Below are 50,510 nucleotides of genomic sequence, written 5' to 3' on the forward strand. Positions count from 1 at the left end.
GCTTGTTTTTGTAGCAATTTGTTCCAGAATCTTATAATTCACGATTCGGCTTGATTTCGCACCATCTAAATCGACTAAATGCAAGTATTCTATTCCGTGTGCCTCAAATGATTTGGCTACTTCAAGCGGATTTTCGTTGTAAATTATCTTGGTATTGTAATCCCCTTTGGATAAGCGAACACATTTTCCTTCGATGATATCTATGGCTGGTATTATTCTCATTTTTATCCCCCTAACCCCCAAAGGGGGAATCCTATTAGAGGGCAATAGGGTTTTTAAAACTCTAACACTTTTATTTAAATTAGAGCCTTTGTTAATACTATTTTTTTATCGTTTGCTAGTTCCCCCTTTGGGGGCTAGGGGGATTTTAAGAAAGTTTTCAAGAATTTGTTCTCCAATATCTCCGCTTTTCTCTGGATGAAATTGGGTTCCGTAAAAATTATTCTTCTGTAATGCCGATGCGTATTCTACTTCATAATTGGTTGTTGCGATTGCTTCTTTGCAAAGCGGAGCATAAAAACTATGTACCAAATACATATATTCGTTTTCATTAATCCCTGCAAACAAAGGCGATTGCAAATTATAAATATTGTTCCAGCCCATTTGTGGCACTTTTACCGAAGGAGTAAATTTTATTACATCTACATCAAAAATCCCTAATCCTTTTGTATTCCCTTCTTCAGATGTTTTACACATTAACTGCATTCCTAGGCAAATTCCTAAAACGGGTTGTTGCAAATTCGGAATCAATCTATCTAAGCCGCTTTCTATCAACTTTTCCATTGCCGAACTTGCTTCGCCAACTCCAGGGAAAATAACTTTATCTGCCGCTTGTATTTCGTCAGGATTATTGCTCAAAGTAGCTTTAAATCCTAATCTTTCGATTGCAAACATGATGCTTTGTATGTTTCCGGCGCCGTAATTTATAATGACAAGCCCCCCAGCCCCCGAAGGGGGTGAAGTAAATTTAGTTTCATTTTTTTTCATCCTATTATTTTTAACTTCCCCCTTCGGGGGTTGGGGGATTTTACAACATTCCTTTTGTCGATGGCAAAATCATTTTTTCGGTATCTCTTTTTACTGCTACTTTTATTGCTTTTGCAAAAGCTTTAAAAATAGCTTCTATCTTGTGATGTTCGTTTGTACCCTCGGCTTTGATATTGATATTTGCTTTGGCACCATCCGAGAATGATTTAAAGAAATGATAAAACATTTCTGTTGGCATTTTCCCAACCATTTCACGTTTAAATTCCGTTTCCCAAACCAACCAGTTTCGTCCACCAAAATCTATTGCAACCTGAGATAAACAGTCGTCCATAGGCAAGCAAAAACCATAACGCTCGATTCCTAATTTATTTCCTAATGCTTTCGCAAACACTTCTCCTAGGGCAATTGCCGTATCTTCGATGGTGTGGTGTTCATCGACTTCAAGATCTCCTTTCACGAGAATTTGAAGATCCATTTGTCCGTGACGCGCGATTTGATCCAGCATATGGTCAAAAAATGCAATTCCGGTTTCGATTTTACTTTTTCCAGTTCCATCAAGATTCAGATTGATATAAATATCTGTTTCGTTGGTTTTACGAGTTATTGTAGCCGAACGTGCTTCAAGTTTTAAGAATTCATAAATCGTTTTCCAATCGGTGGTTTGTAATGCAATTACAGGATCTAGTTCTTCTCTTTTTGATGCTACTTCTGTACTCCCCAATCCTTCATCTGTATTGATAAAAATAGCTTTCGAACCTAGGTTTTTAGCCAACTCAACATCTGTTAAACGATCTCCTAACACAAATGAATTTTCTAGATCATATTCCGGATTATCGAGATATTGAGTAAGCATTCCCGTTCTTGGTTTGCGAGTTATTGCGTTCTCATGAGGGAATGTTTTATCAATAAAAACAGCATCAAAAACAACACCTTCATTTTCGAATGCTTTTATAATAAAATTATGTGTTGGCCAGAATGTTTCTTCAGGATGAGAATCAGTTCCTAATCCATCTTGATTGGTAACCATTACTAACTCATAATCTAATTCATTGGCGATTTTAGCCAAATATTGAAATGCTTTTGGGTAGAATTCTAATTTTTCTAAACTATCCAATTGGTAATCTGCAGGTTCTAGAACCATTGTTCCGTCACGGTCTATAAAAAGTACTTTTTTCATGGTTTATATTTTTTTAGCCACAGATTTCAAAGATTAAGGAGATTTCTTTTATTGAGGGAAAATTTTAATAATCCGTTTAATCTGTGAAATTCTATCTAACTCTTTGCGAAAGGAACGCGGATTATACGGATTCGCTATCGCGAAAACACGGATTAAAACGGATTTTATTTTTGATTATTTTTAAATCAGTTTTAATCCGCGGCTTTACTTTTGTAAATCCGTATCATCCGCGTCGCTTTATAGACAATCTAAATTAGCAACTCCTTACTTCGTCCGTTCACTATCACTCGAGTGTCAAAGTCCTAAAATACCTTCTTGTAATCTGTGGCCCTATCTTTTAATTCAATAACTTCAATGCTTCAATTAATTTTTTATTCTCAACCTCAGTTCCAATAGTCAATCGCAAACAATTATCACATAATGGCTGAGTCGTTCTATTTCTTATAACAATTCCTTTTGCAATTAAGTCGTCATATCTTTTGTTGGCATTATCAACTTTTACTAATATAAAATTAGCTTCGGTAGGATATATTTTTTTAACAAATTTTATATCAAGTAAAACTTTAAGTAAACTTTCTCTTTGTTCAATTATAACAGCTATTTCGGTATTAATTTCATCAGTTTCTTTTAATCGTAAACCTGCTCTTTGTTGCGTCAATTCATTTACATTATAAGGAGGTTTTATTTTATTCAAAACCGCAATTACTCCTGCCGATGCATAACAAATTCCCAATCGTATTCCTGCCAAACCATAGGCTTTAGAAAGTGTTTGTGTGATTACCAAATTAGGATATTCATCCAATTCATTAATCCAACTTTCCTTTTTTGAAAAGTCAATATATGCTTCATCGATCACAACCAAACCTTTAAAATTCTGCAATAACGCAACCACACTTTCGTCCAAAAACGAATTTCCTGTAGGGTTATTTGGCGAACATAAAAAAATAATTTTAGTATTTACATCTACAGCTTCTAATATTTGGTCGACTTTTGGTTGGAAATCTTCTGAAAGTAAAACTTCTTTATTTTCTACATCGTTTATATTAGCCAAAACACCATACATTCCGTATGTTGGTGGCAATGTAATTACATTATCTGTTTTTGGCTCACAAAATGCACGAAACAATAAATCCAATACTTCATCACTTCCATTTCCTAGTAAAATCTGATTTGACTTTACATTCTTTTGCTTAGCTAAAACCTGTTTTACGCTATTCTGCTGCGGATCCGGATATCTATTTACTCCATTTTCGAATGGATTTTCATTGGCATCCAAGAAAACCATATCCGCAGTATCAAAATCCTCAAATTCATCACGCGCAGACGAATAGGGTTTTAATGATTTTACGTTTTCACGTGTTATTATATTTATATCAAATTTTTCCATTTTATTTTTTTAATTTATAGAGTAAAGAGAATAGATAATAGACATTGGCTTTAAAAACATTGTATTGATTTTCTTTATTCTATTATATAGTTTTTACTCTATTTTTACTCATTATATAGTCTTTACTCTACACATATTCATTATATAGTCTTTACTCTATTATCTATTCTCTATTCTCTTGCTTCTATCTGCGCCAATCGCAACGTCACCGCGTTTTTATGTGCTTGTAATCCTTCGGCTACGGCCATAACTTCAATCGCTTTTCCGATATTCAAGATTCCTTTTTCGGTTATTTTCTGAAAAGTCATCGATTTCATAAAACTATCCAAATTTACACCGCTATAATTCTTAGCGTATCCGTTTGTTGGTAAGGTATGATTCGTTCCTGATGCATAATCTCCAGCGCTTTCGGGTGTGTAGTTACCTATAAAAACCGATCCCGCATTATAAATTCCATCTACATAAAAATCATCATTATTTGTACAGATAATAAAGTGTTCCGGCCCATATTCATTGATTAATTGAAGTGCAACTGCATCATTTTCGACATAAATCAATTTAGAATTCGCAATGGCTTTTTCGGCGATTGCTTTTCTTGGCAATACAGCTATTTGGGATTGAATTTCACTTTCTACAGCATCAATTAGCTCCTTAGAAGTAGAAACTAAAATTACCTGACTATCTGTCCCATGTTCTGCCTGAGATAATAAATCTGAAGCTACAAAGGCTGGAACGGCACTATCATCGGCAACCACCAATAATTCTGATGGACCTGCAGGCATATCAATCGCAACACCGTATTGAGTTGCCAATTGTTTTGCCACAGTGACAAACTGATTTCCTGGTCCAAATATCTTATAGACCTTAGGAATCGATTGTGTCCCAAATGTCATTCCTGCGATGGCTTGAATCCCTCCTGCTTTTATGATTTTGGTCACGCCACATAAATTTGCAGCATATAGAATAGCTGGATTTATCTTTCCGTTTTTATCAGGAGGAGAACATAAAACAATCTCTTTAGATCCTGCAATTGCAGCAGGAACTGCAAGCATTAAAACTGTAGAAAATAGCGGTGCTGTTCCTCCGGGAATATATAAACCAATTTTTTGGATTGGTCTTTTTTCCTGCCAACAATTAACACCTTCGGTAGTTTCAACACTTATTCTTTCCGTTTTTTGAGCTAAGTGAAACTTATATATATTGCTTTTTGCCAATTGTATAGCATCTTTAAGTTCGTCTGAAATTAAAGCAATTGCCTCCACTATTTCATCTTGAGAAACTTCGTAATCCTCTAAAATAATACCATCAAAAATCGAAGTGTATTTAGAAACTGCTTCGTCTCCTTTTTTCTGTACTTCCTTAAAGATTTCTTTAACCGTAGTTTCGATATCATCGATTGTTTTGGTTGGTCTTTTTAGTATTTCCGACCAAGTTTCTGATTTTGGGCTATATATTTTATTCATTTCCTTTTTTGCATTATGCTATAAGCTTTTAGCTTTAAGCAATTGGATTGTGTTAGTTTTTTTTAGCATATAGCTTAAAGCCTATTTGCTTAAAGCTAAAAAGCAAATATTTTTTAAAGAACCATTTTTTCAATTGGGCAAACCAAAATTCCTTCGGCTCCAACTTCTTTTAGCTTATCGATTACATCCCAAAAGGTATCTTTATCTATTACAGAGTGTACACTACTCCATCCTTCCTGAGCCAGTGGTAATACAGTAAGACTTCTTAAAACTGGAAGTATTTTTCCAACTTCTTCGATTTTATCATTCGGAATATTCATCAATATATACTTTGAATTCCTGGCTCTTAAAACCGATTGGATTCTGAATTTCAAAGTATCAATATGCTTTTGAATTTCTGGAGATACCTTTGGCGAAACAGCCAAAACAGCTTCACTTTTAAGAATAACTTCTACTTCTCTTAAATTATTTTTGAATAAAGTACTTCCGCTTGAAACAATATCAACAATAGCATCTGCAAGTCCAATATTTGGAGCGATTTCTACAGATCCTGAAATTTGGTGAATATCAACAGTTAGTCCAAAAGAATTAAAATATTCATTAACTGTATTTGGGTAGGAAGTAGCGATTCGTAAACCTGCTAAATCCTGAATAGAATTGTATTCGAACGTTTTTGGAACAGCAACTGAAACTTTGCATTTTGAAAATCCTAATTTCTGAATAACCTCAATATGTTTTCCTTTTTCTACAAGAAGATTATCCCCTACAATGGCAAGATCTACAACGCCATCGATTAAATATTGAGGAATATCTGAATTTCTTAAATATAAAACTTCTAAAGGAAAGTTTGAAGCTTCTGCTTTAAGTTGATCGTTTCCGTTGTTAATAGAAATACCACAATCTCTTAGAATTTGGATGCTTTCTTCGTTTAAACGACCTGATTTTTGAATTGCAATTTTTAAAGTACTCATTTTTTGTTTTGGTTTAGATTAATAGTTTGAGTACAAAGAATTAGGTATAAAAAAACCCGTTTGATGTACTCAAACGGGTTTTTAAATATGATGATTTACACACATACCATTAACACATCGCTTGAGAGCAATAATGAAAATGATGATGATGTAATTGAATTAATAACATAACTTGAATTGTTTTTTTTCTTCGTTTCGTTTGCAAATATACTAGATAAATTAATTCAAAAGCAATTTTTAATTTAACTTAATGTGACTTTGTTGTTAAATTTACAAATTCTCATTGGACTAAACCTCTAAACATTGCTATTTATCTAAAGAAAAACTTTGCTTAATTATTATTGTAAAAGCCCAGTTTTAGTGTTGTTCCTTCACTTAATTTACTATCTACAGAAATAGTGATATCCAATAATAAACTTAATTTCTTTACAATTGATAATCCTAAACCAATCCCGTTAATTTCAGGATGCAACTCGGAGTGTGAACGGAAAAATTGATCAAATACTTTTTGTAAATCATCCGATGGGATTCCAATTCCGGAGTCTATTATGTAACATTCTATACCATTGGAAACCTCCGAGACAATAATCTTTATTTCGCCATTTTCATTAGAATACTTGATAGCATTAGAAAGCAAATTATTGAAAATTACGGAAAGTAAATAACGATCACTATCAATGCAAAAATCCTTATTTATTTCTGTTGAAAGATGGATATTTTTGGATTTTATATTACTCGAATATTGCGAAATAGTATCCAAAATTAAAGCATTTAAATATACTTTACCTATTTGTAAACTCTGTTTTTGATTTTCAAATCTAGCCAACAATAATAATTGATCTACAAGTTTATTTAAACGATCAACCTCAGTAATACAAAAGTTTATTTTATCTTTATATTCATTATTATCTCTTGGTTTACGTATTAATACCTCAAGTGTTCCTTTAATAATGGTTAAAGGTGTTCTTAATTCATGAGAAGCATAAGATGTAAACTGTTTTTCCCTTTCAACTGCATTTTCAATTCTATCCAATAAACTATTTATTGTCTTTGATAATACATACAATTCATCACGATTTCCGGGCAATGGAATCCTAGTTTTTAAATTATCTTTGGTTATAATATTTGAGGTTTCAATAATGGTATTAATTGGCTTAATACTTTTTCCTGCAAAAAAACGAGCAATAAAAAACAGCAATATCAAAATTAGCGGAAACGCTACAATTAGGATTTTAAATAAATTATCGAGTACCATTGTAGAATCTGTAAGTGACATAGCCACCATTAAGTATCCTATTTTTTTATTATTAATATGGATTGGAACCTGAATTTGCCTGATGATATTATCTAATAACTTAGTATCAAACAGTTCGTAATTTTCTCTTTCTTTATAAAATACTAAGGTTTCAAGCTTTAAATTGGGAGATTTTTCGATAATTTTCCCATTTACATCCAAAAACTGAACAAAGACAGGATTCACATCGACTGTATTATGTTCGCGTTCATTCCATTCTTCAGCATCAATTAAAGATAATACATCATTTTTGATTTTAATTTCATCCAGATGATTCTTTATTTCTACATTAATATCATTATCAATATGGCTATAAACGCTTTGTTTTACAATAGAAAAAATAGTAAAAAATACCACAAAAATTAATAATGCAGTAATAGTTATATAATTAAAAGCGATTCTGTTTTTAAACGAAAACTGTTGCATTCTTTTAGTCATTTGCGATATAACCTATACCACGTATTGTTTTTATGTAATCTTCTTCGATTTTTAAATTCAATTTTTTTCGAATAGCATTCATAAAAACATCAATTACACTTGTGTCGTATTCAAAATTAATTTGCCAAACGTCTTGTAAAATCTGATTTCGAGTACATACTTTACCTTTATTTTTAACCAAATATGTTAGCAATTCAAACTCGCGCTGTGTGAGTGAAACTTCTATATTATTGGTTAAAACTATATGTTGTGCCAAGTTAACCTGAATGGTTCCAAGTGTAAGTACTTCGGGAGTTTCTTTATTTCTGAAATGAATTTTAATACGTTCAACTAGTTCCTCAAAACTAAATGGCTTTTTTATATAGTCATTTGCACCAGCTTTTAATCCCTCAATAGTCTCAAGAACAGTGTCTTTTGCAGTCAAAAAAAGTATAGGGGTTGTAATATCTTTAATTCGGATTGCCTTGCACAAATCCAATCCGTTGATTTTAGGAAGCATCCAATCGAGTAAGATTAAATCAAATTTTAGCTTTTGAGTTAATTCAAATCCTGCCAATCCATCTGAAGCTGTGGTAATTTGGAATCCTTCTTCTTCTAAACCTTGTTGAAGAAATTGAACAATACCAGCCTCATCTTCGACTATTAAAATATGCATTTTTGTTACTTGTTTGTATTTATTAATCTAAACATTACTCCGTAAAATAAGTAATTTTCACTTTCAAAGATAAATATTTTTGGTTTGAGTAGCCAACACCTTTGAAAGTCTCTATCAAATAAAAACATATTAAGAAGAATTATACTCTTAAAAAAAATTACTTCACTTTATATTTTATTGAAAACAAATGATTACCTTAAGACAATCTTAAGGAAATACTAAGTAGTACGGAAGCTTAGTTTAAGAGTCTGCTAAGAGAAACAATTAAATTTGCAATTAAAATTTTTAAGATGTCATTACACAAGAAACTTGCCCCATTTTACTACCTCGCCATATTTTACTTCATCGTAAGTTTCATATTGAGGGTTGTTTTGTTTTTTCATCCCATAACCGAAACTTCTTTTAGTTTCCTGGACACAATAAAAATATTTGGATTAGGATTAGTCTCCGATTTATTTGTTTTTGTTATTGCAAGCGTATTTTTATGGTTGTACCTTATTTTTATATCCAATTCTAAATATTCAAAACCATCTGGTTATATTATTTTTGGAATTTTTGTAGCTTTATTTCTTTACATAGCAAGCGGCAAAAGTATCTTCAACGAATACGGCGGAGCATTACCCGAAATTGCCCTCATTTTTGTAGGTCTAAAAACACTCTTTTTCGGTTTATTACTGTTCCTACCTAATTATCGAGATAAAATTAGATTTTGGCTATTTTCTTTTGTGATCTTCTTATATGTTCTTTTGATTTTACAAAACGGAATAAGCGAATATTTTTTCTGGAATGAATTTGGAGTAAAATATAACTTTATAGCCGTTAATTATTTAGTTTATACCAATGAAGTTATTGGAAACATAATGCAATCGTATCCTGTAATTCCGCTATTCTCGGTATTATTTTTAATTGCAGGAACAGTAACTTATTTCATTGTAAAGAAAACAAGAACTTATATTGATACTATTCCAACATTTATTGAAAAAATAAAAATAACAGTATTATATGCAATGGTGTTTATGCTTTCATTATTTATGATTCCTCGTATAGCAATTAGTGAAAATTCTGAAAATGTTTTTGCTAACGAGTTACAATCAAATGGTTTATATAAATTCTATCTTGCTTTTAAGAATAGTAGCCTTGATTATTTCAAGTTTTACAAAACCATGCCAAATGCCGAAGCTTACAAGATCTTAAAACAACAATTACCTACAATTTCTGGCGAAACTACTTTAAGAAAAATACAAAGTGATTCTGCCGAAAACCGTAAGAATGTAGTCTTAATAACTATCGAAAGTTATAGCGCCGAGTTCATGAAACGATACGGTAATGACCAGAATATAACTCCATTTTTAGATAGCTTAGCAGATAAAAGTTTAGAGTTTACCAATTTATATGCTGTTGGAAACAGAACCGTTCGAGGTCTGGAAGCTGTAACATTATGCATCCCTCCAACTGCTGGGGAAAGCGTTGTAAAAAGAGAAGACAATAAAAATAAATTTTCAACAGGATTTATCTTTAAACAAAAAGGATACACTACAAAATACCTTTATGGTGGAGATGCTTATTTTGATAATATGAAAGATTTCTATTCTGGAAATGGATATGACATTGTTGATGAAAACAGCTTCACTCCTCAAGAAATTACCTTCTCAAATGTTTGGGGAGTTTGTGATGAAGACATGTCCAACAAGGCAATAAAGGTTATGAATGCCGAAGCAAAGACAAACAAACCTTTCTTTAATCATATAATGACGGTAAGTAATCACCGTCCATTTACCTACCCAAATAATAAAATTGATATCCCAGGTGATATAAAATCTCGCGATGGTGGTGTAAAATATACAGATTACGCATTAAAAAGATTCTTTGAAATGGCAAGCAAACAGCCTTGGTTTAAAAATACGGTTTTTGTAATCGTAGCGGACCATTGTGCTTCTAGCGCCGGAAAAACAGAACTTCCTCTTGATAAATACAGAATTCCTGCGTTTATTTATAGCCCTGGCTTTATCCCTGCTCAAAAATGCAATAAGCTTGTATCTCAAATAGATCTTATGCCTACTTTATTTGGTTTACTGAATTTTAACTATGAAAGTAAATTTTATGGCGAGGATGTCCTAAAATCAGATTATAAGCCAAGAGCTTTTATTGCAACTTATCAGGATATAGGATTGATAAAAGATAATGTATTAACGATACTTTCGCCAAAGCAAAAAGTAAAACAATTTCAATTAAACTTACTCCCAAAAGAAGGAATTGCACCAGAATATCAGATTTTCTATGATGAGATTCCTCTAACAAAAGAGAGAACGGATTTGGTTAATGAAACGATTTCTTATTATCAAACCGCTTCGGATATGTTGAAACATAAGAAGTATCAGAAGAATTAAAATTAAGGTTCTGAAGCACTAAGGTTCTAAGATTTTTAGGAACAAAGGCACTGAGCTAAGAAAGGTAAAAAAACTTCTAAAAATTTAACAGCAAAGAAAAGAAGATTTGCGCAAGTTAAAAGCAATAAAAAAGGCTCAAATTCTATTGAATTTGAGCCTTTTTGCCTTAGAAACTTAGAGCCTCAGAACCTTTGAACCTTACTTTAGTCATTTTGATTTTTCATTCCGAATAAATCTCCACTTTGGAACAATTTTAAATCATCTTTTAATGCTTGGTTATTTCTTTGTGTAACCGCTGGTGCATCTAAATCGCTTAAATCAGGTTTTCCTGCATTTACCCATGCAGTGTACCAAAAACTTGCAGTTGCTGTAATAGCCTTTTTCATTTGATTTTCAACCATTCCGTTTAACTCTTTATGTAGTTTCTTAGCATATTCATCAGAGAAAACAGCCGAATTGTATTTACTTTTCAATACTTTTCCATCAGCATCCATTTTAAAAACCTGATTTTCCGGAGTTGAAGTTCTTAGCTTTTTATCAATGTCTAACAACGGTTGAACAAAACTATGTGTATCATTAATAATATCCCAAGTTGCTTTATGAACATCTTCATAATAGTGAGCCTGTGGAACATTTAACTTGTAATTTTTAGCAAACAATTCAGGAAGTCTGCTTTCCCAAAGTGAATGAATTCCTTTTTGATCGCTCAATTGTCCGTCATGATTTGCAGAAGTATGCAATGGCATGTGAGCATCACCTATGTAATGACCTAAATCTGCTGCAAGAAATAAAATTTCTGCTCTATTTTTATCTTTAAAAGCTTTGGTTAACTTAACCATCATATCTTCTATATACCAAGGTAAAATTCCGTTGTCGTTCAAGAATTTAGCATCGTATTTTTTCTTTGCTGCCTCTAAAGTCTGTGGAATACTATCAACATTACCAAAATTTTCCATATCAAAATAATGTCTCGGATTTTCCTCTTTATAATTCAAGGCATATTTACGAATATCCGGTACAGAAGCTTCTTGTGTAATAAAATCGATATGATTGTAAAAGAAAATTAGAAGCGGATGTGGCAAAGCCATAACTGCAGCTTTGTTGATGCGCTCATGACCAACGATTCCCCAGGATAATGTCAAAAAACCAATTGCTAAAGCGAATAATGCGATTAGTCTTGGTTTCATTTTAAAGTTTTTCATTTTTTATATTTATTAGGACTACAAAAGTATTTTTTTTAAGTATACATTAAAAGAATATCACTAAAGATTATGTTAATTTAAAAAAATAACCTCTTCTGGAGTCATTCCGGAAGAGGTTTGTAATGCAATTCTCTTAAAAAATTACAATTTATCATAGACAGTATTAAAATAAGAAGCTTTCGTATAGGTTTTCGGGCTTCCGCTTACAAAAGCTTGAAATTGTGGTGTAATCATATTCATACCCAATCCATCACCAGCCCATGCCCAACCAATGATTGACCATCCTTTAGTTTTTGCATAATCTACAATTCCGGACCAATCTGCCCCTGAACCGCCAATACTTCCAAATTCGCCTAAGATACAAGCTCTTCCAGACGATGCCAAATCATCTAAATCGGCTGCAATCATATAGCGTCCTTTTGCCTGATTGTATGCTCCGGGATAAATATGTGCCGAAAGTATAATATTTGTATCCGTAATTTTAGTTTGTCCAGTTGCACACCCTTTTACAGCACAAGCCGCAATAGCTGTTTCTTGCCCCCAACCCGGGATATCTATAATTATACTCCCACTATACACTTTACGAACTTCGGTAATTGCTGCATTATATGCTGCTGCAAAAGAAGCTGCCGTAATATTATGACTCCCCCACTCGTTCATTAAATTCACTATAAAACCACCACCAAGACTTGCGTAATTATTCTTCCACCATGTTCCTGCCGCCAAAAGCTCTGATGCACTATCCGAACCCAAAACAGATGATTTATGGTAGCTCACAATAACTTTATATCCATTCGCTTTAGCTTCGGATATCCAGCGTTTTGCATTGGTCTCCTGACCCGGTTCAACTTCAATTCTCACAGTTTGAATTTTTGTATTCTGTTTCATTAAAGTCCAGCCCAAATCACAATTTCCATTGTTGTAATAAGAAGGCTGTAAATTAACTCCATTACCAATATCTCCCAAGCTAGAAGCTGTTTTCGATGTTAATGAAGATGATGTAATAACAGTTGGAGATTTCAAAACCGCTACCGTTGATGCAGAATCGGATTCCGACTTATCACAACTAACTAGTAATAAAACACTTAAAACAACTAAGCAAGTGCTTATCATTTTAAACTTTTGGGCAATAAATTTCATTTTTTTCATTGGTTATAATTATTTAGTTAATGCTAATTCTCTAACTCATTAAGAATCAGCATTACAAATATTTCAATTTACAACCAATATAAATGATAGTATTTAATCAAACTACAATACGAATTTGTTAATTTTAAAGTTAATATATTGTGTTATATGAATTTTAAAGTTAAAAATATTAAAATATAACAAAATAAGAATCAGTTAAGCAAAATGTATAATTGCAATTAATGCAACCGTTGCAATAAATACCCAAAGCAAAACTCCTTGCAATAATGGCTTTACTCCTACTGTTTTTAAAACACTAAAATTCAATCCTGCACCAATTAAAAACAAGGTAACAGTTAATCCTATTTTTGCAAGTAGAACCAATGATGGTGCAATTATAGCAGTTTGTGGAACATAAGTATTTAATAACATTGCCAGAATAAAAAGTCCAATAAAATATGGGATTTTAATATTTGTCTGTTTGTTTTTAAAAAGAACTGTTGTAATAAGTGCAATCGGAATGATCCACAAGGCACGTGCTAATTTCACTGTGGTTGCAATTTGTAAAGCTTCTACACCAAATCTATTAGCAGCACCAACTACTGAGCTTGTATCGTGAATTGCGATAGCACACCATAAACCAAATTCTTTTTGTGATAAATTTAATTCATGGCCTATATAAGGGAATAAAAATAAGGCGATTGAGTTCAATATAAAAATTACTCCTAAAGCAACAGACGTTTGCTTCTCATCTGATTTTATCACCGGGGCAATTGCTGCAATTGCGCTTCCGCCACAAATAGCTGTTCCACAAGAGATTAAATGAGATGTTTTTTTATCGATTCCAAACCATTTTCCTAAAAGAGTTCCTAATATTATAGTACTGAATATCGATACAATAGTAAGAACCAAACCTTCTTTTCCTGCTGATAAAGCACTTGTCGCGTTCATCCCAAATCCCAATCCTACAACAGAAAATTGTAATAGAATAGTAATTGCTTTATGACTTGATTGTAAAAATGGATTCCCTGATAAATTTGCCACCAATAAGCCTAATACTAAAGCAATTGGAGGTGATATTATTGAAGTTAGACAAAGTAATAATAATAAAGCAAAAATGATTTGTTTCGAAATTGTACTAATTTCAAATAAATGACTTGTTGTTTGTTCTTTTGTATTCACTGTAAAAGTATTTAATAATTATAGTACAAAGGTCTGTACTTATTACAACATTTACCAATCGTAAATTACAATCGACTATAACTTCAAGTTATAATAACTAGCTATGTTTTTTATAAACAACTCTGTAAGAGCATCCGATTTTCCGTGAAGGGTAATAATGTAAAAGAATCTTTCTATAGTAAGTTTTTCTACATCCAAAACAATTAATTCATTGTTTTTCAATTCCTTACATACAGCATGTATTGACATAAATGCCACGCAATCAGAATTTGTAAGGTATGATTTTATGCTTTCGGTACTTCCTAATTGCATTTCTATTTGTAATTCCAATAACTTGATATTGAATTGCTTTAACGCATACTCAATAACTTCAAGTGTTCCAGAGCCTCTTTCTCTGGTTATAAAACGAAGATTTCTTAAATCCTCCAATAAAATTTCTTTTTTATTGACTAAAGGATTTTTACTGCTACAAACTAAAACCAATTCATCTTTTAAAAACTCAGTATATTTAATAGATTGGTTTCTGGATTGCCCTTCTACAATTCCTATTTCTATCTCTTTATTGATTAAAGCGCTTTCTATTTGCTCGGTATTACCGTTTAGTAAGCTAACCTTAATGTCTTGCAATTTCTGATGAAAACGCGCCAATAAAGGCGGAATAATATATTGAGAAATGGTTGTACTCGCTCCCAATCGCAATAATCCCTGGCGTTCGTTGATAAACGTACTCATATCAAAATCTATTTCTCGATAAATTTCGAATATGTCTTTGGTATGTTTTAAAAGAATTCCTCCAGCTTTGGTTAGCGTAATCTTAGAACCATTTCGCTCAAAAAGCTTGGTTTTATAGGTTTCTTCTAGTTCCTGAATATGTTTGGAAACAGCAGGCTGTGTAATATACAATTCGGCTGCAGCTTTGGTAAAACTCAACCTGTTTGCAACAACAGAAAATACTTTTAGCCTAAAATCCATATTGAGTTTTATTTATTCAATTCAGAGTTGAATCAAATTTACAATAATCCATTGTATTTTCTAACAAACCATTCGGTTGTCAATGCAATAGAAATTAAAATAAGAAGCCAAACCCAATCAATTAACGGAGTTTTGGTACTCACATTTTTTTGAATTGCTTTGTATTCCGGATTTTCTAAAAGTGTTTTTATCAATGCATCCGATTGGTCTTGAAAAAATGCTTTCCCGTTCGTTTGTAATGCCAATTGTTGTAATTTCTGAACATCTGGATTTACAAATTGTTTCTCAATATCAAAATCCAATATTTCGAAACGACTTGAATATGTGGTTTTTGAATTTAATTCTTTAACAGAAAAAGTATATTTCCCTGCCGCAAGTCCATCTAAATTTACAGAATAAGAGTTGTTCCCTTTTAATAAATCGTAATTTTTAGTTTGCTTAGTTTCTGTATTCGTTACCGAAATAGTAAGATTTGCTTTTTCATCAAACTCATAGTTTTTATTGAAATACTGCGCATTGATTTCTAGCGCATCACCTGAGTTATAAAAGCTTTCATGGTTTACAACCAGTGATTTTTTAGTATTATTTGAAGCTAAATATTGAATAATTTTATCAATAAAAACATCATATTTGGCAAAAGACTGATTATCAATATGACTTTGCATGCGCCATTTCCAAGTATTTTCCCCAAGCAAGTAGGCATTTCTTTTTCCTTGATTTTCGGTAAAAGCAAGTAATGGAGCATTGGTTGCTACGTTTCTAATTTTAGAAGAAAGTAAAACCGAAACATTTCCATTTGTTGTAACTGTTCCAAAGGAATTTTGCAACGGCGGAAAATTTTCAAAACCAATATTCTCGACTGCAAACAAATTAAATTGCGTATTGAATTCGGCCAAATAATCTTCTTTCTGATTACTCATTCTAAACGAGAAAGCAGTTTGTTGTTGATTCAGAAAATTAAAGTCGGTATTATTTCCCGTTATAATAAAGGTATTAATTCCAGCAGCTTTATTAGTATCAAAAACTGGCTTAAATACTCCTGTGGGTTGGTATAAAATTAAAATATTATAATCTTGTAATGATTTAATTTCGTTCGGTTTAACTATAACTACTTTACGCTGTGCATTAGATTCGATTGCTCGTTTTAGTGCAGCAATATCCGGATGATTTATTGCCGAAACAATAGCTACTGTTGTTTTTTGATCTATAATCTCTACTGCAAAATTCTTAGTATTGTTATAGGTGTTTTTCTCTTTTTCGCCCGACGAAATAGTTGCTTTAAAAACCTGTACTCCTACTTTATCTGCTGGCAATAATATATTTAAGGTTGCTGTTTTTTTAGATGGAGAAAAAGAAACACTCTCTTTTGCCAAAACTGTACCTCCTTGAGAAATCGATAAATCGGAATTTATATTTTTTGTTCCGGAATATTGCAAGAATACTTCAACAGGAAATTTATTTTTATAAAACGCGTACTTGTTTACGTTAAGCTGATTAATTTTTAAATCCAAAAATGTTGTAGTGTCTCCTACAATTACAGGATATACTTTATTGTTGGGATCAAAGCGATAAACATAATCATTTCCTGTCGTTTGATTTCCGTCGGTAATAATTACTGTTGGGAAAACTACATTTTTATTTATGCTTTTTAAATTTTTGGCAATTTCATCCAGATTGGTCTGAGCTCCTTTAAAATCAAATTCTTCTGATTGTTTGAAATCAGCATCAAACTGATACGACTGAATTTCATATTTATCTTGTAAATCTTTATTTGAAGTCAGTTTTTTATACAGTTCAATTACTTTTTCCTTAGAATTTAGAGCAGTTATTGAACTCGAATTATCCACTACAATTGGTAATGGGGTTTTGATAATTTCTAATGAGTTCTTGGTAATTATCGGATTTATCAATAAAACCAATATCCCAAAAATGGATAGAAAACGTAAAAAAGCCAAAAACAAAGTCAGTTTTGATTTGCTTTTGGCTTTATAATAATATTGAAAAAACGACAAACCTCCTGCAATTACTAATGAAAGTACTAATAATAGAATCGTGTTTGTAGTCATGTTTTTTTATTAAAAGATTTAATAATTGAAAGATTTAATGATTGAAAAAACAAAATCAGCTGGTATTACTCAAATCTTTAAATCATTGAGCGATATTAACCTAAATCTTTACAACTAAAACCTTTGAATCTTTGTTACTCAATCCCGAAACTTCGGGATCAGTACCTTCCTAAGTAAGCATTCCTCCACAAACATTAAGAACTTGTCCTGTAACATAAGCACTCATATCCGAAGCTAAGAAAAGACAAGCGTTTGCAACATCTTCAGTAGTTCCACCGCGTTTCAACGGAATTCCTTCTCTCCAACCTTTTACTACATCTTCACTTAATTTTGCAGTCATTTCTGTTTCAATAAATCCAGGTGCAATTGCATTACAACGAATATTACGAGACCCTAATTCTAATGCTATAGATTTTGTAAATCCGTTCACACCAGCTTTAGAAGCAGCATAGTTCGTTTGACCTGCATTTCCTTTTACACCAACAACACTACTCATATTAATAATAGAACCTGAACGTTGTTTCAAGAATGTTTTCTGAATAGCTTTTGTCATATTAAAAACTGATTTCAAGTTAACATCAATAACTTGATCAAAATCAGCTTCAGACATACGCATTAAAAGGTTGTCTTTAGTAATACCTGCATTATTTATCAAGATATCTACAGTACCGAAATCAGCCAAAACTGCATCTACAAAAACCTGAGCTTCAGTAAAATCTGCTGCATTCGATTGATATCCTTTTGCTTTAATACCTAGAGCGTTTAATTCTTTTTCCAAAGCCAAAGCCGATTCTACAGATGAACTGTATGTAAAAGCTACGTTTGCACCATGTTTTGCAAAAACTTCAGCAATTCCTTTTCCTATTCCGCGGCTTGCGCCAGTAATGATGGCCACTTTTCCTTCTAGTAATTTCATATTAAGGTATTCGTTATTTTATTTTTGAAAATACAAATATAGATTATTTAGGCGTTTTATAAAATTTGTAATACAAAAAAAGCCTCACCACAGTGAAGCTTTTTTATATTGTTATTGGTCTACAACTAGAAAGCTACATTCCATCTTGGCAATCTACCATTTTCATCTAAGAAATCTTGCAAAATTTTCCCTTCAATGTATGTTGGAATTAATTTTATATCTGCATTAAAAGTCTCGTACCAAGAAACCTCTAATCTTTCGATACCTTCTAATTTCATTTGTGCTGGCCAAGAATATTTTCTTCCTGTTTTTGCAAATTGGTGACCGTTTACGATTTTATCGTGTAATCCTCCATTTTTGCTTTTTAGGGTTCCGTCATTTTGTACGGTTCCTGTAGAAGCTACCATGATTAATTCTTTGTTATCACCTTCGACAGCGTAAACTACAAAAACACCACTTCCTGTTTCTGATGCGTTACAAACTTCTTCTAAACTATCATCTTGCGTGTAAGTAAAATCTCCTTTTACTGTAAACTTTTCTAATTCTTTATACATATCTTTTAATTTTTACAAAGATTCTATCCCGCCCCGATGTTTCGGGATTAAGAAACTAAGTGCTTGTTATATTCCATACATTCCATTAATGTAAAAAAAGTCTCAACAAATATTGAGACTTTTTTTGGAATTTATTATTTTTAATATTGGATATTATCCTAATACTTCTTTTACTTTTTTACCAATTTCAGCAGGAGAATCAACTACGTGGATTCCACATTCTGCCATAATTTTCTTTTTAGCTTCAGCTGTATCATCAGTACCACCAACGATTGCACCTGCGTGACCCATTGTACGTCCGGCTGGAGCAGTAACTCCTGCGATGAAACCTACAACTGGTTTACGGTTACCATCAGCTTTAATCCATTTAGCAGCATCAGCTTCTAATTGTCCACCAATTTCACCAATCATTACGATACATTCTGTTTCTGGATCGTTCATCAACAACTCAACAGCTTCTTTAGTAGTAGTTCCGATAATTGGATCTCCACCAATACCAATTGCTGTAGTAATTCCTAATCCTTGTTTTACAACCTGATCAGCAGCTTCGTAAGTTAAAGTTCCTGATTTAGAAACAATACCAACTGTTCCTTTTTTGAAAACGAAACCTGGCATAATACCAACTTTAGCTTCACCTGGAGTAATAATCCCAGGACAGTTTGGACCGATTAATCTAGCATTTCTTTCTTTTACATAACTATTGGCTTTAATCATATCTGCTACAGGAATTCCTTCAGTAATAGCAATGATAACTTTAATTCCAGCGTCTGCAGCTTCCATAATAGCATCAGCAGCAAATGCAGGTGGTACAAAAATAATAGTTGTATCTGCACCAGCTTTCTCAACAGCATCTTGTACTGTATTAAAAACCGGACGATCTAAATGCGTTGTTCCACCTTTTCCCGGAGTCACACCACCAACAACATTAGTACCGTACTCAATCATTTGAGAAGCATGGAAAGTTCCTTCACTTCCTGTAAATCCTTGAACAATTATTTTGGAATCTTTATTAACTAAAACACTCATGATATATATTTTATGTAGTTTTTAAAATTGTGATGCAAAAGTAAGGTTTTGTAAATTATTTTAAACCTTTTTATTATCAAAATATCTTATGATAATTGACTCATTTGATAACCGCGATATAATTTATTGTCTTTTATTTGCCAAATAGCCATAAAATGGGCTAATAACATTTCTTCTCTTGGGTTTTCGATAGTCTTTACAAAATGGGAATATCTAACCGAAACTAAATCATCTTCCTCTATTATATGACTAATTCTCACCTTAGAACGTACGTAAGCTCTACTTAACTCATTAGATAACTCTAATACGCCATTGTAATCCAATTGGATAAGTCCTTTGGTACTATTCCAATCAACTATAACTTCTGGATGCAAATATAACTTGAAGGTTTCACTATCAATTAAAGCATCCGACTTGTAAAATTTTTGGATAAATTCTTTAGCAGTCATAGTTATTTTAATTTATTTAGAATTTCCGGGATTTTCTTGATATTAGCCAATTGTTTTAGCTTTTCTCTAGATTCTTCTATTGGCGTGCCAAAATAAGATTTTCCTCCTTCTACAGATTTAGTAACTCCTGTTTGTCCCATTATTACTGCCTTTGCTCCTATTGTAATACCACTAGTTGTACCAACTTGTCCCCAAATTGTAACTTCGTCTTCGATAATTACACAACCAGCAATACCGGTTTGTGAAGCAATTAAGCATTTTTCCCCAATAACCGTATCATGACCTACATGAACCTGATTATCAAGTTTAGTTCCTTCGCCAATAGTTGTATCGCCTGTAACTCCTTTATCGATAGTGCAAAGCGCTCCAATACCAACGTTATCTTTTATAACAACTCTACCTCCCGAAATTAACTGGTCGAATCCATCTGGACGTTTTTTATAATAAAAAGCATCTGCTCCTAAAATTGTCCCGGCATGAATCATAACATTATCACCAATTACTGTGTGATCGTAAATAGTAACATTCGGGTGAATTAAACAATTCTTTCCAATTGTAACATGATTACCAATAAAACAATTAGGCTGAATTAACGTTCCTTCCCCAATTACTGCCGAATCTGATATGGCAACATTAGCAAATCGAAAAGGTCTGAAATGTTTTGTAAGTTTATTGAAATCTCTGAAAGGATCATCAGAAATTAATAGTGCTTTACCTTCGGGACAATCTACAACTTTGTTTATCAAAACTATTGTTGCAGCCGAATTTATTGCTTTATCATAATATTTTGGATGGTCTACAAAAACTATATCTCCAGGCTCTACAACATGAATTTCATTCATACCTGAGACTTGGAAGTTTTTGTCACCAATAAATTCGCAATCAAGCAAATTTGCAATTTCTTCTAAAGAGTAAACTTTTTGAAATTTCATACTTTATAATTAGTTTTTAGTCTCCGTTTTCAGTCCCAGTTTTCAATCAATATCAACAAACTGCTAACTGGGACTGAGAACTGAAAACTAATAAAAACTATTCTTTTACACGCTCCATGTAAGAACCAGAAGCTGTATCTATTTTAATTTTGTCACCTTCATTAATAAACAAAGGAACGTTTACTGAAGCTCCAGTTTCTACCGTTGCCGATTTTGTAGCATTTGTTGCTGTATTTCCTTTAACTCCAGGCTCAGCATAAGTAACTTCTAAGATTACAGAAGCGGGCATATCTACTGATAAAGGCAAATCAGTTTCAGTATTAACCTGAACCATTACATTTGTTCCTTCTTTTAACAATCCAGGAGCATCAAGAATATTTTTATTCAAAGAAATTTGTTCAAAAGATTCTGTATTCATAAAATGAAATTCATCTCCTTCAGCATATAAAAACTGATAAGTATGTGTTTCAACACGCACATCTTCTATTTTATGCCCTGCAGAAAATGTATTATCTAATACTCTTCCTGTAGTTAAACTTCTTAATTTTGTTCTTACGAAAGCAGGACCTTTTCCTGGTTTTACGTGAAGAAATTCGACAATTTTATAAATATCGTGATTGAATTTAATACAAAGTCCATTTCTTATGTCTGATGTTGATGCCATTTTTTTTTATTTTAGATTTTTAAGAGTGTAGATTTTAGATTCTAAAAAAATAATCAATCTCTATAATTTTTTATAATGTTTTAATCTTATTTTAATTTTTCATTTAGGTTAGAAATCTAAACTCTAAAATTAATAATTCCCTGAGTATCCTTTCATAATACCACGAGATGAGTTTCTGATAAAATCTAAGATTTCATCTCTTTCTGGAGTTGCCTCCATTTCACCTTCTATTATACTTAGGGCTTGGGTCGTATTGTAATTTTTTTGATATAAAATTCTATAAATTTCCTGAATTTCTCTGATTTTATCTGTGCTAAAACCTCTTCTTCTTAAACCAACAGAATTGATTCCTACGTAAGATAAAGGCTCTTTTGCTGCTTTGGTATATGGTGGAACGTCTTTTCTTACAAGAGAACCTCCAGATATCATTGCATGATCACCAATATGAATAAATTGATGAATAGCTGCCAAACCACCAATAACTGCATGGTTTCCTACAACTACATGTCCTGCAAGAGCAACACCATTAACAATAATTGCATTGTTACCAATCTCGCAATCATGAGCAATGTGTGCATAAGCCATAATTAAGCAATTGTTACCAAGGATTGTTTGCCCCGATGCAACTGTACCACGATTAATTGTAACACACTCTCTAATAGTGCAATTATCTCCTATTATTGCCAAAGAATCTTCTCCTCCAAACTTTAAATCTTGTGGTACTGCAGAAATTACGGCTCCTGGAAAAATATTACAATTTTTTCCAATTCTAGCCCCTTCCATTATGGTTACATTTGAACCAATCCAAGTACCGTCACCAATAACTACATTATTGTGAATTGTTGTAAAAGGCTCAATTACAACGTTTTTAGCGATTTTGGCGCCAGGATGAACATAAGCTAAAGGTTGATTCATCTGTATTTTTTATATTTTAAATTAAAATTGTCTTTTTTTGAAACAATAAGCCTAAATAAAATTAATTATTTTTTTATTGTTTTCTTGCAATTTGTGCCATCAATTCTGCTTCGGTAACTAATTTACCGTTTGCATAGGCATTTGCTTGCATGTGACAAATCCCTCTTCTTATAGGAGAAATTAATTCACATTTAAATATTAACGTATCTCCAGGTAATACCTTGTGTTTGAACTTAACATTATCTATTTTCATAAAATAAGTCAGGTAATTTTCAGGATCTGGAACGGTACTTAATACTAAGATACCTCCTGTTTGTGCCATAGCCTCTACAATTAAAACACCTGGCATAACTGGTGCTTCTGGAAAATGCCCTACGAAGAAATTTTCGTTCATCGTAACATTCTTCATTCCAACAACATGATTGTCAGACATTTCTATAATTCTGTCAATTAATAAAAATGGGGGTCTATGGGGAAGAACCGACATTATTTTATTAATATCCATCAATGGTTCTTGATTTAAATCATAAACCGGAACATGATTTCTTTGCTCTATTTTTATAATCTTAGCCAATTTTTTGGCAAATTGTGTGTTTACAAAATGCCCCGGTTTATTAGCAATAATTTTACCTTGGATGCGAACTCCAATTAATGCTAAATCTCCAATAACATCAAGCAATTTATGTCTTGCTGCTTCATTAGGGTAATGTAATGTAAGATTATCTAAAATGCCGTTTGGTTTAACCGTTATTTTATCTTTTCCAAAAGCTTTCTTTAAATTCTCCATTGTAGCCTCAGATATTTCTTTATCTACATATACAATTGCATTGTTTAAATCACCACCTTTTATTAATCCGTGCTCTAAAAGAGATTCTAATTCATGTAAAAAACTAAATGTTCTTGAATTTGAAATTTCAGCTTTAAAATCGGCAATACTTTTTAATGTTGCATTTTGAGTACCTAAAACTTTTGTACCAAAATCAACCATAGTTGTAACTTGGTAATCATCACTTGGCATAACAAGGATTTCACTTCCTGTTGCTTCATCTGTAAAAGAAATAACTTCTTTAACAACATATACATTACGTTGTGCAGCTTGTTCTTCTACTTCGGCTTTTTCAATCGCTTCTACAAAATATTTTGATGAACCGTCCATGATAGGAAGTTCTGATGCGTTTAATTCGATTATAACATTGTCCAAGTCACAACCAACTAATGCAGCTAAAACGTGCTCTGGAGTTTGAATTTTAACCCCCAATTTTTCTAAGTTAGTACCTCTTTGGGTATTTACTACATAATTAGCATCAGCCTCAATAATAGGGTGTCCTTGCAAATCAACTCTCACAAAAGTAAATCCATTATTTATTGGAGCAGGTTTAAAAGTCATTGTTACTTCTTTCCCAGTGTGTAGTCCAACTCCTGTTAGTGAAATCTCCTTCTTGATGGTCTTCTGTTTAACCATTATTTCCATTTTTTTGGTTTAATATTTGTTTTTTTAATTCTTCTAGTTCAGCAACGATTTTAGGCAAGTTCTTAAAATGAACATATGATTTATTAAAATCTGTATATGCTAATGTCGGACTTCCTTGTAAAATTTCATCGTCTTTTATATTTCTGGCAACTCCCGATTGCGCTTGTAATCTAACATTATTTCCAATAGTTAAATGTCCTGCAATACCAACTTGCCCACCAATCATACCATTTTTACCAATTTTTGTAGAACCCGCAACGCCAGATTGGGCAGCGATAACTGTGTTTTCACCTATTTCTACATTATGAGCAATCTGTATCTGATTATCTAACTTCACTCCTTTTCGGATAATTGTCGATCCTAAAGTCGCCCTGTCTATTGTTGTATTTGCACCAATATCAACATTATCTTCGATAATTACATTACCGATTTGCGGTACTTTACTATATATACCTTCCTCATTTGGCACAAAACCAAATCCGTCGGCACCTATAATTGTTCCCGAATGGATTGTGCAATTATTTCCAATTATTGTTTCGGAATAAATTTTAGCGCCTGCAAAAATATGTACATTATTGCCAATAACAACATTATCTCCAATAAAAGAGTTTGGATAAATTTTTACATCGTTACCTAAAATCACATTTTGCCCTATATAGCTAAAGCTCCCTAAATATAGATTTTTACCATATTTTACACTTTCAGATAAGAAAGATTGAGGTTCTATTCCGTTTTTATTCAATTTTACTTGATTATAAAACTCTAATAGTTTAGAAAATGACGCATAAGCATCATCAACTTTAATTAATGTTGTGCTAATTTCTGTTTCGGGTACGAAAGTATCATTAACAATTGTTACCGATGCTTTTGTCGAATATATATGGTTGATATATTTAGGGTTAGCCAAGAAAGTAAGAGATCCTTCTGTACCTTCTTCTATTTTAGATAAGCGAGAAACTTCTGCATTGGGATTACCAACTACCTCTCCTCCTAAAATTTCTGCTATTTGTTCTGCTGTAAATTTCATTGCGACAAAAATATAAAAAATAGGTTTTAAATGTTAATTTTAAATCAGTTGTTTTGGATAACAGAGGTAATATTTTGTTACCAATTTAGATAACGATTTCAAATTCAGCTGGTCTGATGCTTCTACAACATCCTCAATTGTCTTATCTTTTTTTAATATTCGTATTGGTTCAGCTTCTTTACTGTATGCTTGATTTTTTATTTTTCCTCTATAAATAAAATAACTCGCATCATGCGATGAAATATTATTCTGGGCGGCGAATCGGTCTTTTAAACTTTGTAATTCTTCCAGTGAAATTTTCTCTCCACTTAACTTTATTTTAAGTAAATCCCTGTTTACTATCATTTTACTTAAAGCAGAAAGTATGAAATCATCGTGTTTTTGCCATGATTTTAAAGCGCCTATTATATCAAAGTCATCCAATTGAGAGAATAAATCCAGTATCTCGGGAGTAAATGTCTCCAAAGTGATTTTATTTTCCATAAAAAACAACAAAGGTTCGCTACATGGTAAATGAATCCCTTTTAAAGTTAATTCTTTGGCTCTTTTTAAGACTTTCGTCAAAATAAGCTCAGCAACTAGACTCGTTTTATGTAAATAAGCCTGCCAATACATTAATCTGCGGGAAAGCAGAAATTTTTCGACAGAATAAATCCCTTTTTCTTCAATAACCAAAACATCATCAACAACATTCATCATCTGAATCAAACGCTCTGAATTCACATTTCCTTCAGCTACACCCGTATAAAAACTATCACGTTTAAGATAATCCATACGATCCATATCCAATTGACTGGAAATTAATTGCAGCATAAACTTTCGATGATAATCCCCTTTAAATACTTGAATTGCCAAATTTAATTTGCCATTAAATTCAATATTTAATTGGTTCATGAACAAGAGTGAAATTGCTTCATGGTTTACATCTTCAACAATACTTCTTTCCATAGCATGAGAAAATGGACCATGACCTATATCGTGTAGTATAATTGCTATATATAATGCATTCTCTTCTTCTGGGGAAATTGTAACACCTTTAAATCGTAATGTTTCAATGGCTTTTTGCATTAAATGCATACAACCTAAAGCATGATGAAAACGAGTATGATTAGCACCAGGATAAACCAAATAAGACAATCCCATTTGAGAAATTCGGCGTAAACGCTGAAAATACGGATGCTCTATTAGATCATATATAAAAGCATTGGGAATGGAAATGAAACCGTAAATGGGATCATTGAAAATTTTCAGCTTATTAATAAGGTTCACTATTTGGTTATTTTTAGGTCAACAAATATAACTAAAATACGACTTGTTCTGTTTTACATTTTATCCAAAAAAGCAAACAAATAAAGTTTTTATGATGTAATGTTATCATAATTCTTTAAATTAGTACATCGAAAAGACAATATTACGCTTTTTTTTCGGTAACAAACAATTAACACAACTTTAAGTTCGTTTAGTTCGGTAAATTGCGAACCAATTTTATCTTTGTAAAAAAAATCATGGATACTAATACACAAAAGGAAAGAGAAGAACTTATAGAGTTATTCGGTATTCATTTCGAATCAGTGTATAACTTGCCTCCACTTTGTTCTAGAATTTTGGGATTATTAATCGTCGAAGCTTGTAAATCGGGGTTAACCTTTGAACAAATAGTTGAGAAAGTAGGCGCTAGTAAAAGCTCAGTTTCAACAAACTTGAATTTCCTTTTAAAATTAGGAAAGATAGATTATTACACTTTACATGGTGATCGAAAAAAATATTTTAGACCATCTCCGTTTAGTGAACGATTTGCAAATTATTTAAAAATTCTAGAATTCGAGAAGAAAATAATCGATAAAATGATTTCTTACAGAGAAAAAACAATGGATAGTTCGGAGGAAAGAATTAATCTCGAACACGCCAAAGCATATAAAAGTCATGTTATAAAAGTCGAAGAATTACTGCAAGAAACAATTACAGAGTTTATAGAAATAGAAAAAGTTAATAAATCATAAATCAAATTTAAATACAAATGAAGAATATTACATTCTCCCTAATAGCAATCATGCTGGTTTTTGCGTCATGTAAAAAAAAGGAAGAGCAAGCTCCACCACAAGGTCCAGCTCCCTTTCCTGTTAAAACAATTTCGGTACAAGATGCAGTAGTATATCAAGAATATAGCGCAAATCTTCAAGGCCAACAAAATGTAGAAATACGCCCTAAAGTAAATGGGTATATCCAAAAGATTTATGTCGATGAAGGTCAGGTTGTAAAAAAAGGACAATTGCTTTTTAAACTTGAAACTCAAACATTAAATCAGGATGCATCTGCTGCAAAAGCGGCTGTTCAGGCAGCACAAGTGGAAGTTGACAGATTAAAACCACTAGTTGATAGAAAAATCATTAGTATTGTTCAATTAGAAACTGCCAAAGCTAAATTGGCTCAAGTCAAAAGTAATTATGGTAGTATTGCAGCAAATATTGGATACGGAACAATCGTTTCTCCAGTAAGCGGTGTTATTGGTGGTTTGCCTTTTAGAGAAGGAAGCTTAGTTAGTGCAACTAGCGAAATGCCTTTAACTACAGTATCTGACACGAAAATTGTTCGTGCTTATTTCTCAATGAACGAAAAGCAATTATTGTTCTTTAATAAGACATTTAAAGGTGCAACTACTGCCGAAAAATTAAAATCAGCACCTCTTGTTTCTTTGGTTTTGGTAGATAATACTATATACGATCAAAAAGGAAAGATCGCTACAATGAATGGTTTAGTAGATCCTGCAACTGGAAACACACAATTTAGAGCAGATTTTAATAATCCTCAAGGTATCTTAAGAAGTGGTAGTACAGGAATTATACGTTTACCTATAGAACAAAAAGATGTAATTCTTGTTCCTCAAAATGCAGTTTTTGAAGTACAAGGAAAACAAACAATTTATGTTGTAGAAAAAGGAAACAAAGTAAAATCAACAATCATTGAGACCAATGGAACTTCAGACTTGAATTTCATTGTAACAGCAGGTCTTAAAGCTGGAGATGTTGTAGTAGTAGAAGGAGCATCTAAATTAAAAGATGACATGGAAATTACGCCACAGCAAGCTAAAGATGCAGCTAATGAAACTGCAGAAACAAAAAATACTACTGCTAAAAAATAATATACAAGATGTTAAAAACTTTTATAGAAAGACCAGTTCTCTCGACGGTAATATCTATCTTAATCACCATTTTGGGTGTTTTAGGATTGATGTCATTACCCGTAGAACAATACCCCGAAATTGCACCGCCAACCGTTCAGGTAACTGCAACATATACTGGAGCAAATGCTGAGACTGTATTAAATAGTGTCGTGATTCCTTTGGAAGAAGAAATCAACGGTGTAGAAGGAATGACATACATGACTTCTTCTGCTGCCAATGATGGTTCTGCCAAAATATCTGTTTATTTTGAACTTGGAATTAACCCGGATATTGCTGCGGTAAACGTTCAAAACAGAGTTTCTCGTGCTACAAGTAAATTGCCACAAGCTGTTGTGCAAACTGGGGTTACAACCCTAAAAAGCCAGACTAGTGCTTTAATGTTCTTTGCTTTATATTCGAACAATAAAGATTTCGATGAAACATATATTCAGAATTACGCCAAAATTAACCTTGTACCAAAACTACAACGTGTTAAAGGTGTTGGTCAAGTAAATGTTTTTGGAGCCAAAGATTACTCTATGAGAATCTGGATTAATCCAGAAAAAATGGCTGCTTACAATGTAGCACCTGCGGATATTCAGGCGGCTTTACAAGAACAAAACGTTGAGGCGGCTCCAGGTAAATTTGGAGAAAACGCCGATGGTATTTACGAGTATGTAATTAAATACAAAGGACGTTTATCTGAAATTTCAGATTATGACAATATTGTCATAAAATCTACAGGAAATGGAAACTTTGTTCACCTTAAAGATGTTGCAACTGTAGAATTAGGTGCATTTAATTACGGAAACAAGAATATGGCAATGGGTAAACAAGGTGTTGCCGTTGGTATATTTCAAACTTCTGGTTCAAACGCACAAGACATTATTACTGAAGTTGTAAATATTTTGGACGATGCAAAACCTGACTTCCCAAAAGGAGTAGATTATGTAATTCCTTATAACACTAAAACATTCCTTGATGCTTCTATAGAAAAAGTAATTTCAACATTAATTGAAGCTTTTATATTGGTATTTATTGTAGTATTTTTATTTCTACAAGATTTCCGTTCTACATTGATTCCTGCAATAGCAGTTCCTGTAGCAATTATAGGAACGTTCTTCTTCCTCCAGGTATTCGGATTCTCGATCAATATGTTAACATTGTTTGCAATGATTCTAGCTATTGGTATTGTGGTCGATGATGCAATTGTCGTCGTCGAGGCAGTACATGCCAAACTTGATGAAGGTGCCAAATCTGGAAAAGAAGCTACTATTTCTGCCATGAGTGAAATCACCGGAGCGATTATTTCTATTACATTAGTAATGGCTGCAGTATTTATCCCTGTATCATTCTTAAGTGGTCCATCGGGTGTATTCTACCAACAATTTGCAATTACATTAGCAATTGCGATCTTGATTTCGGCAGTAAATGCATTAACTTTAAGTCCGGCCTTATGTGCTTTGTTCTTAAAACCTCATGAAGATTCAGATCATCATAAGAAAAATTTCAAAGACAGATTCTTCATTGCTTTCAATACAAGTTTTGATAGAATGAACAATAAATATGTTAAGTCTCTTGGATTCTTAGCAAGAAAAAAATGGATTGCAATAACTGGATTAGTCGTATTCTCTGCTATTACAATATTTTTATTCCAAACTACACCTTCAGGATTTATTCCTAATGAGGATAGAGGAATTATCATGGCGGATTTAACGCTTCCTCCAGGAACAACTTTGGAGAAAACGCAATTGGCCGTTAATGAATTGGATTCTATTTTAGGAGGAATGGACATTGTTCAGTCTAGAATGAGTGTTGTTGGTTTTAGTTTATTAAATAGTGTAAATGGTGGTTCGTATGCATTTACAGTAATCCAATTAAAAGATTGGAAATACCGTAAAGAAGCCAACCAATCTGTAGATGCTGTTGTTGGTCAATTGTTTGCCAAAACAGCGCATTTTAAAGATGCTAAAGCTCTATTCTTTACACCTCCGAGTGTACAAGGTTTTGGATCTGCGGATGGTTTTGAATTAAAAATTCAGGATAAAGGAGATGATGACTGGACGACAGTAAGTAAAGTAAGTAATGAATTCTTGGGTGAATTAATGAAAAGACCTGAAATTCAGTACGCAGTTACCAACTTTAACCCTACTTTCCCACAATATCAAATGGATATTAATGTCGAAAGAGCTAAAAACGCAGGAGTTTCAATATCGGCTATTTTTAATACAATGCAAGGATATTATGGAGGATTATATACTACCGATTTCAATAAATTCGGTAAACAATACCGTGTAATGATTCAGGCAAAACCATCAGACAGAGCAAATCTTGAATCGATTAATTCTATTTATGTAAAAAACGCTGCTGGACAGCAAGTGGCAATAAATCAGTTTGTTGATTTCAAAAGAATTTATGGACCAGAAGCTGTTGCACGTTTTAACATGCTAAAAGCTGTAAACGTAAATGGTAAAGCAAAACCTGGATATAGTTCTGGAGATGCAATCAAAGCAATTCAGGAAGTTGCTGCTCAGCATTTACCAAAAACATACAGTTATGAATTCTCAGGAATGACGCGTGAGGAAATCCTTGCCGGAAGTCAGGCTGCCGGAGTGTTCTTATTGAGTTTAATATTTGTATATTTCTTATTAAGTGCGCAATACGAAAGTTACTTAGTTCCATTATCAGTATTACTTTCATTACCTGTAGGTATTGCCGGAGCTATTGGATTTGTAAAATTAGCTGGATTAGAAAATAACATTTACTTCCAGGTAGCCCTGATAATGCTTATAGGACTACTGGCGAAGAATGCCATTCTGATAGTCGAGTTTGCTATACAAAGGCGACGACACGGAATGGATTTAACACAAGCTGCGATAGAAGGTGCAAAAGCACGTTTACGTCCTATTTTAATGACCTCTCTTGCTTTTATCTTTGGTTTAATGCCATTGGCTTTAGCTTCAGGAGTTGGTGCTGTAGGTAACCGTTCAATCGGTATGGGAGCTGTAGGTGGAATGTTGATAGGGACAGTTTTTGGAGTATTTGTAATTCCAATATTGTTCATTATTTTCCAAAGCCTGCAAGAAAGAATCTCTGGAAAACCATTTACTGAGAAAGAATCAGATATTATACTTTTAGACGAAGAAAATGAAAAATAAGATATATAGAATAGTAACAGTTGTCATTGTGGCAACTGTTATGCAATCCTGCTTCGTTGCAAAAGAATACGAAAGACCAAAGGATATAAAAACAGAAAACTTATACCGTACCCAAATTGTTTCTAAAGACAGTACCTCATTAGCAGATCTCTCTTGGGACAAAGTTTTCACAGATCCTATTTTGCAAGGTTATATTAGAAAAGGGCTAGAGAATAATCTCGATATCCGAATTGCAATGCAAAATATCGTTGCGGCTCAGGCTTCAATGAAACAAGGCAAGTCTGGGTACTTTCCTACTCTATCTGTAGGTACTGATTGGACCCACCAAGAGTTATCTAGAAATAGCCAATTTGGAGCCTTGCTTCAAAACCGCAGTACAGATCAATATCAAGTAACTGGGACTTTTGGTTGGGAAGCTGATATTTGGGGGAAAATAAGAAGTAATGCGCGTGCTACAAATGCTGTGTTCTTACAAACTACTGCTGCAAATCAAGCTGTTAAAACACAATTAATCGCCAATATTACAGATACTTATTACCAATTAATGTCTACAGATGCTCAAATTAGAGTGGCTGAAAAAACATTAGTAAATAGAACCGAAAGTATCGAAACAATTATTGCTTTAAAAGATGCAGGAAACGTAACCGAAGTAGCTGTAAAACAAACCGAAGCTCAGAAATATGCGACAGAAATTATTATTGCCGATTTAAAAGCAACAGCAATTCTTCTTGAAAATACAATGAGTATCCTTTTGGGGCAGCCATCTGGTAAAATTGAAAGAAGCACTTTTGAAGATCAACCACTACAGCCAACTATTACATTCGGTGTTTCTGCAACTTTATTGCGTAACAGGCCAGATGTAATTGCTGCAGAGTATAACTTAATCTCTAATTTTGAACAAACAAATGTAGCTAGAAGTAATTTCTATCCTACTTTTAAAATTACTGCTACAGGCGGACTTCAAAGTATTGATTTAAAAGAATGGTTTAGTGCAAATTCTGTTTTTGCTAATATCGTAACTGGATTAACACAGCCTATTTTTAATCAACGCCAGATAAAGACAAAATTCGAGATTGCCAAAGTAAATCAGGAAATAGCTTACATACAATTTGAGCAGTCTTTACTTACTGCAGGAAAAGAAGTTTCGGATGCTTTAGCAAGATATGATATTCAAGCAAATAAGATTATTATTCGTCAGAAACAAGTTGACGCTTTAACGATTGCCACAGATTACTCTGATGAACTATTGAAATATGGTTTAGCAAATTATCTGGAAGTACTTACCGCAAAAAATGATGCGTTAAATACAGAGCTGGCATTAATCGTAGATAAATACGAACAATACAATTCCGTTATTCAATTGTATAGAGCTCTTGGCGGCGGATGGAAGTAAAATTTCATAATCAGGTTACTTATTAATTTTCAATTTAAACCACTGTGTATTTTTATATTCAGTGGTTTTTATTTTTCATAGTAAAAATTATCATAATATTAATAAATAGCCGTTTTAAAAAGAAGTAAATTGGCACTTAGATTTAACACTTTTGAATAGCAATGTAATATGGATAAGATAAAAATACTTTGGGTTGATGATGAGATCGATCTATTAAAGCCACACATACTCTTTTTAGAGAAAAAAAATTACGAAGTAACGACCTGTAATAATGGTCTTGATGCAATTACAATTTTCGAAGAAAATAATTTTGACATTGTTTTTCTTGACGAAAATATGCCTGGAATGAGCGGATTAGAAACACTTTCGGAAATGAAAGAAAAAAAATCTACTATTCCGATGGTAATGATTACCAAAAGCGAGGAAGAATATATAATGGAAGATGCGATCGGATCTAAAATAGCCGATTATTTAATAAAACCTGTAAATCCAAATCAGATTTTATTAAGCTTAAAGAAAAACCTCGATCATTCCAGATTAATTTCTGAAAAAACTACACTAGATTATCAGAAAGAATTTAGAAAAATTGCGATGGAAATGGCAATGGTAAATTCATATGATGACTGGATTGAGTTGTATAAAAAACTTGTTTTTTGGGAACTGGAACTTGAGAATATCAATGATCAGGGGATGATTCAAATTTTAGAATCTCAAAAAGTAGAAGCCAATTCTCAATTCGGAAAATATATCGAACGTAATTATGAAGATTGGTTTGCACCAAAAGCAGATAAACCGATTCTATCACATACATTATTTAAAGAGCTGGTAGTTCCGGAAATTAAGAAAAAAGATAAACCAATTCTGTTTGTTGTAATTGATAATTTACGCTACGATCAATGGAAATCATTTGAAACTGTAGTTGGTAATTATTACAAATTGGAAAAAGAAGTTCCGTATTTTTCTATACTTCCCACTGCAACACAATACGCAAGAAACGCCATATTCTCTGGTTTATTACCAATTGAAATGGAAAAACAATTTCCTGAATATTGGAAAAATGATGTAGAAGATGGTGGTAAAAATTTATATGAAGCTGAGTTTTTAAGCGCGCAATTAAAACGTTTAGGATTAAATATAAAAGAAGATTATTTTAAAATTACGAATTTAGCGAGTGGTAAAAAACTAGCAGAAAATTTCAAAGCTTTAAAAAATAATGACCTTGTTACAGTAGTTTACAACTTTGTAGATATGTTATCGCATGCCAAGACAGAGCTTGATGTTGTAAAAGAATTAGCATCAGATGATAAAGCATACCGATCACTTACATTGAGCTGGTTCAAAAATTCTCCCCTATTAGAGATTATCCAGCAAGCTCAAAACTTAGGTTTTAAACTGATCCTTACAACCGATCACGGAACAATCAATGTGAAGAATCCATCGAAAGTTGTGGGTGATAAAAACACCAGCCTTAACCTTCGTTACAAAACAGGACGTAGTTTAACCTACGAGCAAAAAGATGTGTATGTTGTAAAAGAACCTAAAAAAGTTGGTTTACCTACCATAAATATGAGTAGTTCGTTTATTTTTGCGAAAAATGATTTGTTTTTAGCTTACGTAAATAATTACAACCATTATGTAAGTTATTATAAAAACACATATCAGCATGGAGGAATTTCATTAGAAGAAATGATTATTCCATTCATGATATTTAATCCAAAGTAAAAGACAAAGTATTCAGTCTCTGTTCACACTAGAAATAAATAAGAATTAAGTTTAAAAAATATTATAAAAATCAAAATGGAAGTTACCTTTTCGTTAGACCAAATTCAGGAAGTTGCACAACAAATTTTAGCACAAAATCCCAATAAGATTATCCTTTTTAACGGAGAAATGGGCGCTGGAAAAACAACGTTAATAAAACAATTGTGTAAGGATTTAGGAATAGAAGACGCAACAAGTAGTCCAACCTTTTCTTTAGTTAATGAATACCAAACAAATGATAACCAGATAGTTTATCATTTTGATTTTTATAGATTAAACCATGAAACTGAAGCGTTAGATATGGGTGTTGATGATTATCTCTATTCTGGTAATTGGTGTTTTATTGAATGGTCGGAGAAAATCCCAAGTTTAATTCCAGAGCAACATTCTATTATTACAATTGAATTATTGCCTGATGGAAAACGTTTGCTAAAACTAGTTTAATTTTAAACCAGTTGTGTATAATTATCCAGCACATAGAAGCATAGATTTCTTTATATTTTCTTTTATAAAAAATTTGTTTCTATGTGTTAAACATTTTCGCCAATTATGCATTTTGAATTAGATTTAAAGGTAAAGCAATAGTTCTTTCGGGAATGTGTATTAGCCTATAAAATACTGTTTTATTAAAAACTTTTTACGTAATTTGTACTCTAAATTTTGCACAAACAATGTCAATAACGATAACTCCATTTACGAAACAAGAATTATTGCCTCAAGAGGAAAAACTTGAAATTGGCAGATACAAAAGAGAACTTTTCATTGGAATTCCTAAGGAAACAAGTTATCAGGAGCGTCGTATTTGCCTAACTCCCGATGCAGTAAATTCTCTTACCTATCAAGGACATAGGGTAATGATAGAATCCGGAGCTGGAGAAAGTTCAAGTTATACCGACAAAGAATATAGTGATGCCGGTGCAGAAGTAACCAAAGATACCAAACGTGTTTTTGGCTGCCCGTTGTTATTAAAAGTAGAACCGCCAACTATTGCAGAAATTAAGTTAATGAATCCGGAAACGATTCTTATATCTGCGATTCAGTTAAAGACCAAGAAAAAAGCTTATTTTGAAGCTTTGGTACAAAAAAAGATTACAGCATTAGCATTTGAATACATAAAAGATGAAGATGGCTCTTATCCTGCCGTGAAATCATTAAGCGAAATTGCAGGAACAGCATCAATACTTATTGCTGCCGAATTAATGATTACTGATGAGATTGGTAAAGGATTGTTATTTGGAAATATAACAGGAGTTCCACCTACCGATGTTGTAATTCTAGGAGCAGGTACTGTTGGTGAATTTGCTGCCAAAACTGCGATTGGTCTTGGTGCAAGTGTAAAGGTTTTTGATAATTCTATTACCAAACTACGTCGTTTACAAAACAATCTTAACCAACGTATTTTTACATCTACAATACAACCCAAAGCATTATTAAAAGCATTAAGACGCTGTGATGTAGCTATTGGCGCCATGAGAGGTAAAGAACGTTGTCCAATTGTTGTTACCGAAACTATGGTTGAGCATATGAAAAAAGGTGCCGTAATCGTGGATGTAAGTATTGATACGGGAGGATGTTTTGAGACTTCGGAAGTTACTACGCATGAAAAACCAACTTTTATAAAAAGCAATGTTTTACATTATTGCGTACCTAATATTCCATCCCGATATTCAAAAACAGCTTCACTTTCTATCAGCAATATTATTACTCCTTATTTATTACAAATGGCAGAAGATGGCGGATTGGAAAGTGCTATTAGATGCAATAAAGGTCTTAAAAATGGTATTTATATGTATCATGGTATTTTAACTAATAAAGCTATAGCCGAATGGTTCGATTTACCTGATAATGACATTAATTTACTTGTTTTTTAAGACAACTTTAGTTTACCTTTGCCAAAAATAGAATTCATGAAGTTTGTACACCGTTTTGCATATTATTTAGTTGGTCTGGTTATGGGATGTTTTTTTGTAGCCCTTGTATTTAGTGGTAAAGACACACGTTGTAACTATTTTCCAAATGCAAGAGTTTTGAATGACTTAAGAAATAAACCATTTCATTATTCCGATGATGCATCTAAAGTTTTGGCAGAAAAATGGATTGATACTCTTGACATCAAGAACACATTACAATTTGGTGATGTAGATTTTGACAAAAGTAATATTGACTACAAAAAAGGAAAATTATACATTATAGAAGGTAAAACCTTGAAAAATCAAGAAGTAATACTAAAAGTAATCAATTATCCAGGAAAAGCTGTTCTGGAAACTATAGAGAAAAAACCAGCTAATTAGAGCTACCATATATTATATAAAAAAAATTAAACACGAATTTCACGAATTAGCACAAATTAGTTTCTGGAATTAATTTAACAAACTAAGTTACCGTTAAAATTCGTGTTTACCTTTTATACTTACGCTAAGTGGTATATAATTACAACCATTTAATTTCGGGAATTTCTTTTGATTTTAAAAATTCATTTATTTTACTAAAATGTTTATTTCCGAACCATTTTCCTTGATTAGCGCTCATTGGTGATGGATGTCCGGATTCTAAAACAAAATGTTTTTTACGGTCAATTTTAAGCCCTTTCTTTTTAGCAAAAGCGCCCCATAATAAGAATACTACATTCTCTTTTTTATCAGAAACAGCCTGAATTACAGCATCTGTAAATAAGTTCCATTTTAGATGTTTATGACTATTTGGTGTATCTTTCCGAACCGTTAAAGAGGCGTTTAGAAGTAAAACACCCTGATTTGCCCAAGATTCCAGATTACCTGAAGTTGGCATAAAAACAGAATCAAAATCAGTATTTAATTCTCTAAAAATATTGCGGAGCGAAGGAGGAATTTTTACATTATCATTTACCGAAAAGCTTAATCCATTGGCCTCTCCTGCTCCATGATATGGGTCTTGACCAATAATCACAACTTTTACATCTTTAAAAGCACAATGATTGAATGCTGAAAAAATTAAGTCTTGTGGCGGAAAGCAAGTTTGATTATTATATTCTTCTTCTAAAGATATTATCAGATCATTAAAATAAGGTTTTCCTATTTCATCTGATAATACCGCTTGCCAATCTGGATTGAGGTTAATTTTCATTTCATTAAATTTTACTACAAATTAAGCAAAGTTTTTTGCAAAGTACCAATTAATACTACTATTTAGTTTCAAAACTTTGTAACTTTGAAGCTTTACAACTTACGATATAATATGATATCAATTACTGATAAAACATTACAAGATTTACAATTCCCTACAGTGCTCGAAACTATTTCGGACATTTGTAATACTGATATAGGCAAGCAAAAAGCTTTAGAAATAGTGCCTTATAGAGATAAAGAAACTTTGATGCAGTCCCTAATGCAAACATCAGAGTATGTTTCATCTTTCCAAAATAACAATGCAATACCAAATCATGGTTTTGACGCGATTACATATGAAATAAAATTTCTTGCAATCGAAGACAGCTTCCTCGAAGTTGGAAGTTTCAGAAAAATAGCTACATTATCATCAACGGTTAATTTTTTATTGAATTACTTTAAAAAATTCGATGATTATTATCCTAATCTAAATACTAGAGCTTCCCAAGTAGAATTTACCAAAGAAATCATTTCGCAAGTAGATGTTGTCGTAGATAAATATGGAGAAATAAAAGATAATGCTTCGCCTGAGTTATCTAACATTCGACGTGACATGAATTTAATTCGTGGAAAAGTAAACCAAAGTTTTGGTGTGGCTTTAACGCAATACAATAGTTTAGGTTATCTTGATGATATTAAGGAAAGCTTTGTACAAAACCGTCGTGTTTTAGCCGTTTTGGCAATGTATCGTCGTAAAGTAAAAGGCTCAATTTTAGGAAGTTCAAAAACAGGAAGTATCGCCTATATTGAACCTGAAACTACTTTAAAATACTCCAGAGAATTAAGCAATTTGGAATATGAGGAAAAAGAAGAAATTACCCGTATTTTAAAACAATTATCAAATGCTATTCGTCCGTATTTATCTTTGCTTATTGATTACCAAGCATTTTTAAGTGATATTGACGTCATTGCTGCCAAAGCAAAATATGCTAATAAGATAAATGGTATTTTACCAACAATTACAGAGGAACGTCGTTTGTATTTTAGAGATGCTTTTCATCCCATTTTATATTTAAATAACAAACAGAAAAATGAGATTACGCATCCACAAACTATTGAATTAAAACAAGATAATAGAATTATTGTTATCTCAGGACCAAATGCCGGAGGAAAAACAATTTCGTTAAAAACTGTTGGATTACTACAGTTAATGCTACAATCCGGGATGCTGATTCCTGTACATGAGCGTAGTGAAACTTTCTTATTTGATAGAATCTTAACCGATATTGGCGATAATCAATCTATCGAGAATCACTTGAGTACATATAGTTATAGATTAAAAAACATGAACTATTTCCTAAAAAAATGCAATAGTAAAACTATGTTTTTGATTGATGAATTTGGAACTGGTTCGGATCCTGAATTAGGAGGAGCTTTAGCTGAAATTTTCTTAGAAGAATTTTATCATCGTGAAGCTTTCGGAATCATAACTACGCATTATTCTAATCTTAAAATTTTGGCTAACGAATTGCCTTTTGCAACAAATGCCAATATGCTGTTTGATGAAAAATCTTTAGAACCAATGTATAAACTGGTTCTTGGACAAGCAGGAAGTTCGTTTACATTTGAAGTTGCTTTGAAAAACGGAATTCCGTTTGGTTTAATTAATCGTGCGAAAAAGAAAATCGAAATTGGAAAAGTTCGTTTTGATAAAACCATTGCAACACTTCAGAAAGAACGGTCGAAATTAGAAAAAACTTCTTTGAACTTAAAAGAGGAAGAAACTAGAGCCCGTGCCGAGAGTAATAAAATGGAAAATATAAATGTCAAGATAAAACAAAAACTCGAAAGCTATCAGGAATTATATGATAGCAATCAGAAGACAATTTATATTGGACAAAAGATTGAAGATATTTCTGAAAAGTATTTTAACAATAAAAACAAAAAAGAACTGATAGGTGAATTTTTGAAGATTATTGAAATTGAAAATTCTAAACGTAAAAAAGCAACTCCTAAAGAAGCTAAAGCAATTACCGAAAAGAAAAAAGAAGTTATTGCCGAAGTAACAGTTCAGGTTGAAGAAATTCGAAAAGAGAAAAAAGAAAAAAAATTAAAAGCTGTTATCGAAAAACCTAAAGTAACTTTAAAAGTTGGTGACAGAGTACGAATGATTGATGGAAGATCTATAGGAAGTATTGACGCCATCGAAAAAAATAAAGCTACTGTAAATTATGGTGTCTTTACTTCGAAAGTAAGTTTGGATGAATTGGAATTTGTAGAAGCTGGAAAAAAATAAGTTTTCAGTCTTCAGTCGTAATTTTCAGTTTCTAAAACATGAAAATTAAGCTAAAAATCAAATAAAGCGATTTAGACAAACATCTACAAAAAGATGATTAGTGAGCTGGAATATTTAAAAAAATGTATTAAAAGCTATTTATGAAAGTCGGTTTTGATTTATTAAATTTATGAAATACTTAATTTCGATAGAATAAACCAATAATAAAGAAATAACTTTTCAATTGTAAAAAAATCGCAATCTGTGTCATTGCGAAGAACAAAGCAATCTCATCCACTTTTGTTTTACCGGTAAATATCAAGATTACTTTGTTCCTCACAATGACTTTATAAATAAGAAAAGATGAAACCAGGTTTTTTTTACGCCATTACAAATAAATATCAAACGGTTGTATATGTTGGGGTAATGACGGAATAAAACTCAAAGTCATTGCGAGCAACGAAGCAATCACACTAACATAAATTAGGGTTAAGTAAAAAAAACATAACTAGTTTTAGATAATAAAAATGGATACACAAAACGGAATCGCTTCGTTCCTCGCAATTACAGCCGAGAACAAAAAAATAATTCTCTTTGATGGAGTTTGTAACTTATGCGATTCGGCGGTGCAGTTTATTATTAAGCATGATAAAAAAGATGTTTTTCGTTTTGCTGCTTTGCAATCTGATATTGGAAAAGAAATTTGTAAACATATAGGAGTTGATAATACCAAAGTCGATAGCATTATATTTTACGAACCTGGTGTTGCTTATTATTACAAATCGGGAGCAGCAATTGCAATTGCTGAAAATCTGGGAGTTTTATGGAGTTGGTTTTCTGTTTTTAAAATAATTCCTGTTTTTTTGAGAGATCCACTATATAATTATATTGCCAAGAATAGATATAAGTGGTATGGTAAGAAAGAAAGCTGTATGATTCCTACTCCAGAATTAAAAGCTAAATTTTTGTAAGGCAACTTTTCTTCACACAGATTTTACAGATTTGAGCAGATTTTATCTTAGACTAAATTTTGGTTTAATCTAATCTTGTCTTTTTCAAATCAAGGAGAGATTGTGGAAATTATTTTTTTTTACTCACACAGATTTAGCTGATTTGGGAGATTTTACTTTACGCTAAATCTAGATTCGACAGAGTTTTATCATTTTTGAATGAAGAAGAAATTACAATCTGAAAACTGTGACTGAAACTGTGACTGAAAACTTTAATCCTAGCCCTGATAGAAACGGAAATCCTTTTAGATTTTTCTTTAAAACCAAAAAGATTGTAGTGAATAGCAGGAAATAGCTCCTAAAAAAAACTACATTTTCTATATAAAAAAAGCCTCAAATAATTTAATTTGAGGCTTTCTTGTAATTGATCAGAATACTAGCTTCTTATTAATTTTCTGTATTTCAGACGTTTTGGAGTTAAATCTCCACCTAAACGTTTCTTTTTGTTTTCTTCGTATTCTGAGAATCCTCCTTCGAAATAATATACTTCTGAGTTTCCTTCGAAAGCCAAGATGTGTGTACAAATCCTATCTAAGAACCATCTATCGTGAGAGATAACTACAGCACAACCAGCAAAATTCTCCAAACCTTCTTCTAGTGCACGAAGTGTATTTATATCCAAATCGTTCGTAGGCTCATCTAATAAAAGCACGTTTCCTTCTTCTTTTAATGTCATCGCAAGGTGTAAACGGTTACGCTCACCACCTGATAATGTTGAAACTTTTTTATTTTGATCGCTTCCGCCAAAGTTAAAACGACTTAAGTAAGCACGAGAGTTTACCTGACGTCCACCCATCATGATTAATTCCTGACCATCGCAGAAATTCTCCCAGATAGATTTGTTAGGGTCAATATTTGAGTGCGCCTGATCTACATAAGCAATTTTTACAGTTTCTCCTATAGCAAATTCTCCGCTATCTGGCTTTTCTTCGCCCATAATCATTCTAAAGATAGTCGATTTACCAGCACCGTTTGGTCCGATGATACCAACAATTCCAGCTTGTGGCAAAGTAAAGTTTAAATTATCATACAATAATTTATCTCCAAATGCTTTGGCTACATTTTTAGCTTCGATAACATTTGTTCCTAAACGTGGACCGTTCGGGATATAGATTTCTAGATTTTCATCTAGTTGTTTTTGATCTTCGTTTAATAATTTGTCGTAATTCTGTAAACGTGCTTTTTGTTTTGTCTGACGTCCTTTTGCTCCCTGACGAACCCAGTCAAGCTCACGCTCTAAGTTTTTACGACGTTTTGAAGCCACTTTTTCTTCAAGTGCCATTCTGCTAGATTTTTGATCCAACCAAGAAGAATAATTTCCTTTCCACGGAATACCTTCTCCTCTATCTAACTCAAGAATCCAACCTGCAACATTATCAAGGAAATATCTATCGTGTGTTACAGCAATTACAGTACCTGCATATTGTGCTAAGTGTTGCTCTAACCAAAGTACCGACTCAGCATCTAAGTGGTTGGTAGGCTCATCAAGTAATAATACATCAGGCTGTTGTAATAATAAACGACATAATGCAACACGACGACGCTCTCCTCCTGAAAGGTTTTTAATTGGCGTATCTCCGTCTGGGGTACGTAACGCATCCATTGCAATTTCTAGTTTTGTATCGATTTCCCAAGCTCCTAATGCATCAATTTTATCTTGCAAAGCAGCCTGACGATCCATTAACTTCTCCATTTTATCGGCATCTTCATAGTTTTCCGGAAGACCAAATAAGTCGTTGATTTTATTGTATTCTTCTAGAACTGCCATCGTTTCGGCTACTCCTTCACGTACAATTTCAATAACTGTTTTTTCATCATCTAATTGTGGTTCTTGTTCTAAATAACCAACTGTATATCCTGGAGCAAAAACTACATCTCCTTGGTAATTTTTATCAACACCAGCAATAATCTTCAAAAGCGAAGATTTTCCTGAACCATTTAAACCTAAAATACCAATTTTTGCTCCGTAAAAAAAGCTTAAATAGATATTCTTTAGCACTTGCTTGTCACTACTTGAGTATGTTTTACTCAATTTTGACATGGAGAAAATTACTTTCTTATCGTCTGACATTCTTATTTATTTTAAATTTTATTATTTATCTTGTTTAAACTCTTCCTTTTAAAGCATTAAAAACCCATGCGTTGGCTAAAAAACCTACTCCTGTTGCGGCAAATCCCCAACCTGAAACATCTCTATATCTAAAAATGCCAAGTCCTATTAGGAGAAATCCCATTATTACCATTATAAAAGTTGCCCATCCTAAGATTGTGTTTTTATTCATCCCCATAATCACGGTATTGTTTTATATTATATAAGCTTACAAATATCGGTAATTTTAGTCGCTTAATTAAATATTTTATATAGCATTTCTTTTAATAAATCAGATTGCGGTAATGCATTGGCTCCTACACCTTTACTTTTTAAATCAATATCACGTAATGAAGAAACTACCTGACTTACTTTTCTCATTGGATAGTTTTTTATGGCTAAATCATATTCTTTTAAAAAATAAGGATTTACACCAATTGCTGTTGCCACATTTTTCGGGTTTTTATCCTTTAATCCATGGTATTTTAATAACTGAATAAAGAAACCAAAAATTAAGCCTGTCGTCATAACTAGCGGATAATCTTTAGGGTTATGCGCAAAGTTCTCGGCAATTTTATATGCTTTAACCTGATCACGTTCTCCAATTGCTTTACGTAACTCAAAAACATTATAATCTTTACTAAAACCGATATTTTCCTCTATATGTGTAGGTGAAATTGCAGTTCCTTTTGGCAAAATTATCTGCAATTTTTCTAATTCATTATTGATTTTACTTAAATCTGTACCCAAAAACTCAACCAACATTGCATTGGCTTTTGGTTCGATAGAATATCCTTTCCCCGACAAAACTCTTTTGATCCAGTCGCCTACTTGGTTTTCGTATAACTTCTTACTTTCATAAACGAGCCCTTTTTGACCTAATAATTTAGTCACTTTTTTACGTTTATCAAGTGTTTTATACTTGTAACAAAATACCAAAACCGTTGTTTCCATTGGATTCCCTGCATAAGCCTCAAGTTTATCGATTGTTCTTGATAAATCTTGTGCTTCTTTTACAATAATAACCTGACGATCGGCCATCATAGGATAACGTTTTGCAGCCGAAACCACATCATCTACAGTTACATCACGACCGTATAAAACCGTTTGATTAAAACCTTTTTCTTCTTCAGATAAAACGTTTTTCTCTATATACTCGGCTAATTTGTCAATATAATAAGGCTCCTCTCCCATCAGGAAATAGATAGGCTTGATATTCCCAGCTTTGATATCATTAACAATTTTTATAACTTCATCCATTTCTTTATTGTTACAAGTTTAATGTTTAAGGTTGTTGTTTCAATATCTTGAAACTTTAAACCTGAAACCTAAAACTATTTTATATTTTTGCTTCATGCAAAAACTAAATTTTCCCTCTTATATATTTCGATTCAAAAATAGCGAAAATAAAGTGTCTATTTTTGATGAAATCAGGAAAAAATTTATCATTCTTACTCCAGAGGAATGGGTTCGCCAACATGTTGTTCAGTTCTTGATGATGGAGAAAAAATATCCAAAATCATTGATCAATGTAGAGAAGGTTTTAAAAGTCAACGGGTTGCGTAAACGGTACGATATTGTAGTATATAACCCAGACGGCACTATATATATATTGGTAGAATGCAAAGCTCCGGAAGTGAAGATTTCGCAAGCAACTTTTGATCAGATAGCTCGTTATAATATGACAATGAAGGCACAATTTTTGACAGTTACCAATGGATTAAATCATTATTTCTGTCAAATGGATTTTGAAAATGAAAAATACGAATTTCTAAGGGAATTACCCAATTATAATTCTCTAACATAAATAAAACACAATACACTTGGATAAAATAGCAGTAGTCATTTTAAATTGGAATGGAGTAAAATTATTAGAACAGTTTTTACTATCGGTAGTGAATTTTTCACCTGAAGCAACTATATATGTAGCAGATAATGCTTCGACAGATGCTTCAATTACATATGTAAAAGAGCATTTTCCTACCGTGAAAATTGTAGTGAATGCTGGTAATTATGGATTTGCCCACGGATATAATGAAGCACTGCAACATATAGATGCCGAAATCTATGCTTTAATCAATTCGGATATCGAAGTTACAGAAAACTGGTTGCAACCAATTTTGGATACTTTCGCAAAAGAACCAAAAACAGCTATCATTCAGCCGAAAATTTTAGATTATAAAAATAAATCACACTTTGAGTATGCAGGTGCTGCTGGTGGATTCATTGATAAATACGGATATCCTTTTTGTAGAGGGCGTATTTTCGAAACTATCGAAAAAGACAACAAACAATACGATGATAACTGTGAATTATTTTGGGCTTCGGGTGCATGTTTCTTTATAAGGAGTACTATTTTTAAAAATTTAAAAGGTTTTGATGAAGTTTTTTTTGCGCATCAGGAAGAAATAGATCTATGTTGGCGTGCAATTAATCTTGGCCACACAATCAAATACAATTCACAATCTATTGTGTATCACGTAGGTGGAGCAACATTACAACAAAGCAACCCTAGGAAGACCTACTTGAACTTTAGGAACTCATTATTAATGCTTACTAAAAATTTGCCAAAACGAGGTTTTTATGGCATCCTTTTTGTTAGAATGATTCTAGATGGTATCGCAGGTATACGATTTTTAACGCAAGGAAAGTTCAATCATACTTGGGCAATTTTACAAGCCCATTTTTCTTTTTATAGTCTTTTTTCAAAATATTATAAAAAAAGAAGTAATTTTCAAACGCAGGAATACTATATGATTAAAAGTATCGTTTTCCTGTACTATGTGAAGAAAATCCACGTATTTAAAGATATCTTTAACAATAATCAAATTAATAACCCTTAACTTTGTAATCAAAAGTCTAATTAAATTTTATTTTTTATGAGAAAAATATTTATCGCTCTAACAGCATTAATGGTACTATCTTCGTGTGTTTCTAAAAAGAAATATGCTGACTTAGAAGCTAAAAACAAAGAAACTCAAGATTTACTAAATTCTTGTACTGTAAAATTAAATTCTTGTTTAGAAGAAAGAGCTGGATTAACTGCTACAGTTGCTAGTTTAAAAGACCACAATCAGAATTTAATAAATAGTTCTAAAGACTTAACAATGCTTACTTCTAAAGGAGCTGAAAATCTAGAGAAATCTTTAGAGAGCCTAAAAGAAAAAGACTTAAAAATATCTAGACTTCAAGATGCTTTAACTAAAAAAGATAGTGTTACACTTGCTTTGGTTACTAGTTTAAAAGGAGCTGTTGGTATTAACGATCCAGACATTGAAATTAATGTTGAAAAAGGAGTTGTATTTATTTCTATCGCTGACAAATTATTATTTAAAAGTGGTAGCTATGATGTAACTGATAAAGCTAAAACAGTTTTGGCTAAAGTTGCTAAAGTAGTAAATGACAAACCAGATTTTGAGTGTATGGTTGAAGGTCACACAGATAACGTTCCTTACAAAAGCAACGGAATTTTGTTAGACAACTGGGATTTAAGTGTTAAACGTTCTACATCTATAGTTCGTGTATTAACAGATGACCTTGGCGTTAATCCAGCAAAATTAATTGCTGCAGGTAGAAGTTCTTATGTACCATTAGTTGCAAATGACACACCTGAAAACAAAGCGCGTAACAGAAGAACTCGTATTGTTGTAATGCCTAAAATTGACCAATTCTATGATATGGTTGAAAAAGAAATGAAAAAACAATCAGGTAAATAATCCGATTATTGAAGATTATTGAATCGCAGTAATAACGATTCCGAATAAAATTAAAAAGCCAGTGAAAATTTTCACTGGCTTTTTTTTGCATTATTTTGCTCGTTTAATTAGGCTTACACTCAACTATGCCTAACAAAAAAATATAGTGTATCTCCTTGAGCGGAGTTGAAGATTTTATCTTGTAAAATTTGCTATACTTCTAAGCGATGAAGATTTACATATACATACACCATGAAAACAGAAAAAGCAGGTCAATTGACCTGCTTTTATGTATCCTTAATTTTTTTAATGACTAATCAAAAAGAAATGGGTTTTTACAAAATATCTAAACTCCCTTTTCCTTCTCTGATTATAATTGGCTCATTATCTGATAGATCTATTATTGTAGATCCTACATTATCTCCGTAACCGCCATCGATAACCATGTCTACCAAATTTTGCCATTTCTCAAAAATAAGCTCCGGATCGGTTGTATACTCGATAACATCATCTTCATCACGAATAGATGTAGAAACAATAGGATTTCCTAATTGACGTACAATTTCTAATGCGATTGAATTGTCAGGAACACGGATTCCGACTGTAGTTTTCTTTTTAAACTCCTTTGGTAAATTATTATTTCCTGGTAGAATAAAAGTATACGGTCCTGGTAACGCCCTCTTTAATATCTTAAAAGTCGATGTATCTATTTGTCGAACATAATCCGACAAATTACTCAAATCATGACAAATAAATGAAAAGTTTGCTTTCTCAAGTTTTACTCCTTTTATTTTTGCGATACGCTCAAGCGCACGTGAATTTGTAATATCACAGCCCAAACCATAGACAGTATCGGTAGGATAAATAATCAAACCTCCGTTTTTTAAAACCTTGACTACTTTTGCAATAGCAGCCTCATTAGGTTTATCTGGGTATATTTTAATAAATTCTGCCATTTACAATTTAGTTTTAAAGTTTATTTTGTTTAAAATTCAAAAGATTCTTCAATTAGTCCACATATCCTCTTTCCTCTTCTATCCTCTTTCCTCTTCTATCCTCTTTCCTCTTCTATCCTCTTTCCTCTTCTATCCTCTACCCAATTACATCCAGCTTGGCAAAACGAAGCAATAATTTTTTAAGTCCACCAACTTCAAATCGAATCTCGGCTTTTTTATCTGCTCCTACTCCATCTAAATTCACAACCTCACCTTTACCAAAACGTTCATGCATCACAACATTACCAATGGTTAATTTATTATCAAATAAATTTGGTGCACTTCCGCTATTTGGATTACTTGATACAGGTTTTAATTTACGAATATTTAAATCTGCTTTTGGCTCATTACCAGTAACAGTTTTAGGCGGAGTTGTCGCTATTGGTTTTGCTAAACGTAATTTTGATTTATCAACATCACCAAAAACATCAATATCAATCATTGGCTTATAACGATAACCACTTTCTACTGGAGTTAAATATTCCAAATATTGCGCATCAATTTCCTCTATAAAACGAGATGGCTCACTGTCTGTTAATTTCCCCCAACGGTAACGTGATTGTGCGTAGGTCAAATAAGCTTGATGCTCTGCGCGTGTTAAAGCTACGTAAAATAAACGACGTTCCTCTTCAAGTTCACTTCTTGTACTCATACTCATGGCACTCGGAAACAAATCCTCTTCCATCCCAACAACAAAAACATGAGGGAATTCTAATCCTTTTGCAAGGTGAATCGTCATTAAGCCAACTCTGTCCTCATCACTTGTATCTTTATCCAAATCGGTTGCAAGTGCCACATCTTCCATAAACTCGGACAATGCACCTCTTGCTCCATCAATTTCTTTCTGACCTTCGGTAAAATCTTTTATACCATTTAGTAATTCTTCAATATTCTGAACTTTTGCCATTCCCTCAGGTGTAGCATCTTTTTTAAGTTCTTGTACCAATCCTGTTTTTCTAGCAACATGATCAGTAATATAAAAAGCGTCCTGATTTTGATCAATGACCTGAAAACTCTGAATCATCGTTACAAAATCCCTGATTTTATTCTTTGTACCTGTATTCAGCTTCAAGTCGATTTTATCAATATTCACCATCACTTCCCAAATCGAACGCTTGTAATGATTAGCCGCAATCGTCAATTTTTCAACCGTAGTATCACCAATTCCACGAGCCGGATAATTAATCACACGAACCAATGCTTCTTCATCTTTTGGATTGATCACCAAACGCAAATAACATAAAACGTCTTTGATCTCCTTACGTTGGTAAAATGATAATCCACCATAAATTCGATACGGAATATCACGTTTTCTTAACGCATCTTCCATTGCACGAGATTGTGCATTGGTACGGTATAAAATTGCAAAAGAACCATTAGAAAGTTGATTTTGCATTTTTTGTTCAAAAATTGTGCTTGCCACAAAACGTCCTTCTTCAGCATCTGTTAAACTTCTGTGGACTTTAATTTTTGCACCAAAATCATTCGCAGTCCAAACTACTTTATCAAGTTTGGTCTTATTATGTTCCATTACAGTATTTGCCGCTTCAACAATATTTTTTGTTGAACGGTAATTTTGCTCTAAACGATACATGATTACACCTTCGTAATCTTTCTGAAAATTCAAAATATTATTAATATTCGCTCCACGGAAAGCATAAATACTCTGCGCATCATCACCTACCACACATATATTCTGAAATTTATCAGACAAAGCCCTTACAATCAAATACTGAGAATGGTTTGTATCCTGGTACTCATCAACCAAAATATAACGAAAACGATTTTGATATTTCGCTAAAACTTCAGGAAAACGATTCAATAATTCATTGGTTTTCAACAACAAGTCATCAAAATCCATCGCACCAGCTTTAAAACAACGGTCTACATACTGCTGATAAATTTCTCCCAATCTTGGTCTTTTTGCCATGGCGTCAGCCTCTACCAATTCAGGATTATTAAAATATGCTTTTACCGTAATCAAACTGTTTTTGTAATTAGAGATACGGCCTAAAATTTGCTTTGGCTTATAAACATCACGATCCAGTTGCATTTCTTTTATGATTGAAGAAATCAATCTAGCAGAATCCTGTGAATCGTAAATCGTAAAATTAGACGGATATCCCAAATGATCTGATTCTGCACGAAGAATACGTGCAAAAATCGAGTGAAAAGTTCCCATCCAAAGGTTTTTTGCCTCCGACGCTCCCACAATATCAGATATCCTGTGTTTCATCTCACGAGCCGCTTTATTAGTAAAAGTAAGCGACAAAATATTGAACGCATCAATACCCTGAGCCATCAAATAAGCAATTCTAATTGTTAAAACACGAGTTTTCCCCGAACCTGCCCCAGCAATAATAATCATTGGCCCGTCTTTCTTTAAAACAGGCTGCCTCTGTGCTTCATTGAGCTGGTCAATGTATTTTTGCATGAAATTTTTCTCCATAATTGATGCAAAAATAAGAATTTAAAAAGAAAGTTCCTAAGATGCTTAGGTACTGAGTTACTAAGTTTTTTTGAAGCACAACAAAAGGCTTTCATTAAACATAGTTCCCGCTTTCGGCTTTATCTCTCCGTTTCACTACGAGGATATCGCCTCTATCCTACCGTGTGGACACATCTTTG

Annotated in this window: 43 protein-coding genes (1 of these 43 only partly in view); 14 read left to right on the forward strand and 29 right to left on the reverse strand. The window is 32.6% G+C overall.

The window, feature by feature from the left end; genetic code table 11:
• The 8 genes from hisA to OIU83_RS14045 all read right to left on the reverse strand — a co-directional run.
• On the reverse strand, positions 1-222 hold the 5' portion of the coding sequence (hisA, locus tag OIU83_RS14010; protein WP_264206890.1) for a 1-(5-phosphoribosyl)-5-[(5-phosphoribosylamino)methylideneamino]imidazole-4-carboxamide isomerase. The gene continues 540 nt to the left of window position 1, outside the view; 222 of the gene's 762 nt are visible here — the first part of the coding sequence; the start codon lies at positions 220-222; its stop codon lies beyond the left edge, outside the window.
• A gap of 105 nt (positions 223-327) precedes the next feature.
• Positions 328-987, reverse strand: coding sequence for an imidazole glycerol phosphate synthase subunit HisH (hisH, locus tag OIU83_RS14015; RefSeq protein WP_264206891.1), 660 nt, complete (start codon positions 985-987; stop codon positions 328-330).
• A 40-nt stretch (positions 988-1,027) separates the two neighbouring features.
• Positions 1,028-2,164 (reverse strand): bifunctional histidinol-phosphatase/imidazoleglycerol-phosphate dehydratase HisB, encoded by a 1,137-nt coding sequence (hisB, locus tag OIU83_RS14020; protein ID WP_264206892.1) that lies wholly within the window; start codon positions 2,162-2,164, stop codon positions 1,028-1,030.
• A 337-nt stretch (positions 2,165-2,501) separates the two neighbouring features.
• Complete coding sequence (gene hisC, locus OIU83_RS14025; RefSeq protein WP_264206893.1) at positions 2,502-3,551, reverse strand: histidinol-phosphate transaminase; 1,050 nt, start codon at positions 3,549-3,551, stop codon at positions 2,502-2,504.
• Between the two features lie 170 nt (positions 3,552-3,721).
• Positions 3,722-5,014, reverse strand: a complete 1,293-nt coding sequence (gene hisD, locus OIU83_RS14030; RefSeq protein WP_264206894.1) for a histidinol dehydrogenase — start codon at positions 5,012-5,014, stop codon at positions 3,722-3,724.
• A gap of 113 nt (positions 5,015-5,127) precedes the next feature.
• Positions 5,128-5,985, reverse strand: coding sequence for an ATP phosphoribosyltransferase (gene hisG, locus OIU83_RS14035; RefSeq protein WP_264206895.1), 858 nt, complete (start codon positions 5,983-5,985; stop codon positions 5,128-5,130).
• Between the two features lie 331 nt (positions 5,986-6,316).
• A complete protein-coding gene (locus OIU83_RS14040) occupies positions 6,317-7,705 on the reverse strand; it encodes a sensor histidine kinase (RefSeq protein ID WP_264206896.1) in 1,389 nt (462 codons plus the stop codon).
• A gap of 4 nt (positions 7,706-7,709) precedes the next feature.
• The gene (locus tag OIU83_RS14045) at positions 7,710-8,372 is read right to left on the reverse strand and encodes a response regulator transcription factor (RefSeq protein ID WP_264206897.1); all 663 of its coding nucleotides are present in this window, start codon (positions 8,370-8,372) and stop codon (positions 7,710-7,712) included.
• Positions 8,373-8,662: 290 nt separating this feature from the next.
• On the opposite strand from OIU83_RS14045, the gene OIU83_RS14050 reads away from it, so the two are divergent.
• Positions 8,663-10,759 (forward strand): LTA synthase family protein, encoded by a 2,097-nt coding sequence (locus OIU83_RS14050; protein ID WP_264206898.1) that lies wholly within the window; start codon positions 8,663-8,665, stop codon positions 10,757-10,759.
• 203 nt (positions 10,760-10,962) lie between these two features.
• On the opposite strand, the gene OIU83_RS14055 is transcribed toward OIU83_RS14050, so the two are convergent.
• From OIU83_RS14055 to OIU83_RS14125, 15 genes are all read right to left on the reverse strand, one after another.
• Complete coding sequence (locus OIU83_RS14055) at positions 10,963-11,961, reverse strand: zinc dependent phospholipase C family protein (protein ID WP_264206899.1); 999 nt, start codon at positions 11,959-11,961, stop codon at positions 10,963-10,965.
• 141 nt (positions 11,962-12,102) lie between these two features.
• A complete protein-coding gene (locus OIU83_RS14060) occupies positions 12,103-13,110 on the reverse strand; it encodes a glycoside hydrolase family 5 protein (protein ID WP_264206900.1) in 1,008 nt (335 codons plus the stop codon).
• A 195-nt stretch (positions 13,111-13,305) separates the two neighbouring features.
• Positions 13,306-14,271, reverse strand: coding sequence for a YeiH family protein (locus OIU83_RS14065; RefSeq protein WP_264206901.1), 966 nt, complete (start codon positions 14,269-14,271; stop codon positions 13,306-13,308).
• Positions 14,272-14,346: 75 nt separating this feature from the next.
• Positions 14,347-15,243, reverse strand: coding sequence for a LysR family transcriptional regulator (locus OIU83_RS14070; protein ID WP_264206902.1), 897 nt, complete (start codon positions 15,241-15,243; stop codon positions 14,347-14,349).
• Between the two features lie 38 nt (positions 15,244-15,281).
• On the reverse strand, positions 15,282-17,309 hold the full coding sequence (locus tag OIU83_RS14075) for a hypothetical protein (protein ID WP_264206903.1): 2,028 nt from the start codon (positions 17,307-17,309) through the stop codon (positions 15,282-15,284).
• Positions 17,310-17,478: 169 nt separating this feature from the next.
• Positions 17,479-18,225: a 3-oxoacyl-[acyl-carrier-protein] reductase gene (gene fabG / locus OIU83_RS14080; protein ID WP_264206904.1), complete on the reverse strand. Its 747-nt coding sequence runs from the start codon at positions 18,223-18,225 to the stop codon at positions 17,479-17,481.
• Positions 18,226-18,350: 125 nt separating this feature from the next.
• The gene (locus OIU83_RS14085; RefSeq protein WP_264206905.1) at positions 18,351-18,779 is read right to left on the reverse strand and encodes a hypothetical protein; all 429 of its coding nucleotides are present in this window, start codon (positions 18,777-18,779) and stop codon (positions 18,351-18,353) included.
• Positions 18,780-18,932: 153 nt separating this feature from the next.
• Positions 18,933-19,805, reverse strand: a complete 873-nt coding sequence (gene sucD, locus OIU83_RS14090) for a succinate--CoA ligase subunit alpha (protein WP_264206906.1) — start codon at positions 19,803-19,805, stop codon at positions 18,933-18,935.
• 86 nt (positions 19,806-19,891) lie between these two features.
• Positions 19,892-20,254 (reverse strand): nuclear transport factor 2 family protein, encoded by a 363-nt coding sequence (locus OIU83_RS14095; RefSeq protein WP_264206907.1) that lies wholly within the window; start codon positions 20,252-20,254, stop codon positions 19,892-19,894.
• A gap of 2 nt (positions 20,255-20,256) precedes the next feature.
• The gene (locus OIU83_RS14100; RefSeq protein WP_264206908.1) at positions 20,257-21,186 is read right to left on the reverse strand and encodes a UDP-3-O-(3-hydroxymyristoyl)glucosamine N-acyltransferase; all 930 of its coding nucleotides are present in this window, start codon (positions 21,184-21,186) and stop codon (positions 20,257-20,259) included.
• Positions 21,187-21,283: 97 nt separating this feature from the next.
• A complete protein-coding gene (gene efp / locus OIU83_RS14105; protein ID WP_264206909.1) occupies positions 21,284-21,850 on the reverse strand; it encodes an elongation factor P in 567 nt (188 codons plus the stop codon).
• 129 nt (positions 21,851-21,979) lie between these two features.
• Positions 21,980-22,765 carry an acyl-ACP--UDP-N-acetylglucosamine O-acyltransferase gene (gene lpxA / locus OIU83_RS14110; RefSeq protein ID WP_035624097.1) on the reverse strand — a complete coding sequence of 262 codons (786 nt, stop codon included), beginning with the start codon at positions 22,763-22,765 and terminating at the stop codon, positions 21,980-21,982.
• 73 nt (positions 22,766-22,838) lie between these two features.
• On the reverse strand, positions 22,839-24,227 hold the full coding sequence (locus OIU83_RS14115; protein ID WP_264206933.1) for a bifunctional UDP-3-O-[3-hydroxymyristoyl] N-acetylglucosamine deacetylase/3-hydroxyacyl-ACP dehydratase: 1,389 nt from the start codon (positions 24,225-24,227) through the stop codon (positions 22,839-22,841).
• On the reverse strand, positions 24,220-25,263 hold the full coding sequence (lpxD, locus tag OIU83_RS14120; protein WP_264206910.1) for a UDP-3-O-(3-hydroxymyristoyl)glucosamine N-acyltransferase: 1,044 nt from the start codon (positions 25,261-25,263) through the stop codon (positions 24,220-24,222). Before lpxD ends, OIU83_RS14115 begins: the two co-directional genes overlap by 8 nt.
• Before the next feature lie 39 nt (positions 25,264-25,302).
• Positions 25,303-26,532 carry an HD domain-containing protein gene (locus OIU83_RS14125; protein WP_264206911.1) on the reverse strand — a complete coding sequence of 410 codons (1,230 nt, stop codon included), beginning with the start codon at positions 26,530-26,532 and terminating at the stop codon, positions 25,303-25,305.
• Positions 26,533-26,768: 236 nt separating this feature from the next.
• Between OIU83_RS14125 and OIU83_RS14130 the strand changes: the two genes are divergently transcribed.
• From OIU83_RS14130 to OIU83_RS14165, 8 genes are all read left to right on the forward strand, one after another.
• Positions 26,769-27,263, forward strand: coding sequence for a GbsR/MarR family transcriptional regulator (locus tag OIU83_RS14130; protein WP_264206912.1), 495 nt, complete (start codon positions 26,769-26,771; stop codon positions 27,261-27,263).
• A gap of 17 nt (positions 27,264-27,280) precedes the next feature.
• Positions 27,281-28,402 carry an efflux RND transporter periplasmic adaptor subunit gene (locus tag OIU83_RS14135; RefSeq protein ID WP_264206913.1) on the forward strand — a complete coding sequence of 374 codons (1,122 nt, stop codon included), beginning with the start codon at positions 27,281-27,283 and terminating at the stop codon, positions 28,400-28,402.
• Between the two features lie 8 nt (positions 28,403-28,410).
• On the forward strand, positions 28,411-31,581 hold the full coding sequence (locus OIU83_RS14140; RefSeq protein WP_264206914.1) for an efflux RND transporter permease subunit: 3,171 nt from the start codon (positions 28,411-28,413) through the stop codon (positions 31,579-31,581).
• Entirely contained in the window at positions 31,571-32,974 is a 1,404-nt protein-coding gene (locus OIU83_RS14145; protein ID WP_264206915.1) for a TolC family protein, read from the forward strand. Before OIU83_RS14140 ends, OIU83_RS14145 begins: the two co-directional genes overlap by 11 nt.
• A gap of 168 nt (positions 32,975-33,142) precedes the next feature.
• A complete protein-coding gene (porX, locus tag OIU83_RS14150; protein ID WP_264206916.1) occupies positions 33,143-34,696 on the forward strand; it encodes a T9SS response regulator signal transducer PorX in 1,554 nt (517 codons plus the stop codon).
• A gap of 75 nt (positions 34,697-34,771) precedes the next feature.
• Entirely contained in the window at positions 34,772-35,179 is a 408-nt protein-coding gene (tsaE, locus tag OIU83_RS14155) for a tRNA (adenosine(37)-N6)-threonylcarbamoyltransferase complex ATPase subunit type 1 TsaE (RefSeq protein WP_264206917.1), read from the forward strand.
• Positions 35,180-35,406: 227 nt separating this feature from the next.
• Entirely contained in the window at positions 35,407-36,606 is a 1,200-nt protein-coding gene (locus OIU83_RS14160; RefSeq protein ID WP_264206918.1) for an alanine dehydrogenase, read from the forward strand.
• A gap of 36 nt (positions 36,607-36,642) precedes the next feature.
• Positions 36,643-37,026: a DUF4258 domain-containing protein gene (locus tag OIU83_RS14165; RefSeq protein ID WP_264206919.1), complete on the forward strand. Its 384-nt coding sequence runs from the start codon at positions 36,643-36,645 to the stop codon at positions 37,024-37,026.
• A gap of 139 nt (positions 37,027-37,165) precedes the next feature.
• On the opposite strand, the gene OIU83_RS14170 is transcribed toward OIU83_RS14165, so the two are convergent.
• Entirely contained in the window at positions 37,166-37,837 is a 672-nt protein-coding gene (locus tag OIU83_RS14170) for a uracil-DNA glycosylase (protein WP_264206920.1), read from the reverse strand.
• A gap of 111 nt (positions 37,838-37,948) precedes the next feature.
• Between OIU83_RS14170 and OIU83_RS14175 the strand changes: the two genes are divergently transcribed.
• On the forward strand, positions 37,949-40,114 hold the full coding sequence (locus tag OIU83_RS14175) for an endonuclease MutS2 (protein ID WP_264206921.1): 2,166 nt from the start codon (positions 37,949-37,951) through the stop codon (positions 40,112-40,114).
• A 506-nt stretch (positions 40,115-40,620) separates the two neighbouring features.
• Positions 40,621-41,064, forward strand: a complete 444-nt coding sequence (locus tag OIU83_RS14180; protein ID WP_264206922.1) for a thiol-disulfide oxidoreductase DCC family protein — start codon at positions 40,621-40,623, stop codon at positions 41,062-41,064.
• 415 nt (positions 41,065-41,479) lie between these two features.
• Here the strand turns inward: OIU83_RS14180 and ettA are convergent, their stop codons facing one another.
• From ettA to holA, 3 genes are read right to left on the reverse strand one after another with little or no spacing between them, the layout of a single operon-like run.
• Positions 41,480-43,174: an energy-dependent translational throttle protein EttA gene (gene ettA, locus OIU83_RS14185; RefSeq protein ID WP_264206923.1), complete on the reverse strand. Its 1,695-nt coding sequence runs from the start codon at positions 43,172-43,174 to the stop codon at positions 41,480-41,482.
• Positions 43,175-43,208: 34 nt separating this feature from the next.
• Positions 43,209-43,391, reverse strand: coding sequence for a CAL67264 family membrane protein (locus OIU83_RS14190; protein ID WP_035624132.1), 183 nt, complete (start codon positions 43,389-43,391; stop codon positions 43,209-43,211).
• A gap of 56 nt (positions 43,392-43,447) precedes the next feature.
• The gene (gene holA / locus OIU83_RS14195) at positions 43,448-44,452 is read right to left on the reverse strand and encodes a DNA polymerase III subunit delta (protein WP_264206924.1); all 1,005 of its coding nucleotides are present in this window, start codon (positions 44,450-44,452) and stop codon (positions 43,448-43,450) included.
• 94 nt (positions 44,453-44,546) lie between these two features.
• Here holA and OIU83_RS14200 point away from each other — a divergent pair, with 94 nt between their 5' ends.
• From OIU83_RS14200 to OIU83_RS14210, 3 genes are read left to right on the forward strand one after another with little or no spacing between them, the layout of a single operon-like run.
• Positions 44,547-44,999 carry a type I restriction enzyme HsdR N-terminal domain-containing protein gene (locus tag OIU83_RS14200; protein WP_264206925.1) on the forward strand — a complete coding sequence of 151 codons (453 nt, stop codon included), beginning with the start codon at positions 44,547-44,549 and terminating at the stop codon, positions 44,997-44,999.
• Positions 45,000-45,015: 16 nt separating this feature from the next.
• A complete protein-coding gene (locus OIU83_RS14205; RefSeq protein WP_264206926.1) occupies positions 45,016-46,035 on the forward strand; it encodes a glycosyltransferase family 2 protein in 1,020 nt (339 codons plus the stop codon).
• 36 nt (positions 46,036-46,071) lie between these two features.
• Positions 46,072-46,908: an OmpA/MotB family protein gene (locus OIU83_RS14210; protein WP_264206927.1), complete on the forward strand. Its 837-nt coding sequence runs from the start codon at positions 46,072-46,074 to the stop codon at positions 46,906-46,908.
• Positions 46,909-47,222: 314 nt separating this feature from the next.
• Here OIU83_RS14210 and OIU83_RS14215 read toward each other — a convergent pair whose 3' ends face one another.
• Both OIU83_RS14215 and OIU83_RS14220 read right to left on the reverse strand, forming a co-directional pair.
• Positions 47,223-47,843, reverse strand: a complete 621-nt coding sequence (locus OIU83_RS14215) for an L-threonylcarbamoyladenylate synthase (protein ID WP_264206928.1) — start codon at positions 47,841-47,843, stop codon at positions 47,223-47,225.
• Positions 47,844-47,979: 136 nt separating this feature from the next.
• Entirely contained in the window at positions 47,980-50,316 is a 2,337-nt protein-coding gene (locus OIU83_RS14220; protein ID WP_264206929.1) for an ATP-dependent helicase, read from the reverse strand.
• Positions 50,317-50,510: the final 194 nt, after the last annotated feature.

This window comes from Flavobacterium shii (genome assembly GCF_025847235.1).
Lineage (GTDB): Bacteria > Bacteroidota > Bacteroidia > Flavobacteriales > Flavobacteriaceae > Flavobacterium > Flavobacterium shii.

Excerpts from the sequence above, each read along its gene's own strand:
- hisH (WP_264206891.1), bottom strand. The coding sequence starts at position 987 with ATGAAAAAAAATGAAACTAAATTTACTTCACCCCCTTCGGGGGCTGGG.
- hisB (WP_264206892.1), bottom strand. The coding sequence starts at position 2,164 with ATGAAAAAAGTACTTTTTATAGACCGTGACGGAACAATGGTTCTAGAA.
- hisC (WP_264206893.1), bottom strand. The coding sequence starts at position 3,551 with ATGGAAAAATTTGATATAAATATAATAACACGTGAAAACGTAAAATCA.
- hisD (WP_264206894.1), bottom strand. The coding sequence starts at position 5,014 with ATGAATAAAATATATAGCCCAAAATCAGAAACTTGGTCGGAAATACTA.
- hisG (WP_264206895.1), bottom strand. The coding sequence starts at position 5,985 with ATGAGTACTTTAAAAATTGCAATTCAAAAATCAGGTCGTTTAAACGAA.
- OIU83_RS14040 (WP_264206896.1), bottom strand. The coding sequence starts at position 7,705 with ATGCAACAGTTTTCGTTTAAAAACAGAATCGCTTTTAATTATATAACT.
- OIU83_RS14045 (WP_264206897.1), bottom strand. The coding sequence starts at position 8,372 with ATGCATATTTTAATAGTCGAAGATGAGGCTGGTATTGTTCAATTTCTT.
- OIU83_RS14050 (WP_264206898.1), top strand. The coding sequence starts at position 8,663 with ATGTCATTACACAAGAAACTTGCCCCATTTTACTACCTCGCCATATTT.
- OIU83_RS14055 (WP_264206899.1), bottom strand. The coding sequence starts at position 11,961 with ATGAAAAACTTTAAAATGAAACCAAGACTAATCGCATTATTCGCTTTA.
- OIU83_RS14060 (WP_264206900.1), bottom strand. The coding sequence starts at position 13,110 with ATGAAAAAAATGAAATTTATTGCCCAAAAGTTTAAAATGATAAGCACT.
- OIU83_RS14070 (WP_264206902.1), bottom strand. The coding sequence starts at position 15,243 with ATGGATTTTAGGCTAAAAGTATTTTCTGTTGTTGCAAACAGGTTGAGT.
- OIU83_RS14075 (WP_264206903.1), bottom strand. The coding sequence starts at position 17,309 with ATGACTACAAACACGATTCTATTATTAGTACTTTCATTAGTAATTGCA.
- fabG (WP_264206904.1), bottom strand. The coding sequence starts at position 18,225 with ATGAAATTACTAGAAGGAAAAGTGGCCATCATTACTGGCGCAAGCCGC.
- OIU83_RS14085 (WP_264206905.1), bottom strand. The coding sequence starts at position 18,779 with ATGTATAAAGAATTAGAAAAGTTTACAGTAAAAGGAGATTTTACTTAC.
- sucD (WP_264206906.1), bottom strand. The coding sequence starts at position 19,805 with ATGAGTGTTTTAGTTAATAAAGATTCCAAAATAATTGTTCAAGGATTT.
- OIU83_RS14095 (WP_264206907.1), bottom strand. The coding sequence starts at position 20,254 with ATGACTGCTAAAGAATTTATCCAAAAATTTTACAAGTCGGATGCTTTA.
- OIU83_RS14100 (WP_264206908.1), bottom strand. The coding sequence starts at position 21,186 with ATGAAATTTCAAAAAGTTTACTCTTTAGAAGAAATTGCAAATTTGCTT.
- efp (WP_264206909.1), bottom strand. The coding sequence starts at position 21,850 with ATGGCATCAACATCAGACATAAGAAATGGACTTTGTATTAAATTCAAT.
- lpxA (WP_035624097.1), bottom strand. The coding sequence starts at position 22,765 with ATGAATCAACCTTTAGCTTATGTTCATCCTGGCGCCAAAATCGCTAAA.
- OIU83_RS14115 (WP_264206933.1), bottom strand. The coding sequence starts at position 24,227 with ATGGTTAAACAGAAGACCATCAAGAAGGAGATTTCACTAACAGGAGTT.
- lpxD (WP_264206910.1), bottom strand. The coding sequence starts at position 25,263 with ATGAAATTTACAGCAGAACAAATAGCAGAAATTTTAGGAGGAGAGGTA.
- OIU83_RS14130 (WP_264206912.1), top strand. The coding sequence starts at position 26,769 with ATGGATACTAATACACAAAAGGAAAGAGAAGAACTTATAGAGTTATTC.
- OIU83_RS14135 (WP_264206913.1), top strand. The coding sequence starts at position 27,281 with ATGAAGAATATTACATTCTCCCTAATAGCAATCATGCTGGTTTTTGCG.
- OIU83_RS14140 (WP_264206914.1), top strand. The coding sequence starts at position 28,411 with ATGTTAAAAACTTTTATAGAAAGACCAGTTCTCTCGACGGTAATATCT.
- OIU83_RS14145 (WP_264206915.1), top strand. The coding sequence starts at position 31,571 with ATGAAAAATAAGATATATAGAATAGTAACAGTTGTCATTGTGGCAACT.
- porX (WP_264206916.1), top strand. The coding sequence starts at position 33,143 with ATGGATAAGATAAAAATACTTTGGGTTGATGATGAGATCGATCTATTA.
- tsaE (WP_264206917.1), top strand. The coding sequence starts at position 34,772 with ATGGAAGTTACCTTTTCGTTAGACCAAATTCAGGAAGTTGCACAACAA.
- OIU83_RS14160 (WP_264206918.1), top strand. The coding sequence starts at position 35,407 with ATGTCAATAACGATAACTCCATTTACGAAACAAGAATTATTGCCTCAA.
- OIU83_RS14165 (WP_264206919.1), top strand. The coding sequence starts at position 36,643 with ATGAAGTTTGTACACCGTTTTGCATATTATTTAGTTGGTCTGGTTATG.
- OIU83_RS14170 (WP_264206920.1), bottom strand. The coding sequence starts at position 37,837 with ATGAAAATTAACCTCAATCCAGATTGGCAAGCGGTATTATCAGATGAA.
- OIU83_RS14175 (WP_264206921.1), top strand. The coding sequence starts at position 37,949 with ATGATATCAATTACTGATAAAACATTACAAGATTTACAATTCCCTACA.
- OIU83_RS14180 (WP_264206922.1), top strand. The coding sequence starts at position 40,621 with ATGGATACACAAAACGGAATCGCTTCGTTCCTCGCAATTACAGCCGAG.
- ettA (WP_264206923.1), bottom strand. The coding sequence starts at position 43,174 with ATGTCAGACGATAAGAAAGTAATTTTCTCCATGTCAAAATTGAGTAAA.
- OIU83_RS14190 (WP_035624132.1), bottom strand. The coding sequence starts at position 43,391 with ATGGGGATGAATAAAAACACAATCTTAGGATGGGCAACTTTTATAATG.
- holA (WP_264206924.1), bottom strand. The coding sequence starts at position 44,452 with ATGGATGAAGTTATAAAAATTGTTAATGATATCAAAGCTGGGAATATC.
- OIU83_RS14200 (WP_264206925.1), top strand. The coding sequence starts at position 44,547 with ATGCAAAAACTAAATTTTCCCTCTTATATATTTCGATTCAAAAATAGC.
- OIU83_RS14210 (WP_264206927.1), top strand. The coding sequence starts at position 46,072 with ATGAGAAAAATATTTATCGCTCTAACAGCATTAATGGTACTATCTTCG.
- OIU83_RS14215 (WP_264206928.1), bottom strand. The coding sequence starts at position 47,843 with ATGGCAGAATTTATTAAAATATACCCAGATAAACCTAATGAGGCTGCT.
- OIU83_RS14220 (WP_264206929.1), bottom strand. The coding sequence starts at position 50,316 with ATGCAAAAATACATTGACCAGCTCAATGAAGCACAGAGGCAGCCTGTT.